The sequence below is a fragment of the Streptomyces sp. NBC_00273 genome, from assembly GCF_036178145.1.
GTDB lineage: Bacteria > Actinomycetota > Actinomycetes > Streptomycetales > Streptomycetaceae > Streptomyces.
On the sequence record NZ_CP108067.1, the window covers coordinates 9,237,433 to 9,295,103 of the forward strand.

44 protein-coding genes and 1 pseudogene (2 of these 45 only partly in view) are annotated in these 57,671 nt (G+C 72.3%); 23 read left to right on the forward strand and 22 right to left on the reverse strand.

Going from position 1 to position 57,671, the window contains the following annotated elements; translation table 11 throughout:
- The 8 genes from OG386_RS41420 to OG386_RS41455 all read right to left on the reverse strand — a co-directional run.
- A protein-coding gene (locus tag OG386_RS41420; protein ID WP_328792474.1) for an FAD binding domain-containing protein crosses the window boundary here: on the reverse strand, window positions 1-810 show its 5' portion. The gene continues 198 nt to the left of window position 1, outside the view; 810 of the gene's 1,008 nt are visible here — the first part of the coding sequence; it begins with the start codon at window positions 808-810; the stop codon falls past the left edge of the window.
- A complete protein-coding gene (locus OG386_RS41425) occupies window positions 807-1,358 on the reverse strand; it encodes a (2Fe-2S)-binding protein (protein ID WP_328793540.1) in 552 nt (183 codons plus the stop codon). The genes OG386_RS41420 and OG386_RS41425 overlap by 4 nt, the downstream gene beginning before the upstream one ends.
- A gap of 361 nt (window positions 1,359-1,719) precedes the next feature.
- On the reverse strand, window positions 1,720-2,133 hold the full coding sequence (locus OG386_RS41430) for a hypothetical protein (RefSeq protein ID WP_328792475.1): 414 nt from the start codon (window positions 2,131-2,133) through the stop codon (window positions 1,720-1,722).
- 283 nt (window positions 2,134-2,416) lie between these two features.
- The gene (locus OG386_RS41435; RefSeq protein WP_328792476.1) at window positions 2,417-2,917 is read right to left on the reverse strand and encodes a GNAT family N-acetyltransferase; all 501 of its coding nucleotides are present in this window, start codon (window positions 2,915-2,917) and stop codon (window positions 2,417-2,419) included.
- Window positions 2,918-3,033: 116 nt separating this feature from the next.
- Window positions 3,034-3,315, reverse strand: coding sequence for a hypothetical protein (locus OG386_RS41440; RefSeq protein WP_328792477.1), 282 nt, complete (start codon window positions 3,313-3,315; stop codon window positions 3,034-3,036).
- Window positions 3,316-3,451: 136 nt separating this feature from the next.
- Entirely contained in the window at window positions 3,452-4,069 is a 618-nt protein-coding gene (locus OG386_RS41445) for an HAD family hydrolase (RefSeq protein WP_328792478.1), read from the reverse strand.
- A gap of 25 nt (window positions 4,070-4,094) precedes the next feature.
- Window positions 4,095-4,511 (reverse strand): cytidine deaminase family protein, encoded by a 417-nt coding sequence (locus OG386_RS41450; RefSeq protein WP_328792479.1) that lies wholly within the window; start codon window positions 4,509-4,511, stop codon window positions 4,095-4,097.
- Window positions 4,512-4,625: 114 nt separating this feature from the next.
- Window positions 4,626-7,388, reverse strand: coding sequence for a glycoside hydrolase family 2 protein (locus tag OG386_RS41455; RefSeq protein WP_328792480.1), 2,763 nt, complete (start codon window positions 7,386-7,388; stop codon window positions 4,626-4,628).
- A 315-nt stretch (window positions 7,389-7,703) separates the two neighbouring features.
- On the opposite strand from OG386_RS41455, the gene OG386_RS41460 reads away from it, so the two are divergent.
- The 7 genes from OG386_RS41460 to OG386_RS41490 all read left to right on the forward strand — a co-directional run bounded on the left by OG386_RS41460 (window position 7,704) and on the right by OG386_RS41490 (window position 16,705).
- Entirely contained in the window at window positions 7,704-9,119 is a 1,416-nt protein-coding gene (locus OG386_RS41460; protein ID WP_328792481.1) for a hypothetical protein, read from the forward strand.
- Between the two features lie 434 nt (window positions 9,120-9,553).
- On the forward strand, window positions 9,554-9,757 hold the full coding sequence (locus tag OG386_RS41465; protein WP_004986771.1) for a cold-shock protein: 204 nt from the start codon (window positions 9,554-9,556) through the stop codon (window positions 9,755-9,757).
- Between the two features lie 336 nt (window positions 9,758-10,093).
- Entirely contained in the window at window positions 10,094-11,611 is a 1,518-nt protein-coding gene (locus OG386_RS41470) for a DEAD/DEAH box helicase (protein ID WP_328792482.1), read from the forward strand.
- A gap of 28 nt (window positions 11,612-11,639) precedes the next feature.
- Entirely contained in the window at window positions 11,640-11,996 is a 357-nt protein-coding gene (locus OG386_RS41475) for an SCO5918 family protein (protein ID WP_328792483.1), read from the forward strand.
- A 431-nt stretch (window positions 11,997-12,427) separates the two neighbouring features.
- The gene (locus OG386_RS41480) at window positions 12,428-12,766 is read left to right on the forward strand and encodes a MerR family transcriptional regulator (RefSeq protein WP_327387743.1); all 339 of its coding nucleotides are present in this window, start codon (window positions 12,428-12,430) and stop codon (window positions 12,764-12,766) included.
- Window positions 12,767-13,181: 415 nt separating this feature from the next.
- On the forward strand, window positions 13,182-15,746 hold the full coding sequence (locus OG386_RS41485) for a molybdopterin-dependent oxidoreductase (RefSeq protein ID WP_328792484.1): 2,565 nt from the start codon (window positions 13,182-13,184) through the stop codon (window positions 15,744-15,746).
- Window positions 15,743-16,705, forward strand: coding sequence for an FAD binding domain-containing protein (locus OG386_RS41490; protein WP_328792485.1), 963 nt, complete (start codon window positions 15,743-15,745; stop codon window positions 16,703-16,705). Before OG386_RS41485 ends, OG386_RS41490 begins: the two co-directional genes overlap by 4 nt.
- On the opposite strand, the gene OG386_RS41495 is transcribed toward OG386_RS41490, so the two are convergent.
- Together OG386_RS41495 and OG386_RS41500 are read right to left on the reverse strand one after the other, a co-directional pair.
- The gene (locus OG386_RS41495; protein ID WP_328792486.1) at window positions 16,702-17,442 is read right to left on the reverse strand and encodes a hypothetical protein; all 741 of its coding nucleotides are present in this window, start codon (window positions 17,440-17,442) and stop codon (window positions 16,702-16,704) included. The two genes, OG386_RS41490 and OG386_RS41495, sit on opposite strands and share 4 nt — an antisense overlap.
- Before the next feature lie 143 nt (window positions 17,443-17,585).
- Complete coding sequence (locus tag OG386_RS41500) at window positions 17,586-18,701, reverse strand: ABC transporter substrate-binding protein (protein WP_328792487.1); 1,116 nt, start codon at window positions 18,699-18,701, stop codon at window positions 17,586-17,588.
- A gap of 503 nt (window positions 18,702-19,204) precedes the next feature.
- Between OG386_RS41500 and OG386_RS41505 the strand changes: the two genes are divergently transcribed.
- The 4 genes from OG386_RS41505 to OG386_RS41520 all read left to right on the forward strand — a co-directional run bounded on the left by OG386_RS41505 (window position 19,205) and on the right by OG386_RS41520 (window position 23,736).
- Window positions 19,205-19,546 carry a hypothetical protein gene (locus OG386_RS41505; protein ID WP_328792488.1) on the forward strand — a complete coding sequence of 114 codons (342 nt, stop codon included), beginning with the start codon at window positions 19,205-19,207 and terminating at the stop codon, window positions 19,544-19,546.
- 79 nt (window positions 19,547-19,625) lie between these two features.
- Complete coding sequence (locus OG386_RS41510) at window positions 19,626-20,624, forward strand: linear amide C-N hydrolase (RefSeq protein WP_328792489.1); 999 nt, start codon at window positions 19,626-19,628, stop codon at window positions 20,622-20,624.
- A 158-nt stretch (window positions 20,625-20,782) separates the two neighbouring features.
- On the forward strand, window positions 20,783-21,970 hold the full coding sequence (locus OG386_RS41515; RefSeq protein ID WP_328792490.1) for a glycoside hydrolase family 64 protein: 1,188 nt from the start codon (window positions 20,783-20,785) through the stop codon (window positions 21,968-21,970).
- 251 nt (window positions 21,971-22,221) lie between these two features.
- Window positions 22,222-23,736 carry a glutamate synthase subunit beta gene (locus OG386_RS41520; protein ID WP_328792491.1) on the forward strand — a complete coding sequence of 505 codons (1,515 nt, stop codon included), beginning with the start codon at window positions 22,222-22,224 and terminating at the stop codon, window positions 23,734-23,736.
- Between the two features lie 88 nt (window positions 23,737-23,824).
- Here OG386_RS41520 and OG386_RS41525 read toward each other — a convergent pair whose 3' ends face one another.
- The 5 genes from OG386_RS41525 to OG386_RS41545 all read right to left on the reverse strand — a co-directional run bounded on the left by OG386_RS41525 (window position 23,825) and on the right by OG386_RS41545 (window position 28,412).
- Window positions 23,825-24,034 (reverse strand): hypothetical protein, encoded by a 210-nt coding sequence (locus tag OG386_RS41525; protein WP_328792492.1) that lies wholly within the window; start codon window positions 24,032-24,034, stop codon window positions 23,825-23,827.
- Entirely contained in the window at window positions 24,031-24,354 is a 324-nt protein-coding gene (locus OG386_RS41530; protein WP_328792493.1) for a hypothetical protein, read from the reverse strand. Before OG386_RS41530 ends, OG386_RS41525 begins: the two co-directional genes overlap by 4 nt.
- Window positions 24,355-24,837: 483 nt before the next feature.
- The gene (locus OG386_RS41535) at window positions 24,838-26,487 is read right to left on the reverse strand and encodes a purine-cytosine permease family protein (protein ID WP_328792494.1); all 1,650 of its coding nucleotides are present in this window, start codon (window positions 26,485-26,487) and stop codon (window positions 24,838-24,840) included.
- A gap of 397 nt (window positions 26,488-26,884) precedes the next feature.
- On the reverse strand, window positions 26,885-27,682 hold the full coding sequence (locus OG386_RS41540; protein WP_328792495.1) for an SGNH/GDSL hydrolase family protein: 798 nt from the start codon (window positions 27,680-27,682) through the stop codon (window positions 26,885-26,887).
- A 1-nt stretch (window position 27,683) separates the two neighbouring features.
- Complete coding sequence (locus OG386_RS41545) at window positions 27,684-28,412, reverse strand: hypothetical protein (protein WP_328792496.1); 729 nt, start codon at window positions 28,410-28,412, stop codon at window positions 27,684-27,686.
- Window positions 28,413-28,480: 68 nt separating this feature from the next.
- Here OG386_RS41545 and OG386_RS41550 point away from each other — a divergent pair, with 68 nt between their 5' ends.
- Complete coding sequence (locus OG386_RS41550; protein ID WP_328792497.1) at window positions 28,481-29,026, forward strand: MarR family winged helix-turn-helix transcriptional regulator; 546 nt, start codon at window positions 28,481-28,483, stop codon at window positions 29,024-29,026.
- A gap of 124 nt (window positions 29,027-29,150) precedes the next feature.
- Here OG386_RS41550 and OG386_RS41555 read toward each other — a convergent pair whose 3' ends face one another.
- On the reverse strand, window positions 29,151-30,845 hold the full coding sequence (locus tag OG386_RS41555; protein ID WP_328792498.1) for an AMP-binding protein: 1,695 nt from the start codon (window positions 30,843-30,845) through the stop codon (window positions 29,151-29,153).
- Between the two features lie 242 nt (window positions 30,846-31,087).
- Here OG386_RS41555 and OG386_RS41560 point away from each other — a divergent pair, with 242 nt between their 5' ends.
- From OG386_RS41560 to OG386_RS41595, 8 genes are all read left to right on the forward strand, one after another.
- The gene (locus tag OG386_RS41560) at window positions 31,088-32,893 is read left to right on the forward strand and encodes a Stealth CR1 domain-containing protein (protein WP_328792499.1); all 1,806 of its coding nucleotides are present in this window, start codon (window positions 31,088-31,090) and stop codon (window positions 32,891-32,893) included.
- Window positions 32,894-33,070: 177 nt separating this feature from the next.
- Window positions 33,071-34,216, forward strand: a complete 1,146-nt coding sequence (locus OG386_RS41565) for a glutamate--cysteine ligase (RefSeq protein ID WP_328792500.1) — start codon at window positions 33,071-33,073, stop codon at window positions 34,214-34,216.
- Window positions 34,217-34,614: 398 nt separating this feature from the next.
- Window positions 34,615-35,961, forward strand: coding sequence for an MFS transporter (locus OG386_RS41570; protein WP_328792501.1), 1,347 nt, complete (start codon window positions 34,615-34,617; stop codon window positions 35,959-35,961).
- Between the two features lie 102 nt (window positions 35,962-36,063).
- On the forward strand, window positions 36,064-37,353 hold the full coding sequence (locus OG386_RS41575; RefSeq protein ID WP_328792502.1) for a condensation domain-containing protein: 1,290 nt from the start codon (window positions 36,064-36,066) through the stop codon (window positions 37,351-37,353).
- Between the two features lie 324 nt (window positions 37,354-37,677).
- A complete protein-coding gene (locus OG386_RS41580) occupies window positions 37,678-40,857 on the forward strand; it encodes a non-ribosomal peptide synthetase (protein WP_328792503.1) in 3,180 nt (1,059 codons plus the stop codon).
- On the forward strand, window positions 40,857-42,761 hold the full coding sequence (locus OG386_RS41585; RefSeq protein WP_328792504.1) for a non-ribosomal peptide synthetase: 1,905 nt from the start codon (window positions 40,857-40,859) through the stop codon (window positions 42,759-42,761). The genes OG386_RS41580 and OG386_RS41585 overlap by 1 nt, the downstream gene beginning before the upstream one ends.
- A gap of 1 nt (window position 42,762) precedes the next feature.
- Window positions 42,763-44,607, forward strand: coding sequence for a non-ribosomal peptide synthetase (locus OG386_RS41590; RefSeq protein ID WP_328792505.1), 1,845 nt, complete (start codon window positions 42,763-42,765; stop codon window positions 44,605-44,607).
- A complete protein-coding gene (locus OG386_RS41595) occupies window positions 44,597-47,626 on the forward strand; it encodes a condensation domain-containing protein (RefSeq protein ID WP_328792506.1) in 3,030 nt (1,009 codons plus the stop codon). Before OG386_RS41590 ends, OG386_RS41595 begins: the two co-directional genes overlap by 11 nt.
- 101 nt (window positions 47,627-47,727) lie before the next feature.
- On the opposite strand, the gene OG386_RS41600 is transcribed toward OG386_RS41595, so the two are convergent.
- The 3 genes from OG386_RS41600 to OG386_RS41610 all read right to left on the reverse strand — a co-directional run bounded on the left by OG386_RS41600 (window position 47,728) and on the right by OG386_RS41610 (window position 51,134).
- On the reverse strand, window positions 47,728-48,816 hold the full coding sequence (locus OG386_RS41600) for an alpha/beta hydrolase (protein WP_328792507.1): 1,089 nt from the start codon (window positions 48,814-48,816) through the stop codon (window positions 47,728-47,730).
- A gap of 755 nt (window positions 48,817-49,571) precedes the next feature.
- Window positions 49,572-49,826, reverse strand: a complete 255-nt coding sequence (locus OG386_RS41605) for a hypothetical protein (RefSeq protein ID WP_328792508.1) — start codon at window positions 49,824-49,826, stop codon at window positions 49,572-49,574.
- A 417-nt stretch (window positions 49,827-50,243) separates the two neighbouring features.
- Window positions 50,244-51,134, reverse strand: a complete 891-nt coding sequence (locus OG386_RS41610; RefSeq protein WP_328792509.1) for a hypothetical protein — start codon at window positions 51,132-51,134, stop codon at window positions 50,244-50,246.
- A gap of 833 nt (window positions 51,135-51,967) precedes the next feature.
- Here OG386_RS41610 and OG386_RS41615 point away from each other — a divergent pair.
- Together OG386_RS41615 and OG386_RS41620 are read left to right on the forward strand one after the other, a co-directional pair.
- Window positions 51,968-52,300, forward strand: coding sequence for a hypothetical protein (locus OG386_RS41615; protein ID WP_328792510.1), 333 nt, complete (start codon window positions 51,968-51,970; stop codon window positions 52,298-52,300).
- Between the two features lie 1,435 nt (window positions 52,301-53,735).
- Window positions 53,736-54,020 (forward strand): annotated as a pseudogene (locus tag OG386_RS41620) (DUF6461 domain-containing protein); the annotation flags it as partial.
- On the opposite strand, the gene OG386_RS41625 reads toward OG386_RS41620, so the two are convergent.
- Window positions 53,920-55,194 (reverse strand): PucR family transcriptional regulator, encoded by a 1,275-nt coding sequence (locus tag OG386_RS41625; protein WP_328792511.1) that lies wholly within the window; start codon window positions 55,192-55,194, stop codon window positions 53,920-53,922. The pseudogene OG386_RS41620 and the gene OG386_RS41625 sit on opposite strands and share 101 nt — an antisense overlap.
- A gap of 244 nt (window positions 55,195-55,438) precedes the next feature.
- Between OG386_RS41625 and OG386_RS41630 the strand changes: the two genes are divergently transcribed.
- Window positions 55,439-56,782, forward strand: coding sequence for a lipase family protein (locus OG386_RS41630; RefSeq protein WP_328792512.1), 1,344 nt, complete (start codon window positions 55,439-55,441; stop codon window positions 56,780-56,782).
- Between the two features lie 68 nt (window positions 56,783-56,850).
- Here the strand turns inward: OG386_RS41630 and OG386_RS41635 are convergent, their stop codons facing one another.
- Together OG386_RS41635 and OG386_RS41640 are read right to left on the reverse strand one after the other, a co-directional pair.
- Window positions 56,851-57,543, reverse strand: coding sequence for a formylglycine-generating enzyme family protein (locus tag OG386_RS41635; protein ID WP_328793541.1), 693 nt, complete (start codon window positions 57,541-57,543; stop codon window positions 56,851-56,853).
- A protein-coding gene (locus OG386_RS41640; protein WP_328792513.1) for a 4'-phosphopantetheinyl transferase family protein crosses the window boundary here: on the reverse strand, window positions 57,543-57,671 show its final stretch. It continues 501 nt past the right edge of the window; only the last 129 of its 630 coding nucleotides appear in the window; the start codon falls outside the window, past its right edge — the gene reads right to left on this strand; the stop codon is at window positions 57,543-57,545. The genes OG386_RS41635 and OG386_RS41640 overlap by 1 nt, the downstream gene beginning before the upstream one ends.

Sequence of the window (57,671 nt, forward strand, 5' to 3'; positions counted from 1 at the left end):
CCAGGGGCGGTGGGCGAGCCCGCCGAAGGCGAGCGCGACATGGCGGACGCGTCCCCCGGAGACGTCGAGCACGGCGGCGACGGAGACGAGCGCGAAGGCGTACGAGGCGCGGTCGCGGGCCTTGCGGTAGCGCATCGGGAGGCCGGCGCGGTCCGGCGGGAGCGTGACCGCCGTGACGATCTCGCCGGGCTCGATGACGGTGTCCCGTTCGGGGTGGTCGCCCGGCAGCCGGTGGAAAGCGGTCGCGGGCACGGTACGTGCGCCGTCGGGGCCCTGGAGCTCGATGGCCGCGTCGAGCGCGACGAGTGCCACCGCCATGTCGGACGGGTGGGTGGCGATGCACTGCGGGGAGTGGCCGAGGACGGCGTGGTCCCGGTGGACTCCGTCGCGGGCGCCGCAGCCGGTGCCGGGCTCCCGCTTGTTGCAGGGTTTGGCCACGTCCTGGAAGTAGGGACAGCGGGTGCGCTGGAGCAGGTTTCCGCCGGTGGTGGCGACATTGCGCAGCTGGGCCGAGGCGCCGGCCAGGAGCGCCTGGGACAGGACGGGGTAGCGGGTGCGGACGAGGGGGTGGAGCGCGAGGTCGCTGCCCCGTACCCCGGAGCCGATCCGCAGGCCGCCGTCCGCGGTCTCCTCGACGGTGCCGAGCGGCAGGCCGGCGAGGTCGACGAGGGTGTCGGGGGCTTCGACCCCGAGCTTCATGAGGTCCACGAGATTGGTGCCGCCGCCGAGGTAGCGGGAGCCGGGCCGCGCGCCGTGGGCGGCGATGGCCTCGGGGAGATTCGTGGCGCGCACGTACGCGAACGGCTTCACGCGACCACCCGTCCGTCACCGGGAGTCCGGGCCGGGGCCGGGGTCGTGGCCCGCGAGGCTGCGGCCACGTCCTGTACGGCGTCCACGATGCGGGGGTACGCGCCACAGCGGCACAGGTTGCCGCTCATCGCCTCGGCGATCCCGGAGCGGCTGAGGTCCGCGGTCCCGGGGTCGGCGGCCGCCTCGGCGAGCAGGCCGGCGGCGGAGCAGAGCTGGCCGGGCGTGCAATAGCCGCACTGGAAGGCGTCCCGTTCCACGAAGGCCTCCTGCAACGGGTGCAGGCCGCCGTTTCCGTCGCCGCCCAGCCCCTCCACGGTGGTGACCCGGGCGCCGTCGTGGGCGACGGCGAGCAGGAGGCAGCTGTTGGCCCGCCGGCCGCCGACCAGGACGGTGCAGGCGCCGCACTGGCCGTGGTCGCAGCCCTTCTTGGCGCCGGTCAGGCCGAGGTGCTCCCGCAGCAGGTCCAGGAGGGTGACCCGGTGGTCCACGTCGAGCTCGTACCGCTGGCCGTTCACGTGCAGCCCGACGCTGGAGCGGGTCTCCTGCATTGGATGCGCCACTGCTGCCCCTTTGTCCAGGAATATCGATAGACCTCCCTCGGATAACCGGCCGGGACGGATCTCACACCTCCCCTGTGGGGCAAGCGGGTGCATGGGGGTGGGGCGGTGGGCCCGGGCGGCGGGCCGATCCGGCAGGCCGCCGACAGGGCTGGGACCGCGACCGGCCGACCGGCCGCGCCCGTCGTGCCCGCGGCACGCCGTGCTGCGCACCGCGGCGCACCAGCACCGTCGACCTCGTGGGCTCGTGGGCTCGTGGGCCCGTGCGTGCCAGGAGTGACGCGGTGGCCCGAAGGGCGGCCGGGCTGAACGAGCTCCGCGTTCCGGAGCCGCGGTCGTGCTGCACCCCGTGTCACGGGGACCGAAGGTTGAACCAGGCGCGGCTTTCCGGCTGGTTCGGGCGGGCGATCGCCAGGACCGCCGGCACGAGCCAGGCGAATCCCAGGAGGGGGATCACCTGGAAGAACGCCCAGCTGAAGGGCAGGGCCGTCCACCCGTAGGCGACGGCGGACACGCGCAGGTTCCGATGGCGCGTGGGGAACTTGAGTGCGGTGGTGACACCCCAAGCGGAGACCGCGAGGACGAGTAAGCCGACGAACACGACCATCCCGGCACGGTCCTCGCCCGGCGTGGTGCAACACGCAGTGGAGGCGTCACCGTCGCCCCAGATGGACGTGGCGACGGCCACGCTGTTGGTCACCAGGGCGATTCCGAGGAGGGCCTGCATCCCGCCCAGGACCATCATCAGTACACGGAGGTTCCGCACGGCGTCCGGCATTCGAGCGCCGGGTGGAATCGGCTGGTGGGGGAGTCCTCCCGGCGCACCGGGGCGGCCGGCTCCCACCGGCCCCGCCGGTTCCGGGTCGCCGTTCGCGGGCGACCGCCGCCAAGGCCACCGGCCGCCCGATTCCCCGTCGTCCACGTTCATCCTGACGGTCCTTCCCCTGGAGAGGCCTGGCACCTGCGCGCCATGCTCCGGCGGCTCCTGCCGACTGTCCAGCCCGCAATCCGGCCACTGCCGCCGCACCGTCTCCCGGTCGTACCCCGCTCTACAAGGCGACCCGGTAACGGACCTCGGGGAGGGACACTCCGTCGTAGTCGTCGGCCTGGACCGCACCGTCAGCGACGTAGCCGGCTCGTTCGTAGAACCGACGCGCCCGGGTGTTGTCGGTGAGTACCCACAGCAGGACCGAACCGAAGCCGTGCGCCGCAGCGTTGGCGTGTACGGCCCGCAGGAGCGTGCGACCGATGCCGGTACCGATGAGCGAGGGCCGAACGTACAGGGCGTAGAGCTCACCCGCAGCCGTACGCGAGGGCCCGAGGCACGCCCAACCCACCACTGCGCCCCGGGCGTCCACCGCCACCAGGTCGATCGTGGTCTTGTCCGGCTTCGTGAAGTACTGGCGGCGCCGGTGCGCATCGGCTTCGACCGTCATGCGATCGAGGTAGGCCTGGGGCACGATCCCGGCATACGCGGCCTGCCAGCCGGTCACCCGAATCTCTGAGACGGCCGCGACATCGGCTTCGGTCATCACTCGTACGGTAGACATCACCGCACTGTACGAGACCGGTCACCGCCACCACCTGGGATTTTCGGCCGGCCGGGTCCCCGTGGAGTCCAGAGCACGTCGGCGAGCGCCTCGGCCACGCCGAAGTCCTGCTGAGGTCAGCGGTCGTCCCGGAGCCGGCGGTCCAGGAACTCGATCAACCGGGTTTCCGAACGGGCGATCCGTTCTCGTTGTGCGCAGGGGAGCGGGGCGAGGGCGTCGACGAGGACCTGCTTCCGGTGGACGTACACCATGTTCCCGGAGTAGATCCGGCACCCCGAGCACCAGGCGAATCCGATGTACCGCTCGAACAGGTCGGACTCGGGCGGGTAGAAGCGGTACTGGTACGAGCGGACGGGCGTCCCGCAGGCGGCGCAGACGCGGCGGTCCCCTTCGGGCACCGTTTCCCAGGTCCCGACCTTGCGCCAATGCTGCCACCGGGCCGGTGCTCTTCATGTCGTCATGCCGGACATCTTCGATCCTGCCGAGGCGCCCGTCCACCCGTTTACCCGGTCACGGTCACGGTCACGGTCACGGTCACGTTCGCAGCGCCGCGGTCGCGTTCCGCAGTTGGTCGACATGCCGGTAATGGATTCCGGTCAGCCCTGCCGCCCGTGCCGCCGCGACGTGGCCGGGCGTGTCGTCGATGAAGAGGCACCGACGCAGCTCCACTCCCACCGCCCCTGCCGCGGCCTCGAAGACCCGGTGATCGGGTTTGGCGACCCCCGCGCGGGCGGTGTTGACGACCGCGTCGAACGCGTCGGCCAGTCCCAGCGCGGAGAGGTCGGCCTCCAGCCGGGTGGTTGCGTTCGAGACCAGAACCACCGGCACCCGGCTGCGGATCGAGGTCAGGATCTCCAGGACGGCCCCATCGATGCTGCCGGTCAGGGCCGCCCAGCCGCTGACGAGATCCTGAGCACGGGCCGCCGAGCCGCAGACCTCGGCAAGATCCTCCGCGACGCGCCGGCGCCACTGCTCGTCACTGATCCGACCGGTGACGGCGGCGTCCAGGAGCTCGGGGCGGAACGCGGCTGACGCGAGAGTGCCCTCGGCCAGTCCGGACTTCCGGTCGAGCGCGGCCATCCCATCGGGATCCCACAGGCGCAGGACTCCGTCGAAGTCGCAGAGCACGGCGTCAAAGGGTGCATCACTCATGATCCAGATCCTGTCAGACCGGGGTTCATGCCGGGTCGAGTTGGTGGTCGGCCCAGACGTAGCCCTCCGGGAGCAGGTCGGTGATGGAGAGGGTCCGGGGGTGGTCACCCACGGCGACGACGACCTCGATGGCGGGGAAGTAGTCGAGGAGGACCTGGCGGCATCGGCCGCACGGGGGAAGGATCCCCCGGTCGCGGTCGCCCACGGCGACGATCGTGTCCAGTACGTACGCGCCCTGGGCGGCCGCGGTGCCGATGAGGACCAGCTCGGCGCAGGGACCGCCGGTGAAGTGGTACGCGTTCACCGCGGTGATGATCCGGCCGTCGCGGGCGCGGGCCGCGGCCGCCACGGTGTGGTTGTCGCCGTGGCATCGGGTGCGCGCGACGTGGGTTGCGGCCCGGATGAGTTCGTGGTCGACGGGGTGGGGATGCGCGGTGGTCATCGGCTCTGCCTTCGTTCGGTGTCCGCCGACGTTGCTCCGCGTGACGGATGGCGCGCAAGCGAATATCGCGGGTCGTGCCGGCCCCGGCTCCGGGGGTGCGCCGGGTGCCCGGCGTCAGGGCGAGCTCGCATCGATGTGGGTGGTGGGTGTGTTCCAGCCCGAGATCCGTACCCGCAGTGCCGAACCGGCCGGGTCGGCCGTCCGGTGGTCGGCCGTCAGGACGGCGCTCTCACCGGGCCAGAGGCTGATCTGGTTGTCGTTCCAGCGGACCGGCAGCACGGGTGCGTCCCGGCCGTCGACGAGATGGAGATCGGTCAGCAACGCGGGCGTGTTCCCGCTGCTGGTGTTGCGGATGGTGACCGTGGTGGTGGACATCGAGCCGGCGCGGCGCGTGGTGCGGGCGGTCGCGGTCACGGTGGCGGCCGCCAGGGAGTTCAGGCCGGTGAGGCCGCCGTAGGTGGTCGTGGGGGTGTGGTACCAGTCCGTGGCGTCGTGATCCAGGACGTCGGGGCGGGTGGAGAGCCAGTAGACGTTGCGGCTGACCTCGCGGCCGGCGTCGTCGGTGAGCGTGAGCCGGGCGAGGTACGTGGCGTCCGGTCCGTCCGCGGCGGCCCGAACGGCCGGAACCGTCAGCGCGGTGGTCCTCGCACCGTCGCCATCGACCCGCAGCCCGCGTACGGTGCGGTCGTAGAGGGAGTTCCCGTCGGTGCCGAACAGGGTGACCCGGGCGCTGAGACCGGAAACGGCGGCCGGCCGGCGGTTGATGACGGCCACGGTCCGATCGTCGTAGGAGTACTGCACGTGCAGGGGCTCATTGGCCTTCTTCGCGCCGTAGTAGGCGCCGCCCCGGTCGAGGTAGCGGTCGACGAGCTGCCAGTGCAGGGAGGTCCAGCCGCTGTTGAACATCCAGTAGACGAGCCCGGTCGACGGGTCGGTGGGGTCCGTGGCGTTGCGGGCGTAGGCCTCGAACTGGGCGCGGACGTTCTCGTACTGGCCGAGCTGGGCCTTGGCCACGTAGTCCCGCAGGCTGCGCGGCGCGCCGTAGCGGCGCGTGAGGGCCTCGTTGAACAGCCTCAGCGTGTTGAAGGTGGGGGAGGGGGAACGGTGGTACTGGGGGGCGGAGGGCGAGGTCCACAGGGTTTCGAGTTCGGCCGGCGAGAGCGTGCGGCGCAGGGTGTCGAGGGTGGGGATCGAGGGTCCGGCGCTCGTCTCGGAGTTGAAGCCCGTCGCACCGCCTTCGCGCTTGTCGTACCAGTACGAAGGCGGGACCCAGTCGTAGGGTCCGGTCATCCGCATGCCCGACGGGCCGCTCAGGGCCGTGGTGACGGCGGAGGCGGCGGGAACCACCGGGGCGGGCCAGTCGGCGGCGCGCAGGGCGTCGAGGTAGTCCCGCTCGGTCTGGGCGTCCGGTGCGAAGTCGCTGCCGATGAGGAAGGACAGGACGCTGGGATGGTCGCGCAGCCGGGCGGCCTCGGTGGCCATGGAGGCCCGGGCCGTGAGACGGTCGGCGGCGTTCCACTTCTCGCCCGAACCGGTGGGGTTGACCGGCCCCTCCCACTTGTTGCAGCACTCCCAGCCGGGCAGCAGCAGGAGTCCGTGCCGGTCGGCGAGGTCGAAGAACTCGTCCGGCTCGATGTGGCCTTCGAGACGGAGCGTGTTGAGGCCCGCGTCGAGCGCGGCCTTGATCCGGTCCTCCGCGGCGGTCGTGTCCCAGCGCAGCAGCTCGTCGGCCGACCAGCCGGCGCCCCGGATCAGGAGGGGGCGGCCGTTGATAGTGTACTGGCGGGCGCCGGCGGAGTTGAGGGGTGCCTTCACGTCGCGGATGCCGAAGGAGCGGCGGACGGAGTCCGAACGGCTGCCGGCCACCGTCGCCGTCAGGTGGAGTCCGTACAGGTTCTGGGGCCCCATACCGGCCGGCCACCACAGCGCCGGCCGCTGCAGGCGCAGTTCCCGGTGGCGGTCCGGGGCGAAGACGAGCGCACGGGCTTCCCCGGCGCGCAGGGTGACGTCCTCGCGCAGCACGATCCCGGTCCCGCCGATGGCGGCGGTGACGGTCGCGGTGGCGGTCTTCCGCGAGTCGTTGCGGACCCGCGCCTTCACGGTCAGCCGGGCCCGGCCCGACTCCGAGGACGGCACGTCCAGGCCGGTCACCACGTGGGCGTCGTGCAACGAGACCGGTCCCCGGCGGTGTACCAGGACATCGCGGACGATGCCCATGTTGGCGTCGGGCGGCGGCTGTAGCCAGTCCAGCCAGCCCAGCGTGAGGTGTTTGCGCGGGTCGTTGGGCTGGATCCGGAAGGCGACCGTATTGGTGCCGGCCCGCACCAGATCGGTGATGTCGAGTTCGTGGCGCGTGTACACACCGGCCACCTCGGCCGCCGAGGCGACCCGACGGCCGTTGACGTACACGTCCGCCGCGGAGATCACCCCGCTGAAGTCCAGAGAGGTGCGTTCCGAGGTGTCGGGAAGGGTGAAGTCGCTGCGGTACCACCACGGACCGGCGAAGTCGCGGCGCGGGATGCGCTGCTGGTCGGTGGAGTAGAACGGATCCGGGTGCGTGCCGTCGGCGACGAGCGCGGCGAGCACCGTGGAGCGGGGGCCGGCCCGGTGCCAGCCGGCCGTCGCGTAGCCGGGCGTGGACACCGCGGCCGCCGTGTCGGGCACCTCGGCCGCCGACCGGATCGCGTACCCGGTCAGCGCGGCGGTCCCGCCCGGGACCACCGTCGTCGCGACGGGAGCGGAACCCGCAGCAGCCGGGAGGCGGGGGGCTGCGGCCGAGGGTACGGCGGCCGGGGCGAGCAGCAGACCCAGCAGGGCCACGGCGACGGCGGCCGACCGGAGTCGCCGGGTGTGCGCGGGGCGGGGGAGTTGGGACACGGTGGTCTCCGGGGAAGCTGGTCGGACGTCCGCGTGACGGGGAGATCAGGTAACGGACCGTAACCCACCCGACCCCCGGGACGGACCGTCACGGCCGTGCGGCGAGCCGCGCGCCCCCGGGCACGCCCGAGTCCCGGCCACGCCCGTGGCCGACCGTGCCCGGCAGCACCCCGACGGGAACCGGACGGGCCGGCGGACCGCGCGGGTGTCCGATGGGACCCGGTCGCCAGGCGGAGGACAACTCCGTGCACCGGGCGGGAGGTTGGAACGACCTGCCCCTGCCGCGTGTCGGTGCGCAGGGTTACTGTGACCCACATGATCACTGAGGCGGGGGACGCGGCGATGTCCGAGAACAGCAGTCCGGCCGTGCGGATCATGATCGGGGGCGGCCCCGCCGTCCTCGCCCGCCCGGCGGGTGCCCTCCTGGTCGACGATCGCGGCGGGCCGTTCCACCGAGGCGTCCTCGCCGATCTCGGCCACACCCCCGATCAGCTGAGGCATCTGACCGCGCTCGGCTTCGACCCTTATAGGTACGCGGCTCCTGCGGAGCGGGTGCCCACGCTGGCCGTCCGGTTGTGGCTGGACCAGTTGGCGGTTTCCGGCCCGGTGATCGACGGCGCCGCCGAGCTGACCGTGGACCAGGAGCGCCGCCTGGTCGCGGCCATCCACCCCACCGGGGCCGCCGATCGACTGGTCGTCGACGTGGACGGCATACCCACGCTCGCCCCCGGGCTGCCCGTGCAGCTCGCGCCCGGCACCAGCCCGGCGCTCCACTCCTTCGACCGGGCCGCCGGCGTACTGCTGGCCGAGCTGGTCAGGAGGGGACCGGAGGCCGGCGAGGCGGCGGCCGCGCTCGTCGACGTACTCAACCGCGGGGGCGGACCGACGGGCGTGTTGGCGCTGCTGGACCGACTCGATCCGGCGCTGCTCGCCCCGGTCGACGCGCTGGTCGAGGCGCCGATCGAGGCGATCCGCGCGTTCGCCGCCTTCCGGCGGGCCACCGAGCACGGCGCCGGACCCCTCTGCTTCGGGGACGAGCTCGTGCACGGACGGCTCGCTGCAACGGTTGCCGACAGCTGGATCGTGGCCGGCGGCGGAGACCACGCGCTGGCCACCGCCGAGGCGCTCCTCACGGGGAACCCGGCTGCCCGGGTGACCGTGGTCGCCGCGTCCGTCGGGGCGGCCGCGGTCAACACGGCGCGGTACGTCGAACTGCGGCGCCGCCACGTCGCGACCGACGGCGGTGACGGGCGGCTGGAGTTCCGTACCGGGGCCGGGCCCGGACCGATGACCGTCACCGGTACGGGCAGGTACGTCGAGGGCGGGGTGGAAGCCGAAGGGTACGCGGCCTCGATCGGGCGGGCCCGTACGCTGCCCTTCGCCGTGGGCAAGCTGGCGCGGTGGGCGTGGGAGCGCCGCGGACAGGTCACCGGCAGCCTGCTCTTCGACTCCGACCGCCAGTACCTCGGCTACCGGCTGCACTTCGCCGCCGAGGGCCTGGCTCACCGGGTGGACGTCACCGGCGCCGCATCCTGGTTCCTGCCCGCCGAGGTGTTCCCGGCGGAACTGGCCCGCCAGGTGGAGTTGATGGGGGAGCGTGCCGTGCCGCCGGAGTCGGGCAGCGCTCCCACCGACCTGGGGCCGGTCGCGGAACAGGCGGCCCGGCTGGCAACCGCCCGGCAGCGGGGGGCGGTGCGGGAGACCCGGACGATGCCGGAGTGCTGGGCGTAGCCCACCCGCCCGGTCGCGCCCACCCGCCCGGTCGCGCCCGGCCGCGTTCGTGTCGGCGACCACCAGCACGCGCCGGCCCGAGGCGGCCACGTCCCGGGCCGGCGCCGTCCGTCGCCGCGAGGATCGCGCTGTACGTCGACCGGCGGTCGAACAATATCTGTGTTCGCGCGATGAGAATGAGAAGAACCGCGCCATGAGTCTTTTTCCCGGGGCGGGTGACGTGAAATGTTTCACCGTACACGGTGTGTCGATGCGTGCTACTGTCGATCTCAGTTGCAGTTGTGGTTCCCAAACTTCAAGTGCCTCCGGTGGGTGTCTCTACGCCCCTGGGAGTGCTTTTATTTCTCCGATCATTGTCGGACGGGGTAATCATCGCGGCGACACGGAATCCTCACAGTGTGGATCCCGATGTACTGCCCCAAAGGAGATATAATATGGCTACTGGAACCGTGAAGTGGTTCAACGCGGAAAAGGGCTTCGGCTTCATCGAGCAGGACGGTGGCGGCGCTGACGTGTTCGCCCACTACTCGAACATCGCCGCCCAGGGCTTCCGCGAGCTGCTCGAGGGCCAGAAGGTCAGCTTCGACATCGCGCAGGGCCAGAAGGGCCCGACGGCCGAGAACATCGTTCCTGCCTGACGCTGACGCGCACTTCGTAGCTGGGGCCCGCATCCTTCGGGGTGCGGGCCCCAGCTGCACGCATTTTCCGCCCCGCCTCGCCATCCCGCCCCGTACGGGCCGGCCGCGGGGACGGCATCGAGGAATCCGCAGTCCTCCGTACGCGGATCACGCCCCGGTCGATACGCCGGTTGCGCGCCCTGACGCCGTCACCTCTTTTTCCGTACCTGTACCCGCCAGGATCTCCGGCCGGGCAGGTTCGTTTCGCATTTCCATTCGGCCCGTTTCTTGCAATTCTCCGCGCACTGCACGCCTGCGGGAATTCCTTGATATGCGCCGTATCGAGGAAGGTTCCGCATGAACCGCACGCGCACCAACGACCGATTCGCCCGTACGCGCAACAGCGCAGCCGGATCCGGCAGGAGCGGCGGCCGCTTCGGCGGCTCCGCCCCCAGTCGTTCCGGGGGCCCGAGCCGTTCGGGCGGTCCGAGCCGTTCGGGCGGGTACGGTCGCCGGCCCGCCGCGGTGCAGGGTGAGTTCGCCCTGCCGAAGACGATCACCCCGGCTCTGCCCGCCGTCGAGGCCTTCGCCGATCTCGCCATGCCCGCGGAACTGCTCGCCGCGCTCACCGCGGAGGGCTTGACGGTACCGTTCCCGATCCAGGGCGCGACCCTCCCGAACTCCCTGGCGGGCCGCGACGTGCTCGGCCGCGGGCGGACCGGCTCCGGCAAGACCCTGGCCTTCGGGCTGGCCCTGCTGGCCCGTACGGCCGGTCAGCGGGCCGAGCCCCGCCAGCCGCTCGCACTGGTCCTCGTACCGACCCGTGAACTGGCCCAGCAGGTCACCGACGCGCTCACCCCGTACGCCCGCTCGGTCAAGCTCCGGCTGGCCACGGTGGTCGGCGGGATGCCCATCGGGCGTCAGGCGAGCGCGCTGCGCGGCGGCGCCGAGGTCGTCGTCGCCACGCCCGGCAGGCTGAAGGACCTCATCGACCGTGGGGACTGCCGACTGAACCAGGTCGCGATCACCGTCCTGGACGAAGCCGACCAGATGGCCGACATGGGCTTCATGCCGCAGGTCACCGCCCTGCTCGACCAGGTGCGCCCCGAGGGCCAGCGGATGCTCTTCTCCGCCACCCTCGACCGCAACGTCGACCTGTTGGTGCGCCGCTACCTGACCGACCCGGTCGTCCACTCCGTCGACCCGTCCGCGGGCGCGGTGACGACGATGGAGCACCACGTGCTGCACGTGCACGGCGGTGACAAGCACGCCGCCACCACCGAGATCGCGGCGCGCGACGGTCGCGTCATCATGTTCCTGGACACCAAGCACGCCGTGGACCAGCTCACCAGCCACCTGCTGAACAGCGGCGTGCGGGCCGCCGCCCTGCACGGGGGGAAGTCGCAGCCGCAGCGCACGCGCACCCTGGCGCAGTTCAAGACCGGGCACGTCAGCGTGCTCGTCGCCACGAACGTCGCCGCCCGCGGCATCCACGTCGACAACCTCGACCTGGTCGTCAACGTGGATCCGCCCACCGACCACAAGGATTACCTGCACCGCGGCGGGCGCACCGCCCGTGCCGGGGAGTCCGGCAGCGTCGTCACCCTGGTCACCCCGAACCAGCGCCGCGACATGGCGCGGCTCATGGCCGCCGCCGGGATCACCCCGCAGACCACCCAGGTCCGCTCCGGCGAAGAGGCCCTCAGCCGGATCACCGGCGCCCAGGCCCCCTCCGGCATCCCGGTCGTCATCACCGCCCCGGCAGCGGAGCGGCGTGAGCGCAGCGGCTCCGCCCCGCGCAACCGGCGCCGCCCCGCCGGGGCTGCCGTCCGGCGCAGGCCGGCACGGCCGTCCGCCACCGACGCCGTAGCGTGAACCCTTCTCCTTCCCCTTGTGAGGCATCATGCGCGTCGTCATCGCCCGATTCCCCTTCGACCTGACCAAGAGCGGGGTGCTGGAGTCGATGAAGGGCGTCAAGCCCGAGCCCGTCGACGGTGAGTCCGTGATCATCGGACGCCGGCACTACCCGGTCAAGCAGGTGGGCCAGGTCGTCACCCGCCAGGACCGTCGGGACTTCACGGCCGCGGAGGTCGTACGGGCCATGACCCTGCTCGGTTTCACGTGCCGCGGCCTGCCGCAGGTCCCCGCCACGTACGCGGGTGCGGCTACGCCCGCCGGTGCGGCCACGTCCGGCCTCACCGCGTTCCAGCGGGCCTCGGCGATGCTCGGCGAGCCCGCGAAGGTGTCGGTCTCCGCCTGACCGCACGCCCACAGCAGCACCAGCACGGCACGTGAGGGCCCGACCGGTACATCCGGTCGGGCCCTCACGCGTTGCCCGGGAGAAGATCCCTCATCGTCAGACACGAGAAAATCTATCTCCGTCATGGTAGACATCCGGCTCTGGCATGCCTAGGGTTTCTCGCATAGCGACGACCGAAGAAACGGAGGAGGCAGACACCATCAGGATCGCCCGGGCAGGAACGCACGGCCCGGGTACCGCACGACCCCGAACGGCAGGTGGTCCCCGGTCAGGCATCCACGATCCCCGCACTCCCGCCCGTCTCCCGGGCGCGACCGCGGAAACAGAAGGTCGGCGCAGCGCTGAGGCCGACAGATGGTGTTGAATTCCCTTCAGGGCCTTGGTGCCGTACGGCACCAAGGCCCTTCGACGCGTTCTAAGAAGAGGTGCAGATGACAGCGGATGACTCGCTCGGCGGCCGGCTGGACGACGATGACTACCCGGCGTACACGATGGGCCGGGCCGCCGAACTCCTCGGCACGACCCCCGGTTTCCTGCGTGCCATCGGCGAGGCCCGTCTCATCACACCGTTGCGCTCCCAGGGCGGGCACCGCCGGTACTCCCGCTACCAGCTGCGGATCGCGGCCCGCGCCCGGGAGCTCGTCGACCAGGGCACCCCGGTCGAAGCCGCCTGCCGCATCGTCATCCTGGAGGACCAGCTCGAAGAGGCCCAGCGCATCAACGCCGAGTTCCGCCGCGCCGCGAACGCCACGCGCGACGACTCCCGCTGAGCGCCGACGCTCCTCGCCGCGGCGCTCGGGTTTCCCTAGGATTCCGATCGTGTGGAGGGAGACGGCCTTGCAGGCCTTTCCCGGCGTCGGCTTCCGAGAGCCGTCTCATGCCCCCGAACTCGCCGAGGCCGAGCGACGGCTCGGCGTGAGGTTCCTCCGGAGCTGAAGCAACTCCTCCGACCACCTCGGGCGCTCGCTCCGCGAAGGCGGCGACGACTGGTACCAGCTGTAGCCCGTGGCTCAACGCATGCGCTCCGCGGTACCGCGTAGCTGCTGCATCTGGTCCATGGTCGGGCGGCGGACGTCCCGGTCGGGCCGGCGCCGACCTGCGCCGGAGCCACGAGCGGGATATCAAGGAGCGTGAAGGCGGGCGCCAGGTCCGGCAGGCGACATCCCGCGGTGAGGAGAGCGTCTCGTGGAGTTCGAGGTCAATGGCACCCGGCACGCGGTGGACGTGGACGACGACCCGACCGCCGTGGACGTCGTGCGGGACCGGCTGGGTCTGACCGGCACCAAACTGGTCTGTGCGGGCGGGGTGTGCGGCGCCTGCACGATCCAGGTCGACGGTGAACCCCGGGTCTCCTGCCTGACGCCGGCGGTCCTGTTGGCCGGCCGACGGGTGACGACCGTGGAGGGTCTGTCCGGTCACCCGGTCGGGCGTGCCTTCGCCGCCGAGGACGCCCTCCAGTGCGGCTACTGCACCCCGGGGTTCGTCGTCGCGGCGGCGGCCTTCCTCGAGCGGTGGCGAGCCGCCCACGGCCGCACCCGGCCCGGGCGGGAGCCCATCGCGGAAGCGCTCGCAGGCCATTTGTGCCGGTGCGGTGCGTACGAGGGAATCCTCAGCGCGGTGGCCGCCGCCTGTGCCGGCGACTACGACACGGCCCCGGCCGCAGGGGGAGCGCCGGCGGTCCCGCGCACCGAGGCTCCGCAGAAGACCGACGGATCGGCCCGCTACACCACGGACCTGCGCCGCGAAGGACTGTTGGAAGGGGTGATCATCCGCTCGCCGCACGCGCACGCGTTCGTACGGTCCCTCGAAGCCGGCGACCTGCCCCTGGTACCGCTGCTGCCCCCGGACGGCGTAGTGCGGTACGTCGGGCAGCCGGTGGCCGCGGTCGCGGCGCCGGACCGGGCCTCCGCACGGGCGGCGGCCGCGCGGGTCACGGTGGACTACGAGGTGCTCCCGGCGGCCCTGGACGCACGACGGGCCCGAAGCGGCGAGGGCCCCTTGGTCTACGCGGACAAGGCGGCACGCAAACGGGCACCCGGTTCCGGAGAGACCCCCCAGCTGGTACCCGCCCGCTGGCGCGGCAACCTGCGGGGCCCGTCCGCCATGAGCAAACGCCCCGCCACGGCCGTGCGCCGCATCACCGAGGCCCGCAGCCGCACCCCCGAGCGGGTGGTGGAAGGCGTCTACACCACCGCCGCGCAGACGCACACCCCCCTCGAGCCGCACGCCTGCCTGGCCCAGTGGGTCGACGGCACCCTCCACCTGGAGGTGTCCACCCAGTCCGTGAAACGCACCGCCGAGCTCGCCGCCGAACGCTTCGGCGTGCCCGTCGACCGCGTCGTGGCACGAGCCGTCCACGTGGGCGGCGGCTTCGGCTGCAAGATGGGGCTGACCTCCGACGTCGTCGCCGCGGTCGAACTGGCCCGGCTGCACGACGCCCCGGTCCGGGTCGTGCTGGACAGGGACGAGGAACTCACCGACGGCGGATACCGGCCCGGCACCCGGATCCGGCTGGCCATGGTCGCGGACGCGGCCGGCGATCTGAGCGCGCTGGCCATGGACGCGGACAACGACGGCGGCGTCTCGATCGGCGGCACCGTGGCGGCACTGGCCCGCTTCATGTACGGCAAGGCCCCCCGTCGGCTCCGCGACTTCGACACCGTCACCCACCGTCCTCCGGGCGCCCCGTTCCGCGGCCCGGGCGGACCCACCATGTGCTGGGCCCTGGAGCAGGCCGTCGACGAGATGGCCCAGCGGCTCGGCGAGGACCCGATCGCCCTGCGCCGCCGCTGGGACGGCAACCCCAAGCGGCACGCCCTGTACGAGCGGGCGGCCGCGCTCCCGGTCTGGTCGGGCCCCCGCGGCGGCACCGGCCGGTACCGCCGCGGCGTCGGCGTCGCGGCGGCCAACTGGATGTACTTCCTCGATCCCGTCACCGAAGTCGAGCTCACCGTCGAGGACGGGATCGTCGTCGCCCGCTGCGCCGTGCAGGACATGGGCACGGGCTCGCGCACCGTGCTGCGCCGGGCCGTCGCCGCGGGACTCGGCCTGCCGGAGGACAGGGTGCGCGCCGAGATCGGCCACAGCGACGCCGTCCACGGCCCCACCTCCGGCGGCAGCCGCACCACGCCCTCCCTCGTGCCCGCCGCCGCGGACGCCGCCGCCCGACTGCGCGACGCGCTCGGCGGCGGTGACGTCGCCGCCCGGCTGGCCATGGCGCACGGCGTACGGGTGACCGGCCGCCGCCCCCGCGACCGCCGGGGCTTCGTGACCCCCTTCACCATGGGCGGCATCGCGATCGGCCGCGGCTTCACCGGATCGGTGCAGGTCGCCGAGGTCGAGGTGGACACCCGGCTCGGTCGCGTCCGCCCGCTCAGCGTGTGGAGCGGCATCGCCGCGGGCCGGATCCACGAGGACCGCCTCGCCCGTAGCCAGTGCCAGGGCGCCGTCGTGCAGGGCATCGGCTACGCCCTGTACGAGGAACGGCGCACCGACCCGGCCACTGGAAGGGTGCTGACCGAGAACCTCGAGGACTACCGCATCCCCGGCATCGGGGACACCCCCGAGATCACCGTCCACTTCCACCAGGAGGGCTTCGAGCACGTGCCCGGTGGTGGAGTCGGCCTCGGCGAGATCGCGACCCTGCCCACCGCCGCCTGCCTGGCCAACGCCGTCCACGACGCCACCGGCTGGCGCCCGTACGACATGCCCATCCGCCCCGACCGGCTCCTGGAAGGACTGGGTACGTGAGCACCGAGACCGCCCTCACCGACCTTTCGGCCGCCGTCCTGGCCCGCGGCGGGGAACTGCGCGCCGGTGGCACCGACACCACCGCCCGGCAGCGCAGCGGCATCTCCCCGGGGCCGTTCACCGACCTCGGCGGGGCCGGCCACCTGCGCGGCTGCACGCCGCTGCCCGGCGGCGGGCTGCAGATCGGCGCCCTGACGACCCTCGCCGAGCTGGCCGCCGATCCGGGCGTACGCGCCGGCTGGCCGGCCCTGGCCCTGTCGGCCGGGACCGCGGCCACGCCGCAGATCCGTGCCGCCGGCACCGTGGGCGGCAACCTGCTTCAGCGCAACCGCTGTTGGTACTACCGCAATCCCCACTTCAGCTGCCTCCAGAAGGGCGGCCCCGGCTGCCCCGCGCGCCAGGGCGACCACCACTTCGGCGTGGTCAGCGGCGAGGGCCCGTGCGTCGCCCCGCACCCGTCCACCCTTGCGATGGCCCTGCTCACCTATGACGCCGAGGTCCACGTCCACGGCGAATCCCCGCGCGGCGTGGCCGACTTGTACGGAGAGGGGGAACGGCTCTCCCACGCCGACCACCTGCTGCCGCCGGACCGCATCTTGACCTCGGTCCACCTGCCCGCGCCCTGGCCCGGTGAACGCGCGGCCTGCCACCGGGCCATCAGCCGGGCCCATGCCGAATGGCCCCTGGTCGAGGCCACCGCCCGACTGGTGCTCGACGGATCCACCATCACGCACGCCGCCGTCGCGGCGGGCGGCGTGGCCCGGGTGCCGCTGCGGCTCACGGAGGTGGAGGCCGCCCTGATCGGCCGCGAGGCCACGCCCGACGTCCTTGCCGCAGCCGCAGCGACGGTCCTCGCCCGCTGCCGGCCGCTGCCGCAGACCGGTTACAAGGCCGAGCTGTTCGGCAACACCGTCCTGGAAGCCCTGGAACAGGCCCTGGGACCGACCACCGCCGGCTAGGTGATCTCCAGCCGGACTCGGCCCTGTGCCTGCTGGAGGAGGGAGATCTGCTGGGCGATCATGGCGGGCGGGAAGGCGCGTACGTCACGGCCGCCGACCGACAGCTTGGTGAACGTGGCGATGACGCTCCCGGTGCGGACCACCGTGTACTGGGTGACGTGCGGGCCCATCTCGCTCGGGGCCGTGATCTCGAACTGCACCGCCTCGTCACCGAGCTGTGGGGCCGGGTCGACCGTGACCGTGCCCTCGTAGGTCGTGCTCGGGCCCGGGCTCTCGAAGTACCGGCAGGCGCTCAGACCCTCGCGGACCTCGGCGAACACCGCCACTGCACCGGAGTTCCCGTACGAGGCGAGGGTGGAGTCGCCACCGTTGACGTCGTCCTTCCAGTTGAACGTCTGCACGGCCACGACCGGGGACGGGCGGGAGGGCCGCCGGGCATGGGCGGCTTCCAGCATCCGTGCGCACGCGGGGTCGGAGACCTCGGACTTCCGGTCCTTGCCCCCGGGCTCGCGGACGGCCACGGGGTGCCCGTAGGAGTCCGGTCCCTCCTCGGTCGGTAGCGCGGCCGCCACCAGCTGTTCGGCGGTCAGCGGGCGGCTCACGGAAGCCGCGGCGGAAGGCGACGCGGCCGAGGGGGATGCGGCGGGTGCGGAGGGCGTGGGCGCGGATGCGGGCTTCGAGGGATTCGCGCTGCAGCCGGCGACGGCCAGCGTGGTGAGGGCCACGAGCGCCGGCAAGCCGGAAGTCCGTCGTGCGACGCGTCTCGGCATGGTCGGCCCCCTGGAACGATGCGGATGATCAAGCCGAGGCTATCCGGCCCCGCCGCGCGTCACCAGGAGGTGTCCACGCCCCGGGCACCCCGCGCAGGTTCCGTGACCCCTCAGCCGGCGTGGAGGACGCGGAAGCGATCGGGTTCCGCCGGGTCTCGATCAACGACCTGGGTGGGAGCCCCAGTCCATTGCCAGACGCTGATGCCCGGCGTGCGGGAGAACCGGATCCGCCCACGGGTGCCTTCGACCGCCACGCGCGGCCAGGGTCCGCCGACGCGTGCCTCGTCCTCGTCGCCCCGGGCACGCAGCACGTCGGCGAGGACGACGACCGTGTCGTACCCCTCGAAGGCGACGAAGGAGGGTGCCCGACCCAGCTGCTCGCGGAGGGCCGCCCCGACCCGTGCACCGAGCGGGCCGAGACGTTCCGGCAGGTAGCGCAAGAACGGGACCGCGGCGCCGTCGCCGCCCAGCAGCGTCGCCCATGCGGGGAACTCCGGTTGCCCGGCCGGAGCACCGATCATGATCTCGGCGAGGCGGCGGTCCCGGCGGACGGCCTGGACGAGGGGCACGGCCGGCTCCGGGTGGCCGACGAGGAGGAGAAGGGCCGTCGCGCCGGACTCGACGAGTTCGTCGCACACCGCGGCGGGGTCGAGGGCGCGCACGTCGAGTTCGACGACGGTGCCGCCGCGCGGAGCGAGATACTCCCGCAGAATGCGGGTCCCGGACGCCCAGTAGACGCTCGGCTGGGTCGCTACGGCGATTCGACGGTGGCCCGCGCCGAGGAGGAAGTCCGCGTAGACCTGCCAGCCGTGGGACTGTGCCGGGGCGAGGCGCGCGACCCATGGCGTCGGCTGTTCGGTGAGCGCGTCGAGAACCGCTGACGAGCAGAGGAACGGCAGCCCGAGGGCGTCGGCCCGGGCGGCAGCGGCGCGAGCGACGACGCTGTGGTACTCACCCGCCACGGCAGCCACGCTCAGGCGAGCCAACTCGTCCACGGCCGCCGAGGCCCTCTGCGGATCGGCCGCGGTGTCCCGCACCACCAGTTCGAGTGGCCGTCCGCCGATCCCGCCGGCGTCATTGACCTCGCGAACGGCCAGTTCGAGTCCGGCGAGCAGGTGTCGGCCCGCCTCGACCCAGCCGGGCCGAGTCAGTGGAACGAGGGCGCCGATCCGGACGGACGATCCGTCAGTACGCTCCGTACCGGGCGGCGATGGTGGCGCATTCATGGTGCGGTGGCTCCCGAGCGGCGGTCCGGAGGCGGTGTGCCCGGACATCGGAACGAACATCATCAGTGGCGCCGAGAGTAGTCGAGCCGGAACGGGCGCGGGGATGCGGTGCGGACGGGAGGTCCTGGCCGGGCGGGCCATCCGGGCGGGGCGCAGGGCGCGTACGGCATGGCACCCGGGGCCGCGGCGTCCCGCGGGCACATGCTGGGGGCTCCCCGCCCTGGAGGAGAGCCGGTGAGTGATTCCAGACCGCGAGTGACCACGAGGCCGGCATCCGGCGGGGCGGCCGATGGCGTTCCCGCACCCGGGGTCATCGGCATCGGACTTGCCGCGGTGCTGACGTTCGCGCTCGCCCAGGGCTCGTGGCAGTGGTTCGCCACGTTCATCGGGGTGACCCTGCTCGCGGTGATGCTCGCCTTCCAGCGACGGGCGGAGTGGAACCCGGACATCCGCTCACCGTACGTGCGCGGCCTCATCGCGTACTCGCTGTCGTCGGCCTGTGCGTGGCGATCGCACTGGCTCCCCTCCTGCAGCGCCGGGCGTGGCTGTTCCCGATGCCGGGCACGCGCAGCGACTGCGTGCTGGTGGGCAGGTACGCCGCCCTCCAGGTGGAGGCCGCGCTCGGGAACCTGGCCGCCAGTGACGGCCCGGCCGTGGCGTTCGCGCAGGACGACCAGGCCCGCAAGGCCGTTGCCGAGTGCCTGGCGGCCACGACGACCCTGTGGCTGCCGGTGTACGGCGTGGGGGCGGCGGTGCTGGTGGGAGCGTGCGCGTGGTTCCGCGACCGGGCCGCCTCCCGGGCCCGCACCCGTTCGGGCCCCGTCGCTCAGGGGCCCGTCGGTTAGGCGGCGGAGGGGACGTGCCTCGACCGCAAGCTGATGCGTACGGCTCACGTAGAGGTAGAGAGGGACGAGGGAGTCACCCATGTGCACGAGGATCTTGTGGAACACCAACGGCCACGCCGTTCTCGCAGGCCGGACGATGGACTGGCCGGAATCGACCGAGCCGGTCCTGACCGTGTTCCCCCGGGGGCTGGAGCGCAACGGCGGTGCCCTCGGGGGCACCACCGTCGTCGGCGACAACCCCTTGCTGTGGACGAGCGGCTTCGGCAGCCTCGTGACGACCGTCTACGGGGCCGGTACGGCCGACGGCATCAACGAAGCCGGCCTCGCAGCGCACATGCTGTACCTGGACAGCACCGACCTGGGCCCCCGCGATCCCAGCAGGCCCGGCCTACAGATCGCCCTGTGGATCCAGTACCTGTTGGACTGCGCCCGCACCGTGCAGGAAGCCCTCGACCTGCTGGACACCTGCCAGCTGGTGCCGGTCGAGGTACGCGGCTTCAAGGCCTCGGTGCACGTGGCCCTGGAGGACGCGTCCGGGGACTCCGCGATCATCGAGTACATCGCGGGCGGGCGGCAGGTGCACCACGACCGCAGCTACACGATCATGACGAACGAACCCTCCTACGAAGAACAACTCCGTCTGCTGCGGGAAAAGGTGCGCGCCGTGCAGGGGCTCGGCCACGACCGGCCCAGCAGCGAGGTTCCCCTCCCCGGCAACGTGAACGCGGTCGACCGCTTCCAGCGCGCCGCCTACTTCGGTTCGCTGCTGCCCGAGCCGGCGGACGACCGGCAGGCGGTGGCCGCGATCCTGGCCGTCACCCGCAACGCCTCGGTGCCCTTCGGCGCGCCGTACCGCGAGGGGAGGTTCAAGACCTACAACACCGAGTACCGCACCGTCTGCGACCTCACCAGCAGGCGGTACTTCTTCGAGCTGGCGACCAGCCCGAACCTCCTGTGGGCCGAGATCGACCGCTTCGACCTGTCACCAGGGGCTCCCGTCATGACGCTGCGCCCCGACGGGATCGACCTCGTCGGGGACGTCTCGGACAGGTTCACGCGAGCGCCCGCGCCGTTCTGAAGGGCGCGATGTCGATCGGGCCTTCTCCTCTGCATAGGACAAGTTCATTGACAGGAGTTGAACGCACACCGACGCTGAGAGCGCTCTCATTCGTCAACTCATAGGCATGGGAGCGCCGCACCTCCCCCACTGTCAGGTGCCCCACGAGGAGGCAGATCGTGTTCCGCTTATCGAAGGTGCTGGCTTCCGGGCTCTCGGCGTTGGCGGTCGCCGCCGGCCTGATCGCCCTCGGTCCGCTGACATCGGCAGATGCCGTACCGGCGACCATCCCGCTCACGATCAAGAACGACTCGGGACGCGGCGAGCCGGTGTACGTCTACAACCTGGGCACGCAGCTGACGACTGGTCGGCAGGGCTGGGCCGACGCCAACGGTGCGTTCCACCCCTGGCCCGCGGGCGGCAATCCCCCCACCCCGGCGCCCGACGCGTCGATCACGGGTCCGGCCAACGGGCAGACCAAGACGATCCGGATGCCCAAGTTCTCCGGACGCGTCTACTTCTCCATCGGCCAGAAGATCGTCTTCAAGCTCAGTACCGGCGGCCTCGTGCAGCCCGCCGTGCAGAACCCCTCCGACCCCAACCGCAACGTCCTGTTCAACTGGTCCGAGTACACGCTGGGCGATGCCGGCCTGTGGATCAACAGCACCCAGGTCGACATGTTCTCGGCCCCGTACGCGGTGGGCGTGAAGGCGGCGGGCGGCACGGTCACGAGCACGGGCCGGCTGCGCCCGGGCGGCTACGACGCCGTCTTCGGCCAGCTGCGTTCGGCCGGCTGGGGCGGATTGATCCAGAACCGCCCCGACGGCACACCGCTGCGCGCGCTCTCGCCCGGTCACGGCATCGAGGCGGGCGCGATCCCCGCCGGCGTCATGAATGACTACATCAACCGGGTGTGGAACAAGTACGGCTCCTCCACGCTCACCGTGACGCCCTTCGTGAACCAACCGAACACCAAGTACTACGGCCGGGTCTCGGGCAACGTCATGAACTTCACCAACGGCTCGGGAGCGGTGGTCACCAGCTTCCAGAAGCCGGATTCCGACAGCGTCTTCGGTTGCTACAAGCTCCTGGACGCACCCAACGACCTGATCCGCGGCCCGATCTCCCGCACCCTGTGCGCGGGCTTCAACCGGTCGACGCTCCTGACCAACCCGGGCCAACCCGATCCGAACGGCGCCGACTTCTACCGTGACGCCGTCACCAACCACTACTCCCGCATCATCCACGGACAGATGGCCGACGGTAAGGCGTACGGCTTCGCCTTCGACGACGTGGGCGCCCACGAGTCGCTGGTGCACGACGGCAACCCCCAAGAGGCCTTCATGACGCTGGAACCGTTCAACTAGGTCCGTCCGGAGGCGGTGACCGGCGACGTGCGGAGAGGTGAGCGGCTGTAGCGGACGGTGCCCGTGCCCGAGCCGCAACGGATCACCATGCCGTCGTCACCTTCCGCATCCGTCCGGTCACCCCTCCCGTTCGCCCGGGTCGCCGCCTCGCAGGCGGCGTAACCTGGCTGAACCGCCACAGAACGCGCGTACGAGCGGCACGGTGCGCGGGCCGTGTGGCTCGTCGCGCCCACGATCCAGGGAGGCGGCGCGTGACCGATCCGTTCGGCTTCCTCAGGATCCCCCGCGAGGCCGTTCCGCCCCGCCCCGTCGAGCAGAGGCTCGGCGACTGGCGCGAGGTCTACGCGGGCCAGGCGCTGCTGCCGCTCGTCTCCCGGCAGGCCGACCGCTGCATGGACTGCGGCATACCGTTCTGCCACACCGGCTGCCCCCTGGGAAACCTCATACCCGAGTGGAACGCGTACGCCGCCCACGGCGACTGGCGCGCGGCGTACGAGCGGCTCCACGCGACCAACAACTTCCCGGAGGTCACGGGCAGGCTCTGCCCGGCCCCCTGCGAGGACGCCTGTGTCCTCACGATCAACGCGGACCCGGTGACCATCAAGAACGTCGAGCAGGCGATCGCGGACGTCGGCCTGCGGCGCGGCTACATGGCGCCCCGACCGCCGGAGAAGCGCAGCAGCAAGACGGTGGCCGTCATAGGCTCCGGTCCGGCCGGACTGGCAGCGGCCCAGCAGCTGACCCGGGCCGGGCACCGCGTCACGGTCCACGAGCGGGCCGACCGGATCGGCGGACTGCTGCGCTACGGCATCCCCGAGTTCAAGATGGAGAAGGCCCACCTGGACCGGCGCATCGAGCAGATGCGGGCCGAGGGCACGGTGTTCGTCACGGGTGCGGACGTCGGCGGCGCGACCGGTGCCGGCGCGGACGAGCTGCGGAGCGGCTGCGACGCCGTCGTCGTCGCGATCGGGGCCGGCGAGCGCCGGGAGCTGCCGGTCCCGGGCCGTGCGCTGCACGGCATCCACCAGGCCATGGACTATCTGACCTGCGCCAACCGGGTGCGGGAGGGCGACTACGCCGTGTCGCCCGTCACCGCCGAAGGCAGGCACGTGGTCATCGTGGGCGGCGGTGACACCGGCTCCGACTGCCTCGGGACCGCCTTGCGGCAGGGCGCGATCTCCGTGCTCCAACTCGACATCAATCCCGAGCCCGGCCCGGGCCGGACCGACGACGAGCCCTGGCCGGTGTACCCGAGGACGTACCGGATCTCCCACGCCCACGAGGAGGCCCGCGGGCGCGAGGGCCGCGACCCCAGACTGTTCGCCCGCGCCACCCTGCGCTTCGAGGGGGACGCGGCGGGCCGGGTACGGGCGCTGCACCTGACCGCCGTCGAGCCGGTGGCCCGCAGCCCCCTGGTCGGGACCGAGGACGTCATACCGGCGGGGCTGGTCCTGTTGGCCCTCGGCTTCTCGGGCCCCGAGCGGGCCGGCGGCCTGCGCGAGCAGCTGGGGCTGGAGCTCGACGAGCGCGGCAACTTCGCGCGGGACGCCGGCTTCGCGGCGGGCGGCGGGCGGCGGGTACCGGGAGTCTTCGTCGCGGGCGACGCCGGCCGGGGGCAGTCGCTGGTGGTGTGGGCCATCGCCGAGGGCCGGGCGGCGGCCGCCGCCGTGGACCGCTACCTGACCGGCTCCACCTGCCTCCCGGCTCCGGTCGCCGCACACGATCGCCCGATGACGGCCTTGGGACGCATGCGCTACGGGCTCTGAGGCGGGCAGCACATTGTGACCGGACGGTCGACCTCCGGTCCGGGGCGTGACCGCGAGGGACACGGACACGCCCCGGACCGGGGCCCGTTCACTGACGGTCGGCTGCCTGCGGCTCCGCTGCCCGAGGCTCCGTCCTGTCGATCCATGACCACGCACCGGCGCCGGCGGCCACCACGACCGCGGTCAGGAGGAGTTCGGCCCAGTAGGGCGGGCCGGCCAGCACGCGTACGAGGACCAGGGCGAGCACGGACAGGGCCGAGGCGGCGGCCTTGGCGACCCACCTGAGCGCGGTGCTCATACGAGCCCGCTCAGGCAGCCGGTGACTCCGCCCGCCACCACACTGGTGGCGATCTTCTTCGCGGCGTCCTTGTTGACGCGTCCCACGATCAGGGCCGCGGCTCCGCCGATGCCGGCCTTGAGCAGACAGTCCTTGGCCCGCTGGTTCATCGGGCGGACGGACAGCAGCCGCTCACAGGCCGCGGCGTCCTTCTTCTTGCCCAGATAGCAGTTCTTGATGTTGTTCTCCTGGATCACATCGACCGCGTGGGCGGCGGGTGCCGATGCCAGGAAGGCAGCCGCGGCCATGACCAGGGCGAGACTTCTGTGCTTGGTGCGCAAGGTGTTTCCCGTGCTGATTGGTGCCGTCCGTCCCGTGCACAGGCATTCCGGAGTCCCGGGATGCGGACGCGTCTGGACGGAAGGAGTCGGATGGTGCTCGGTCCACGGGCTGCCGGCGTGGCTCGGGACGTCACGATCTTCAGCCGGGCCCGGGGGCGAACGGCACCCGCCGACCGGCTGGTTCGACCCCGCCACCGAGCGGGTCGCGCACCGGCCGCCCGGCCGGACTCCCGACCCGGCGGGCCGCGTTCGGGTTCCTCCCGGGTGCCGGCCGTCGCGTGGCAGGGGAGGGCCTGCGGTGCCGCTAGGGTGACAGCTGCTTTCCCCGGCTTCTGACCTGGGGAAAGGCTGGGGCTGGCCGGCAGGGAACGACAGGTGGGAGACCGGTGCGGTGATCCGAGTGATGGTGGTCGACGACGAGGCCCTCGTCCGGTCCGGGCTCACGATGATCGACCGCCGGCCGAACGGGTTCGTCCGGCCGGTCTACGCGGTGGCCGGCAGGACGTGGTCGCCGACCTCGTCGGTGCTCAGGCACAGCGAGCAGACGACCGCCTCGTGGGTGGCGCAGGCGGTGAGGTCGGGGCGCTCGTAGGACTGGTGGCAGACGTGGCAGTCGAGGACGGTCGCGCTCGGGTTCCCGTCGGCGTCCAGCAGGGGCTCGCTGATGCCGTCGTCGGTGCGGCGCAGGTAGTAGCGGCCCTTGGTGACCACGGCCATCAGCGGGGTGACGACGAAGGCGATGACGGCTGCGGCCACGGGCGAGTACGGCTGGAGGGCGTCGCCGAGGAGGTGGAAGTACATGGCGATCGACAGGCCGGAGGCGGCGGCGAAGGCCACGACGCCGACCGGATTGACCGCGTGGAGCATCCCCCGGCGGAACTCCGGCTGGAGCGGGGACAGCTTCAGCACGTACTTGTTGATGCCGATGTCGGTGGCCACGGTGACCACCCAGGCGATCGCGCAGTTCGAGTAGAAGCCCAGGACGCTGCCCAGGAAGCTGAACATGTCGGCTTCCATCAGGGCGAGCGCGAAGGCCAGGTTGACCAGGACGAAGACCATGCGGCCGGGGTAGTGCTTGGTGACGCGGGTGAAGGAGTTCGTCCAGGCCAGCGAGCCGGAGTACGCGTTCGTCACGTTGATCTTGATCTGGCTGATGACCACCAGGACCACGGCCAGCGGGATGACCAACCAGGCCGGCATCATCGCGTCGAAGGCGCTGCGGAACTGCTGGATGGGCTCCGGCGCGGCCGCCGGTCCGACCTCGGCGATGATGTAGACGGCGAGGAAGACCCCGATGGCCTGCTTGAGCGCACCGAGCACGACCCACCCGGGGCCGGCCATGATCACGGCGGTCCACCAGGTGCGCTTGTTCGCCCCGGTCTTGGGCGGCATGAAGCGCAGGTAATCGATCTGCTCGCCGATCTGCGCGATCAGGGACAGGCACACCCCCGCTCCGAGCATGACGGAGGCGGTGTTGACGGCGCCGTCGCCGTCCGTGCCGGGGTAGGCCAGGAAGCGGTCCACCGTGCCGGGGTCCTCGGCGACCAGATAGACCAGCGGACCGACCATGAGCAGCAGCCAGATCGGGGTGGTCCACACCTGGAGCTTGCTGAGCGCCTTCATGCCGTGGACGACGAGCGGGATCACCATGAGGGTGGAGACGGCGTAGCCCAGCCACAGCGGCAGTCCGAGGCCGAGTTCGAGGCCCTGGGCCATGATCGAGCCTTCGAGGGCGAAGAAGATGAACGTGAAGCTGGCGAAGATGACGCTGGTGAGGACCGAGCCGTAGTAGCCGAAGCCGGAGCCGCGGGTGATCAGGTCGAGGTCGATGTTGTAGCGCGCGCCGTAGTAGGCCAGCGGTAAGCCGGTCAGGAAGATGACGACCGCGGCGACGGCGATGGCCACGAGCGCGTTGCTGGTGCCGTGGGCCAGGCCGATGCCGGCGCCGATGGAGAAGTCGGCCATGTAGGCGATGCCGCCGAGGGCGGTGGTGGCCACGACCATGGGGGTCCAGCGGCGGTAACTACGGGGCGCGAAACGGAGGGTGTAGTCCTCCAGGGTCTCCTTGACCGCCTGGTCGTCAGGGGGCCTCGTCGTGCGTGCCGTGGTCCGTTGCGACTGGGTGGTGCTCATGCCACGCCTCCCGATGGGGCTGGGTGCAGGTGCGCCGCCGCCGGCAGGACGGGAGCGATGGGCCGTCATGAGTGTTCTGCGGCGACGCCGTTCATGCCGCTGGTCCCACGTCGGTCACGCTAGGAAGCCGTTGTTACCCCGGGCGCGCGATGCGGTGAACACCATGTTGCTGCAGGCAGCACCGCTGCGCGCGCACGCCACACGTGCGCGGCCCCCCTGCACGGCCGGGGCGCCGCGCTCACCGGCGGTACGGGCACGAGTGAGAGGTCCGCACCGGCTCGGCACGGGACGACGTACCCGCGGGAGCGAAGGGCGACCGCGACCGCACGGGCCCGGGCGGCCGCCCCCGCTCTCCGGCACGACGGCCCGCGGCCCCATTCGCCGCGGCTCGGGGCGGTCAGGGGCGAAGGGCCTCCAGCAGGGCGGCAGCGACGGCGCGTTGGCCGGAGGGGGTGAGGTGGAGGCCGTCGGCCTCATGGTGGCCGCGCGCCGCGCGGCGCGTGTCGACCACCGGTTCCTCCCGCGCCAACAGGAAGTCGGCCACGGCGTCGAGGTCCGCATCGGACCAGCTCAGTCCGGCCCGCCGGAAGTGCTCGTACCGTTCCACGAGGACGGGGTCCGTGCGCGTCGGGGTGAGCCAGATCCAGCGGGCCTCCGTCCGGGCCACCGCCAGGTCGTGCAGGGCGATCAGGTTGCGGCAGGTCTCGGCGGGGCCGACGAGCGGAACGCGGTCGATGCGCTGGACGTCGTTCGCGCCGAGCATGCACAACACCCAGTCGGGCCGCTGGAATCCCAGCACCGGCAGTTGCTGCGCCAGGGCCTGGGCGGTCGTGCTCCCCGATACGGCCAGATTGGTGCACCGTACGCCCTCGGGGAGCAGGTGCCGCAGGATCTCGAACCAGGAGAGCCGGTCGGCGGTGGTGCTCTCGCCCAGGGCCACGACGTGCTCACCCGGCCGGAACGGCAGTGCGGCGATCCGAGCGGCCGCGCCCGGCTCGGCCGACAGCGCGGCCGCCGCTTCCCGGTTGCGCTCGTCGAACTGCTCCAGCCGCCCCCGGTAGTCCTCCACGTCGGTTCCGAACAGGGCGGCCAGTACCGGCTCGTCGAGCGGACCCAGGTGGCGCAGGAGCTTCTCCGGCTGGTGGAACCGCAGCAGGCGCTGAGCCTGGGCGGTGTTCCGGTCGGTGGTGGTCATGTCAGCCTTCCTCGGGGACGCGGACGCGGATGCGGGCACGGTTGCGCGGCAGCAGGAAGCCCGCCGCGATGAGCCAGGCCAGCCCGGTGAAGCGGGCGACCGGCAGGAGCAGGGCGGCGTCCTCGCTCAGGAGGACGAGGGTGGCCAGCTCGGCGACGGCGGCCACGGCGAGACCCGCGACGGCCAGTGCCCGCGGTAGGAGCCCGGCCAGCAGCCCCGGTACGGCGATCCCGGCGACGAGCAGGCCCAGCAGGACCACGTGGCCGGGGCCGCCGAGGCCGAACGCCAGGTACTGCAGGGCTCGTACGAGCTCCGTCCGCTGTGCCACCTCGGCGTGGGACAGGACCCAGGTGACCAGGCCGGAGCAGGCGAGGAACGCCGCGGCGAGCACCCCGCCCGCGAGGGCGATGGTGGCACCGGGCGCCCGGACCCCGAGCCGGCCCAGGCGGGCCGCGACGGTTGCGGCGTAGATGGCCAGGGGGACGGAGGCGGCGAACTGCAGGGCCCCCGAAACGCGGACCGCGTCCCCGTGGTCGAGGAAGTACGCGGCGATCGCGTCCGAGTCGCCGAACGGCGACGGGAACGGATCGCCTCCGGCCAGCAGGGTGCTGAGGACGAGGCCACCGAGGAACAGGGCGGTGAAGACCACGGCGAGGACGCCGGGTGGCGGCCCGGACTGCGGGGCGGTGGTGCGGGTGTTGCGCGGGACACGGCTCTCGATCGCTTCCACGACACAATCCGTTCTCGAAGAGAATGATTCATTGAGATGAATCATTGCGTGTCGCGTACGATAGCCGCGTGAACACCGCCCGGCAACCAGATCCCTCCACGGCCCCGGCCTCGGCTCCGGCCCGGGCGCAGCCCCCGGCTCCGCGCGGAGCGGCCTTCCTCCTCGCCCAGATCGGTGCCCATGCCGCGGGGCGGTTCGCGGAACGCGTCGCCACCCTGGGGCTCACCCCCGCCGACGTCGGCCTGCTGCGGATGGTCGCCGGGCAGCCCGGCCGCAGTCAGCGCGCGCTCGCCGAGGACCTGGGGGTCGTACCCAGTCGAGTGGTCGCCCTGATCGACGTCCTGGAGGACAAGCGGCTCGTCGAGCGGCGGCGCAGCGCCGAGGACCGCCGCAACTACGAACTGCACCTCACTTCCGAGGGGCGGCGGACCCTCGGCGCGGTGTCCCGGGCGGCGGCCACCCACGAGGACGACCTGCTGGCCGCCCTCGACCCCGACGGGCGGGCGCGGCTTCTGGAACTCCTCGAACGCGTCGCGGCGCAGCAGGAACTGACGCCGGGTGTGCACCCCGGCTACCGCACGCTCGGGAAGCCGGCGGCGAAGCGGAAGGACTGACTACCGACGGGCGGTTGCTTCCGGGGGCGGGCAGCGGCCATGCGGGCCGGCTCGGTCGCGCACCCGTGACGCGAACTGGCGGAGCCGCCGTCCCGGAGCCCCCGGACCACCGCCCCCGGCAGGGTCAGGCGCTGCCGGCCGCGGCCTCCTCCGCGAGCAGGCGGGTCGCCATCGCGCGCATCTCGATCTTGCGGATCTTCCCGGTCACGGTCATCGGGAACTCCTCCACGACGTGGACGTAGCGGGGAATCTTGAAGTGGGCGAGCCGCCCCGCGCAGTACGCGCGCACGGCCTGCACGGTCAGCGGCGCGGCCCCCTCGCGCATCCGCACCCACGCCATCAGCTCCTCCCCGTACTTCGGGTCGGGCACCCCGATGACCTGGACGTCCATGACGTCGGGGTGGGCGTGGAGGAACTCCTCGATCTCGCGCGGGTAGAGGTTCTCGCCTCCCCGGATCACCATGTCCTTGATCCGGCCGGTGATGCTCAGATAGCCGTCACCGTCCATGACCGCCAGGTCGCCGGTGTGCATCCAACCCTCCGGATCGACGGCCTCGGCGGTCTTCTCGGGCTCGCCCCAGTAGCCGAGCATCACCGAGTAGCCCCGGGTGCACAGTTCTCCCGGGGTGCCGCGGGGGACGGTCAGTCCGGACTGCGGATCGACCACCTTGACCTCCAGGTGCGGGCCGACCCGGCCCACCGTGGAGACCCGGCGCTCGACCGAGTCGTCCACACGCGTCTGGGTGGACACGGGAGAGGTCTCCGTCATGCCGTAGCAGATGGAGACCTCGGTCATCCCCATCCGCTCGATGACCTCGTTCATGACCTCCACCGGGCAGGGCGAACCCGCCATGATCCCGGTGCGCAGGCTCGACAGGTCGTACCCGTCGAACCCGGGCGCGGCCAGCTCGGCGATGAACATCGTGGGCACCCCGTACAGGGAGGTGCAGGCCTCCGACTCCACTGCCGCCAGCGTCGCCGCCGGGTCGAAGGCGGGCGCGGGGATCACCATCGCCGCACCGTGGCTGGTACAGGCGAGGTTGCCCATCACCATCCCGAAGCAATGGTAGAAGGGGACCGGGATGCACACCCGGTCGCGTTCGTCGTAGCCGCACAGCTCGCCCACGAAGAAGCCGTTGTTGAGGATGTTGTGGTGCGAGAGGGTGGCGCCCTTGGGGAAGCCGGTGGTGCCCGAGGTGTACTGGATGTTGATCGGGTCGTCCGGGCCCAGTGCGGCCCGCGCCCGCGCCAGTGCGGCCGGATCGGCTCCGCGCCCGCGTTCCAGCAGTGCCTCCCACCGCGGCCCGTCGAACAGGACGGTGAACTCCAGTCCCGGGCAGCGGGGCCGGACCTCCTCGATCATCGCCGCGTAGTCGGAGGTCTTGAAGCGCTCCGCCGCGACCAGCAGCCGGATGCCGGACTGCCCCAGCACGTACTCCAACTCGTGGGAGCGGTACGCGGGGTTCACGGTGACCAGGATCGCCCCGATCTTCGCGGTGGCGTACTGCACCAGCGTCCACTCGGCGCGGTTGGGCGCCCAGATGCCGACCCGGTCGCCCCGGACGATCCCGAGGTCCAGCAGCCCCAGGGCGAGGGCGTCCACCTCGGCAGCCAGTTCCGCGTACGTCCACCGGCGGCCGGCGGCCACGTCCACGAGGGCGTCCCGGTCGGGGAAGCGCCGTACGGTCCGATCGAGGTTGTCCCCGATCGTCTCGCGGAGCAGCGGGACCTCGGAACCTCCGGACGCACGACTCGACGCTACGGACACACGTACCTCCAGCACTCGCTGCGGCGATGACGGCCAACGCGCACCGCCCATGATCCCCTCCGGGCGGGCCGCGGCACCAGAGGTGCGGGGGGAGCGGCGCGGTGGGCCGTCGGCGCACCTGAGAATCGGCTGTGAGTCGGGGCGGCGGCACTCACGACTCTTGCGTGAAAAGCGAACAACAGCAAAAGTGAGCGTGAACGAGGTACCCGTCGTTGCCGCTGAGCGCGCCGCTCCTGCCCGGGACGCTCGGCCGACCGGCTGCAGCGCACCGGCACCCCACAGCGAGGTCGTACATGCAGGGTGTTCACCGCCTTCTCCTGCCCGCAGGGCTGCGCAAACTCGCCCGGACCCTGCGTCGCCCCGGGGGCGTTCCGCCGCAGTCCGGTCCCGCCGGACGGGAGCGCATCGGCGGCAGGAGGACCCCTCCGTCCAGCGGGCTCACCTCCCGCGAGGAGGAGCTGCTGGCGACCGTGCCCGGCCTGATCCAGCACTGTGGTCGACTCGTTACCGTACGCGATGACCTGCTCCCCGCCGATGCCCGTACCGCCAGTCTCCGGTCCGTCGCCGAGGCCCTGGAGGACGCAGCCGTCTCCTACGGGCTGGTTCCCGACGGGGAGCTCGTCCACCGGGTGGCCATCGCGCCGGGCGACCGGGCCGCGGCGCTGAAAGCCTGCGCCGCCGCCTTTACGGGGCTCCCCGTCTACGCACGCCTGCTCACCGCTGACGGTGAAGCCGGGGACGTGCTCGCCGAGGACCTCCCGGCGGCGGTCGAGTCCGCCGAGACTGCCGGGGGGAGGGGCGGGAAGGGAGCGGCGCACACCGCTCGCGTGCGGGCCGTACGCATCCACCGGCCGGTCATCACCTCCGGCCGGACCCTGACGTACGGCCGCGAGAGCGGCTGTGACCTGGAGTTCTGGGAGGCCCCCGACTCCGGCGAGGGCGCGCTCGCCGTGCTGCGCGAGACCCCGTACGGCTGGTGGGTGCCTTCCCTCGCCGCCTCCACCACCCGCCGCATCGACGGCCGGGAGTACCCCGTCGTCGACTGCTTCTCGAGCCGCTTCCCCGATGACATCGACTTCCCGATCGACGCGGTGATCACCTGGGTGGACGCGGCCGACCCCGCCTGGCGCCGCCGTCGGGACCGGGCCGCCGAGGCGGAGGCCGGTTCAGGTCACCCCTCCGGGACCGACGAGACCGCCGGGATCGACCTCGCCGAGAACCGCTACCGCGACCGCGGCGAGCTCCGCTACTGCCTGCGCTCCATCGCCGCCTACGCACCTTGGGTCCGGCGCGTCTTCCTCGTCACCGACGACCAGGCTCCGGCCTGGCTCGCGGCCGACCATCCGCACATCACGGTCATCGACCATCGCGAGCTGTCCACGGAACCGACGGCCCCCGAGGTGTTCAACTCCCACGCCATCGAGAGCCGACTGCACCACGTCCCCGGCCTGGCCGAGCACTTCCTCTACTTCAACGACGACATCTTCCTCGGCCGGCCCCAGCGCCCGCAGAACTACTTCCTGCCCTCCGGACTGCCCAAGGTCTTCCACGACTGGCGGGCGGTGGACCCGGGCAGCCGGGCCGGGGACGACGTGTTCACCTCGTCCCAGAAGGTCACCCGGCAAGCCGTCGAGGAGGCCGTCGGTCGCACGTACCCCCACATCCTGGCGCACACCCCGTACTCCCTCACCCGGTCCGCCTTCACCCGCGTCGAGGAACTGCTGCCCGGTCGGCTCGCCGCCACCGCCCGCTCCGTCTTCCGCAGCGCCGAGGACCTCGCCCCCGTCACCCTCGCCGCCCACGTGGCGCTCGCCGAGGGACACGCCGTCGAGGGCGACCTCACGCACACGTACGTCAGCACCGCGCGCCGCGCCGAGATCGAGCGCCTGCCGGACCTGGCCGCCGAGCGCGGCCACGACGCCTTCTGCCTCGCGGACGACGAGGACCCGGACGGACGTGACGAGGGCGGAGCCGGAGGCGGACTGACGGCGGCGCAGCAGCACAACGTCGTCGCGGCCTTTCTGGAGGCCTACCTCCCGGTGCCCTCTCCGTTCGAGCAGCAGTCCGACCCGTCCGGGACCGAGCCCTCCCGGGGGTGAACGGAGGGTCGGATCCAGGCGCCGCGCAGGGCGGCCGCGCCTCGCCGACCGAGCCCCCGCCACCCGTTGTTCTGTATACCTCGGTTCGGAGGAACTCCTTCCGCATATCTGCGGCGGGTCCGGGCAGACGCTGACCACCGATCGGTGACACGGGACGACGGAGCGATGGGCGATTGCATGCGAAGCGTGGGCGTGGAGGAAGAGCTGCTGCTGGCGGACGCGGACAGCGGGGAGCCGCTGGCCGTGTCGGGAGCCGTGCTCGCCGCAGCAGACCGCGCCGCAAGCGCCAGTGCGGCGGACGGCGAGGAGTCCGGCCACACCTTCGAGGCGGAGCTCCAAGAGGAGCAGGTCGAGTTCGGCACGAGACCGGTGACGGAGATGGGCGAACTGCAGGAGGAGATCCTCCGGTGGCGCGCCGAGGCGGCCCGGCACGCCGCGGCGGCCGGTGCGGTCGTGGCGGCGATCGGCACCTCGCCGTTGGCCGTCCGTCCCTCGATGTCGCCCGGACACCGCTACGAGTGGGTGTCGCGGCAGTTCGGCATGACCGCCCAGGAGCAGCTGACCTGCGGCTGCCACGTCCACGTATCGGTGGAGTCGGACGAGGAGGGCGTGGCCGTACTGGACCGCATCAGGCTCTGGCTGCCCGTACTGACCGCGATGAGCGCGAACTCCCCGTTCTGGCAGGGCGAGGACACCGGGTACGGCAGCTACCGAAGCCGGGTCTGGAACCGGCTGCCCGCGGCCGGGCCGGTGGACGTCTTCGGCTCGGCGGACCACTACCACGCGGAGGTTCGGGCCATGGTCGAGTCGGGCGTGCTGCGCGACAAGGGGATGATCTGGTTCGACGCGCGGCTGTCCGCCTCCTACCCGACGGTGGAGGTCAGGGTGGCGGACGTGTGCCTCGACGCGTCGACCCCCGTCCTGCTGGCCGCCCTCGTACGCGCCCTGGTGGAGACCGCGGCCCGGGAGTGGCGGGCCGGTGAACCCCCGGCCAGGGTCAGCACCGGCCTGCTCCGACTCGCGTCGTGGCAGGCGGGCCGCTCGGGGTTGGACGGTCCGCTGTTGCACCCCGAAACGCTGCGGGAGGCCGCGCCCGAGGCCGCCGTCGACGCGCTGTACCGGCACGTCGGCGACGCCCTGGCCGACTCCGGTGACGAGGAGTTCGTGCGGGCCGCGATCGCCGGCCTCCTGGAGCACGGGAACGGCGCGCGAGTCCAGCGGAGCCTGTTGCGGTCGGAGGGGGACCTGGCCTCGGTCGTCCGGCACTGTGCGCGCCGGACCACGGCCGGCGTCGACCGGGCGGCCCGGGGCCTGCCGCGCTGACGGGGAGCGGGCGGCGGGGCGGTCCGGGCGACCTCCCGTGCTCGTCCGACGATCAACTGGCCGGACTGCAGGACCGCTTGGGACGCCAGTTCGTCCGGTGGCGTTCATAACCGACGGAACGGGTGCCTCCGCGGGGGTGTGATCACGGGTGAGCCTTTTCGGTCAGGATGGAACCCGTTACTCAGGGTAAGAGGCGCCGCTCGGCTCCTCACCGCGCCCCCCTGTCCCCCCTTGTCTCACCTGTCCCACGTGTCGCATGCAATCGGCGGCAATTAACGCGGCTGCACCCAGGACGGTGCGAAAGATTTCCTGATCTGTGTCCAGGTGGCCGCAAAACAAGTCCGAAAGTGACAGGTTTGCTTTGACTCTTGAGCGATGGATCCGTGAATGTCGTTCACATGTCCGACACATCTCGAGCCGCCACCGGTGGCCCTATGCGCTTGCGCGACTTCCGACTGTTACTCGCGGGAGCTGCCACCGGACAGTTCGGTGCACAGGTGACACTGGTGGCGCTGCCCCTCGTGGCCGTCCTCGAACTCGACGCTCCCGCCTTCCAGGTGGGCCTGCTGACCGCCGCGGAGACCGCCGCCTTCCTGCTCGTCGGGCTGCCCGCCGGGGCACTCACCGACCGCATGCGCAAGCGGCCCCTGATGATCCGTGCGGACCTGGTGCGCGCCGTCGCCATGGCCAGCATCCCCGCTGCCGCGCTCGCGGACGTCCTGACCATGGCCCAGCTCTACGCCGTCGCGCTCGTGACCGGCGTGGCGACCGTGTTCTTCGACGTCGCCCATCAGAGCTACCTGCCGCAGATCCTGCCCCGTGACCAACTCGTGGCCGGCAACGGCGCCCTGGAGACCGTCCGTTCCACCGCCCAGGTGACCGGCCCCGGTATCGGCGGCGGACTGGTCCAGCTCGTCGGAGCGCAGTTCGCGGTCGTCGTCGACGCCATCGGCTACGTGCTCTCCGCCCTCTTCCTCCTGCGCATCGAGCGAGCCGAGGAGGCGCCCGAGCCCGCTGCTGCCGGGGGCTCCCTGCGCAAGGAGATCGGAGAGGGCCTCCGCTTCGTCTTCGGCCATCCGCTGCTCCGCGTCATCGCCCTCACGACCGGCCTCGCCAACTTCTCCACGGCGGTCCTCATGGCGACACAGACCGTGCACCTGGTCCGCGTCGTCGGCCTGGAAGCCGGCGGGCTCGGGCTGGTGCTGTCCGCGTCGGCCGTAGGAGGGCTCCTCGGCGCCCTGTGCGCCGGACGCATCGCCGCCCGGCTGGGACAAGGCCGGGTCATCCTCCTGTCCCTCCTCGTGACCGGCCCGTTCGCACTGCTGTGGCCGCTGTCCGGGCACGGCGTCGCCGGGGCGGTCCTCTTCGCCGCCGGATCGGCGGTCGTCTCCTTCGGCGCCGTCGTCTACAACGTCGCCCAGGTCAGCTTCCGCCAGGGGATGTGCCCACCACGGCTGCTCGGCCGGATGAACGCCACCCTGCGCTTCCTCATGTGGGGCACCTTGCCGCTGGGCGCCCTCCTCGGCGGAGCCCTCGCCCAGTCCTACGGGTCGCGTACGGCCCTCGCCTGGTGCGCCGTCGGCATCCTCGCCGTACCACTGCCGCTGCTGCTCTCCCCGCTGCGCCGGATGCGGGACCTGCCGGGTCCGCCGGACGACGGTGGCGCCGATGCCACCCACGGGACACCGCGGGACGCGACCTCCGCCGGAGGCGACGAACGGTCGGCCCCCGCACCCACCGCCTGACCACCGCCCGACCACCGTTCGGCAGCCGGGGACGACCCCTGCGCGCACCGCGCCCGCCGCCACACCGTTCCGCGCGACCGCGGCCACGACGAAGAGGACCACGTGCTCAGCATCACGAGTCAGTACCTGGCCCGCTACCGGCGCCTCACCGGCGACCGGTCCGACACCCTGCTGCCGGTCACCGGAGCACAGCGCCGCTTCCTGCTGGTGCGTTCGCTGGACCCGTCGGGACGCCCCGACGTGGTGCCGATGTTCTTCGCGTTCCCGTCCGGAACCATCGACCCCGAACGCCTGCGGGCAGCGGCATCCGGGCTCGCCGCACGGCACGCCGCCCTGCGTTCACGGCCCGACGTCATCCGCGGCACCCCCGTCCTGTGCGTCGCCGATCCGGACGTCAGCGTGACCCGGTCGGCCCTCGTACCGGGGGAGTCGCCCGCCGACGGGCTCCGTCGCGCGCTGGCCTCCTGGGACGCGCAGGGTCCTCCCTTGCGGCTCTTCCTCGTACACGACGAGCAGCGCGAGGAGGACATCCTCGCCATTGCCCTCGACCACGCCGTCTGCGACGGCCGTTCGCTGGCACGGATCGTCGACGAACTCGGCGCCGCGTACGGCGAGGAGGCCACCGGATCCCACGTGGAACCGGAGGAGACGGAAGCCGAACTCGGCGCCTACCGGGACGCGGTCCTGCGTCAACTCGCCGCCGAAGAAAGGGCGGAGACGCCCGAGGCGACCGCGTACTGGGCGGACCGGCTGCGCGCGCTGCGCGCCCACGCCCCGGCCCCCCGTCCGGCACGCGTGCCCGAGGGCGCATGGCCCAGCGGTGCCGCGCAGGCCCGGCTGCCCGCGCACGACGGTGGCGTGTCCTTCCCCGGACTGCTCGACGCCTGCCGCGCCGCGGCACGCGAGCTGTACGGCCCCGGCCTCGCGGTCCCGCTCGGCTACCCGTGGGGCGGCCGTCCCACGGGAGCGGAGCCGGTCGTCGGCTGCTTCCTCAACACCCTCGTCTTCCCGGCCTACACCGGCCAGGGACCAGGCCCGGAGGTGACGGCCGACGCGTGGTGGGACGACCTCGACCGGGCCGACGTACCGTTCGACGCGGTCGTGACCGCGGCGCGGGCCGCCGGGTCGGCCTGGACCGGAGGCCTCGACGGACTGCTCACCGTGGACGACGACAGCCGTCGCCCGCCCCTGACGCTCGCCGGTGTCGAGGGACGGGAGGTCCACGTCGACGGCAGACCGGTACGCGGTCCCTTCGCCGTCTCCGTCACCCAGGGAGCGGAGATCCGCGTGCAGATGGCGTGGGACCGGGCCGTGTTCGACGACGAGGCCGCGCACCGGGCGTTCGACGCGCTCACCCACGCGCTGCGCCGCTCGGAGCACACCGCACAGTGACCCCGCCGCCCGGACGCCACCGAAGGCTCCGGGAACGACGCGCACGCGTGCCCACCCGCCACCCGAAGCGACCGCAGCGCCGCCCAGGCGCACACCGACCCGCGGCCACCGCGCACCGGGTGCCCGCGCGCAACCGCAGCGCCCGGCACCCGGTACCGCAGCGCACCCCACGCCGCCGCGCACCCCGAACTCCCCCCACGGCATCCCCCCCACGGCCCCCCCACGTGGAACGCGGCACCGCGCGACCCGCGACGCCGCCCGCACGACGACCGGACACGACCGTGACCGGCACGGAGACCGACCCGACAACCTCAGGGATCGCCCATGCTTCCCCTCTCCTCCTCGCAGGAGATCGTCTGGCTGCACGAGCAGATGCAGCCCGGCAGTCGCGCCTACAACTTCACCGCTTCACTGGACCTGTGGGGCACCCTCGACACCGAGGCGCTGCGCCGGGGACTCGACGCCACCTTGGCACGCCACCCCGGTCTGCGGCTCGAACTCGTCGCCTCCACCGGATCCGTACCGGCGCAGCGGGTCGCGTCGCAGTGTGCGCCGCGACTGCGCACGGTCGACCTCAGCACCGAGGAGGACCCCGAGGCGGCCTTCGCCCGTCTCCTGCGCACCGAGGCCGAGACACCGCTCGACACCTTCGAGGCACCGCTCATCCGCTGGACGCTCGTGCGACTGGCCGAGCGCCACCACCGGCTGGTCCACGTCGAGCACCACCTGATCCACGACGGGCACTCCTTCGCGATCCTGCTCGACGACGTCTTCCGCGTCTACCGCGCCCACGTCCTCGGCGAGACCCTGGAGCTCCCGCCCGCCTCCTCGTACGCCGACCACGTCCAGGAGCGGGCCGAAGCCGCGTACGCCCCCGAATCGCTCGACTTCTGGCGGGCCGAACTCCGCGACCAGCAGCACGACCTGCCGCTGCCCGGTCTGACCCGCCCCGGTGCCCGCCGCAAGCACCACGGCGGACAGCTGCGCCAGACGATCGGCGCCGATCTCGCCGAACGCCTGCGCGCGCACGCCCGTACCCGCGGACTCACCCCCTTCTCCACGCTCCTCGGGCTGTTCGCCGAACTCCTGCGCCGGCACAGCGGCCGCTCCCGCATGGTCATCGGCACCGCCGTCGGCAACCGCCCCCTCGGCTACGAGGACGCCGTGGGCATGTTCGTCAACACCATCCCGCTGCCCCTCGCCCTGGACGGCGCGGCCCCCGCCCAGGACGCCATGGACGAGGTCACCGACACCCTCATCCGGGCCCTGCCGCACCAGGACGTACCGGTCCAGGAGCTGACCCGGGCGCTCGGCATGCACACTTCCGGCGCCGACAACCCGCTCTTCTCCGTCATGTTCAGCGCCCACGACGCACCGCTGCCCGAGATCGACGTGCCCGGTCTCGACATCACCCTCTTCGAGGGCTTCAACACCGGAACCACCCGCTTCGACCTCGACGTGGTCCTGCTCCCGGACGACCGGCGCGGCGTCACCCCGCGCCACGGCTCGCCCGGCATGACGCTGGTCTGGGACTACGACACGGACCTGTTCGGCGAGGACGTCGCCCGGCTGGTCTCCGGCCGCTTCCTGGGCCTGCTGCGCGCCTACCTCGACGGCCCCGAGACCGCGCTGGCCGACCTGGAACCGACCGCGGTGGAGCCGGCAGCCGAACCCGTGCCCGTCCCCGCCGACCGCGATCCGCTGGATCCCGTGGCCGCGCACCACCCGTCGCAGCCGGCCCTGCTGTGCGGCGCCCGCCGCCTCACCTACGGCGAACTCGACGACCGCGTCGGCTCGCTCGCCGAGCGACTGCGCGCCGCCGGTGTGACGCCCGGCCGGCCGGTCGCCGTGGTCCTGCCCAGGGGGACCGACTCGCTCGTCGCCCTGCTCGCCTGCCTGCGGACCGGCGCCGTCTACTGCCCGCTGTCCCCGTCCGATCCGCCGGCCCGCCTCGGGCTGCTGCTGGAACGGCTCGCCCCCGCGCTCGTCCTCATCGGCGACGGCACCCCGGCCCTCCCGGAAGCACTGCCGACCGCCCGGATCGACGCCCCGGTACTGCCCGCCGCGCACGGAACCGCCGAACTCCCCGGCACCGCGTACGTCATCCACACCTCCGGCTCCACCGGCACGCCCAAGCCCGTCGCAGTCGGCCCCGAGGCGCTGGTGCACCACATGACGGCGGCCGCCGACCGGTTCGGCCTCACCACCTCGGACCGGGTCCTGATGTTCGCCCAGCCGTCCTTCGACGTGGCGCTCGAGGAGGTGCTGCCGACCCTGCACGCCGGTGCGTGCCTGGTCCTACCCGAGCACGAGGTGCCCACGGGCGCAGAGCTCGCCGAACTGCTGGCGTCCGCCCGGGTCACCGTCGCCAACCTGCCCACCAGCTACTTCCTCGCCACCCGCGAGGACCTGCGTCCCGCACTGCGGGACGAGACCTGGACGCCCAGGCTCCTGGTCCTCGGCGGCGAACGCCTTCCCGTGGAGGCACTGCGCGGCGTCCTCGCCGACACCGACGCCACCGTGCTCAACGCGTACGGCGTCACGGAGGCGGCCATCAGCTCGACCGTCCACGAGATCTCCCGCGACGCCCTCGCCGAAGGATCCGAGATCCCCCTGGGCACCGAGCTCCCGGGCGAGCGGGTCCACGTCCTGGACGCCCACCACCGACCGCTGCCGTCCGGCGCGGTCGGTGAACTCGCCGTCGCCGGACCCGGTCTCGCCCAGGGCTACGCGGGCAACGCGGAGGTGACGGCCGCCCGGTTCGTCCACGTCGACGCACTCGACGGACAGCGCGTCTACCTCACCGGAGACCTCGGCTACCGCGGTCTGGACGGCCTGCTGTACTTCCTCGGGCGGCGCGACCACCAGATCAAGCTGCGCGGTCACCGCATCGAGCTGGAGGAGATCGAAGCGGCCGCGTCCGCCGTGCTGGGCGGCCGGTCCTGCGCGGTCGTACTGGACCGGGAGGGCCCCGGCGCGCCCCGGCTCGTCGGCTTCCTCGAAGACGGAGCCGACGGCGCGGCCTTCGACGAGAAGGCGCTGCACGCCGAGCTGAGCCGCCGCCTGCCCGGCCCCCTCGTGCCCGCCCGGTGGGCACGGCTGGACAGCATGCCGACCCTCGCCGGCGGCAAGCCCGACCGCACGGCACTGTCCCGCCGGGCGGCGGCGCTCGACCCCGACGACGCCGCAACGCCCGAGCCCGCAACCGGCTCCGAGCCCCGGACCGGCTCCGAGCCCGGGCCCGCCGGCACCACCGACGTGTCCGACGATCCGCTGACGGCCCTGCTCACCGAAGGCTGGCGCACGGTCCTCGGCCACGGCCGATTCGACGCCCGCTCCCACTTCTTCCACAGCGGGGGCCACTCCTTGCTCGCGGCCGAGCTGGCCGCCTGGCTGGAGCCCCGGCTGGGCACGCGCCCGCCGCTGAAGGTGCTCTTCCGCAACCCCGTGCTCGCCGACCAGGCCGATGCCCTCGCCACCACCGCCCTTTCCACGGAGTCGTGATGACCCAGTCCCCGACCGCAGTCGTCCATCCCGCCACGCCCACCGACACCGGACCCGCGCTGAGCGTCGCCCACGGCCCCTCCGCCGAACCGACCGGTGTGCTCGCCCGCTTCGAGGACTGGGCCCGGCGCACCCCGCAGGCCCCGGCGGTGATCGACCGCACACAGATCTGGACGTACCGGGACCTCGACGCGGCGGCCGAGCTGGTCGCCACCGATCTGGCCGACCGCGTCCGCCCCGGTGACCTGGTCGGCGTCTGCCTCGACCGGTCCACCGCCCTGGTGGTGACCGCCGTCGCGCTCGCCCGGCTCGGCGCCGTCTACCTGCCGCTCGGCCCCCGCCCCGGCGAGCGCCGCACCCAGGCCGTCACCGAGGACCTCGACGTCGCCTGCCTCATCGGCGACCCCGGTGTCCTGCCCGAGGAACACCGCAGCGGGGAGCACGTCCCGCTGCCGCTGCCCACCAGTGGTGTCAACGCCCCCGCCACCGCGGTGGCGGCCTTCGCCGACTCGGTCCGAGGCACCCGGCGCGCGCCCGAAGGCGCCCTGTACGCCGTCCTCACCTCCGGTTCCACCGGCCGCCCCAAGGCGGTCGCCGTGGCCGGGTCCTCGCTGTCCGTCGCCCTCGACTGGTACCGGGCCGAGACCGGCCTCGCACCGGGAGACCGCCAGTCCCTGCTCATCGGTGTCGCGTTCGACCCGCACCTGCTCGAACTGTGGGCCGCCCTGACCTCAGGTGCCGCCCTCGTCCCGGCCCCCGACGACACCCGCTGGGACTCGCACGTGCTCACCGACTGGTGGCGTGACACCGGCCTCACCCACGCCGTGGCGGCCACTCCCACCGTCGAGCCGCTCCTGGACCGGCCCTGGCCGCAGGACCTGAAGCTACGTCACCTCGTCGTCGGCGGCGACCGCATGCGCCGCCGCCCCGCCGCCGACGTCACCGCGACCGTCCACAACGCCTACGGCCCCGCCGAAGCCACCGTCGTCACCACCACCCACACCATGCGCGGCACCGACCCGGAGGCCGGCGACCCGACCCCGCCCCCCATCGGCACCGCACTGCCGGGCGTCACCCTCGTCGTCACCGACGACGGGGGCCGCCCCGTCGCCCGCGGGCAGGAGGGTGAACTGCGCGTCGGCGGCCACTGCCTGGCGCTCGGCTACCTCGACCCCGAACTCACCGCCCGCCGGTTCACACCGCCCCCGCAAGAACCGGCGCTGGCCGCGATCGACCGCCTCTACCGGACCGGCGACCGGGTACGGATGAACGCCGACGGCAGCCTGGACTTCCTCGGCCGTCTCGACGACCAGGTGAAGATCAGCGGCGTGCGGATCGAACCGGTCGAGGTGGAAGCCGCCTTCGAGCAGGACCCCCGGGTGCGCACCGCCGTCGTCACCGTGCTGCGCGACAGCTCCGGCCACGGCCGCCTCGTCGCCCACGTACGACCCGCCGACGGCGCCGAACCCGCGGCGGGGGACCTCCTCGACGCGGTCCGGTCCTGGCTTCCCGAGCAGGCCGTCCCCACCGCCGTACGGATCGTCGACGGCTTCCCCCTCGACGCCAACGGGAAGGTGGACCGGCCGGCCCTGGCAGCCCGGGCCCGGGCCGCGGGTGCGCCCGGGACCGCCACCACGGACGCCGCCGCCCACGACACCGCCTCCGCTTCCGAGCGGCTCGTGCTGACGACAGTGCGCGACCTCCTCGGCCGGCCCGGCATCGGCCTCGGCGACCACTTCAGCGACGCCGGCGGCACCTCCGTCGTCGCCGCGCGGCTGCTGGCGACCGTCGAACGCGAGACCGGAGTGCGCCTGCGCGCCCCCGAGCTGCTGCGCAGCACCGACCTGCGCGCCTTCGCCGCCCTCCTCGACCAGCGCCGGACCCCGCGCCCGGAAGGAGCCTGACATGACACCCACACCCACCACCCTGCTGCCCGCCGGCCCGGCGACCGCCCTGCCGGCACTCGTCGCACGGCACGCCGAACTCACCCCCGACGCCCTCGCCGTCGTGGACGGCGACACCACCCTCACGTACGGCCGTCTCCTGCGGGCCGGCCGGGCCCTCGCGGCACACCTGCGCACGCACGACGTGGCCCGCGGCGACCGGGTGGCGCTCCTGACGGCGCGGTCGTCCCGCACGGTCGTGGCGCAGCTCGGGCTGTGGCTGGCGGGAGCCGTGTGCGTGCCGCTCGATCCCGCCCAGCCCCGCCCGCGCACCGAGGCGATGATCGCCGACGCGGAAGTGACGCTCACCGTCGGCGACGCGAAGCTGTTGGACGCGGCCGCACTCCCCGGCCCCGCCCTCGCCCTGCCCGAGGAGCCGCTCACGACCGGTCGACCGGTCGACGAGTCCGACCCGGACAGCCCGGCATTCATCATGTTCACCTCCGGTTCCACCGGCCGTCCCAAGGGCGTCCTCGTGCCGCACCGGGCCATCGCCGAGCTGGTCAGCGCGCCCGACTACGTCACCCTCAGCGGCCGCGACCGCGTCCTGTTCCACTCGCCCATGACCTTCGACGCCTCCACGTTCGAAGTCTGGGGCGCCCTCGCCAACGGTGCCGCGGTCGTCGTCTGCACCGAGCAGCGGCCCTCCCTGGAGGACCTCGCCCGGCACGTCGAACGGCACGGCGTGACCGTGGCCTTCTTCACCACGGCCCTCTTCCACCAGCTCGCCGCACGCCGCTCCCGCGTCTTCGCCCAGCTCCGCTCGGTCGTCGTGGGCGGCGAGGCGATGGCCGCCGCACCGGCCCGTGAGGTGCTCGCCGCCTTCCCCTGGTTGGAGCTCGTCAACGGCTACGGGCCGACCGAGACGACCACCTTCGCCACCGCGCACCGGGTCACCGGGCAGGACTGCGAGGGGCCGATACCGATCGGCAGGCCCGTCTCCGGGGCCACGGCGCACGTCCTGGACGCCGAAGGCCACCCGGTCGCGGACGGCGACCGGGGCGAACTGTGGATCGGCGGCAGCAGGCTCGCCCACGGGTACACGGGCCTGCCCGCACTCACCGCCGAACGGTTCGTCGAGCATCCCGCCGCCGCTGGCGGGCTGCTCTACCGCACGGGCGACATCGTCTCCCTCCGGCCCGACGGCATCCTCCAGTTCCACGGCCGCAACGACGACCAGGTCAAGGTCCGCGGCTTCCGCATCGAACCGGCCGAGGTCGAACACGCCCTCCGCGAGCAGCCGGACGTGGACGACGCCGCCGTCACCGTCGACGCCGCCGGCAGCCCCGAGGCCCGCCTCGTCGCGTTCGTCGTCCCCGCGGCCGGTCCCGTACCGCACGGCGCGGCGCTGCGCGAGCGGCTCACCGCGGTCCTGCCCGCCCACCTGGTTCCCGACACGGTCACCGTGCTGGAACGGCTGCCCCTCACCCCGGCCGGCAAGGTCGACCGGCGCGCACTCGCCGCACGCGCGGACACCGCACGCGCGCACGCCGCCCAGAGCCCGCCCGCCGACGAACCGGCGGCGCAGATGACACCGCTGGAACAGGCCGTCGCCGAGGTGTGGAGCCAGGCCCTGGGCGTCGAGGTCACCTGCGCCGCCGACGAGTTCCTCCTCCTCGGCGGCCATTCCCTCCTCGCCCTCGCCGTCACCGACGACCTGCGCGAGGAACTCGGCGTGGAACTCTCCCTCGCCGAGTTCTTCGCCGCCCCGACCGTCGCCGCCCAGGCCGCGTTGGTCGAACGAGCCCTCCTGGCCGCCCATGCGGACCTCCACCCCGAGACCCCGGAGCACAGCGATGTCCACTGACACCGACTCCGCGGCCGGCAACAGCCGCCAGCAACTCCAACAGGAGCTGCTGCGCCGGGCCCGGGCCGGAACCGCCCGCCGCGCGACGGCCCAGGCCGGTCCCACCGCCGGTGCGGGCGCGGATCAGGGCGGCCGCGCGCCCCGGGACACCGTCCCCTCCGGTACCACCGCCACCACCCGGCAGGCCGGAAGGGTTCCCCTCTCCCGCGCCCAGCGCCGCATGTGGCTGATGGAGCGGCTCGGCGGCGCGGGCGACTCGTACCACGTACCGTTCGCCACCCGGGTGCGCGGTCCGTTCGACGCGGCCGCGTTCGCCACCGCCCTCACCCAGCTGGTGGCCCGGCACGCCATTCTCCGCACCCGCTACGCGGAGCACGACGGCGAGCCGTACCAGGAGGTGCTGCCGACGCCACGGACGGTCCCCGTGCACGTCGTCGACACCGGCGCGACGGACGCCCCGGAGCTGCTGCGGCGCGAGTCGGCCCGGCCGTTCGACCTCGCGGCCGGCGACGCCGTACGGGCCCTCGTCCTGCGCCACGGCCCGCAGGACCACACGGTGCTGCTGACCTTCCACCACATCGCCGTGGACGCCGCCTCACTGGAGACCGTGGCCACCGAACTCGCCGTCCTCTACGCGGCGGCCACCGACGGAACGGGTCGGCACGCGCTCGCCGCACCGCCGCAGTACGCCGACCACGCGCGCCGTGAGCACGACGACCTGCCCGGCTTCGAGGCGGAGCTGAACCGCTGGAGCGACCTGCTCGCCGACGCCGCCCCGCCGCGGCTGCCCCAGCCGGCGGCCGCCGCTGCCTCCACGGCGGCCCGTCCCGGTGCCGCGCACACCGTGCCGCTGGCGCCAGGGGTGCCCGACGCCCTACGGACGCTGGGTGCACAGCGCCGGGCCACGCTCTTCGCGGTGTCGCTCACCGCAGCCTTCGCCGCACTGCACCGCCTCACCGGCGGCGACGACCTCGTCATCGGCGTGGCCGGCACCCACCGCAGCGGAACCGCCATGCGCGGCCTCGTCGGCCTGTGCGTCAACACCCTGCCCGTACGGGTGGACGTCTCCGGCGACCCGTCCTTCGCCCAACTGCTGCGCCGGGTGAGCGACGCGCTCCTCGAAGCCCAGCGCCACCGGCACATCCCCTTCGACCTGGTCCTCGAACGCCTCGGCGCCGGGGCCCGCGGCGCCGACGGCACCGCACTGGTCCGCGTCACCTCGGACGTCCTCGGCGAGCCGACGGTCCTGCGGCTTCCGGGCACGACGGCGGAGTACGTCGACATCCCCTCCGACGGCGCGAAGTTCACCTTGTCCTACGGCCTGGTGCCGGGCGACGCCGCACCGCCCCTGGCGCTCGTCCAGTACGACGCGAACACGCTGGACGACACCGTGGCGGAGGCGGCCGCACGGGACTACGCGGCCCTGCTCCACGCGGTCGCGGCCGACCCGGAACGCGCCCTGAGCGAGCTGCCCCTCCCCGGTCCGAACGACGGCTCCGGCCCCCGGGACGGAGCCCATCGGGAGGCCGATGGGGAAGCCGATCGGGAAGCCGATCGGGAAGGTGACCGCCACCCGGCCGCGCAGGCGCTGCGCGCCCACCCGGGCGTGGCCGACGCCATGGTGGTCCAGCCCGAGCAGGGACCGTCCGTGGCCTATGCCGTCCTGCACGACAGCTTCGGCCCGTCCGGTCACGAACTGCTGGGCCTGCTCCGCCGGTCGCTCGCGCCCGAGGCCGTGCCCGCCACGGTCACGCTGCTCGACGCGCTGCCGCGCTCGGCCTCCGGGACGCTCGACCACGCCCGGCTGCCCGGGCCGTCCCTGCCGAGCAGCCCGTCCGGCCCCCGGGCCCGGGCGGTCGAGGAGGGTTTCACGGCCGTGCTCGGCGTCGCCCCGTCGCCGGACGACGACTTCTTCGCCCTCGGCGGCCACTCCCTGAAGGCCGTGCAGCTCGCCGAACGACTGCGTACGGACCTCGGACTGCCGCTCACGGGCCTCGACGTGCTCCAGGCCCGTACGCCCCGGGCGCTGACCGCGCTCCTCGACGAACGGGCGGCACGGCAGAGCGCCGCGAAGGCCGCGAGCAGGCCGGCCCCCCGCTCCCGGGACATCCGTCCGGGCACGGTGCTCGTCACCGGCGCGACGGGTGGCGTGGGCGCGTTCGTCGTACGTGAACTCGCCGCGCAGGGCCGCCCCGTGCTGGCCCTGGCCCGGCCCGAGTCCGCCCATCTGATCGCCACCGAGGGCGTCGACGTCATCGAGGGCGACCTCTCCGACCTGGCCGGGCTGCGGGACGCCGTCGCACAGGCGGACGCGGTGGTCCACGCCGCCTGCACCTTCACCCGGCACGACGTGGACCTGGCGGCGATGGAGACGATGGTCGACGCCTGGCGGCGCGGACCGTTCGTCTTCGTCAGCAGCGTCGACGCCTACGGGCACCCCGGGACGGACCGGGTCGCCGAGGAGTCGCCGTCCCACGAGCCCGTCAGCCCGTACGGGAGGGCCAAGCTCGACTGCGAGGCCGTGCTGCTGCGCGCCGCGGGGACCGAGGGGCGCGGGGGCGCGAGCGCCGTACGGTCACCGATCGTCTGGGGCGCGCACGACCGGCTGCGCGAACAGCTGCGCTGGGGTGCCATCGGCACGCTCTACCAGTCCGCCCGCCAGGGCCGGCCGATCGAACTGCCGCGCCCCGGCACCGGCGGACACGACTGGTACGGAGCCGCCTGGGTGCACGCGGCCGCTTTGGCCCGTGCGGTGGCCGAGTGCCTGGACCGGCCCGTGCACGGAGTCGCCAACGCGTGCAGCGGCCACGTGTCCTGGCACGACCTGGCACAGGACCTCACGGAACTGCTCGGCTCCCGCGCGGACCTCCGCGCAACCGGGACGGTTCCCCGGGACCTCGACCACCGCTGGCACTACGACAGCGCCCGCCTGGCCCGTCCTTTGCGCGCACGCCCGGGAGAGGACCGGCGGACCGTACTGGCAGAGATGATCGATGCCATGCCGCCTGACCACGGCTGACACGCTGCTGCGCCCGGAGCCCCCGGGAGGCTCCGGGCGCAGCAGCGCGCCCTTCGACGGCGCGAACGGGGCCAGACCGCTCACGCTTGCGCACCTGCCGCTTACTGCGGCTTCGGGCCCTTCATCAGCTTGCTGAGCTGTTCCAGGGGGCCCTCCGTCATGCCTCGGACGTAGTCCCAGCCGTTGTGGTCGCCGCCCTGTATCTCGTGGATCGAGACCTTGATCGGCCCCTTGCCGAACTGCTGCTGGAACTTCTCCATCCGGTCGCGGCCGCCTTCCTTGGTGCCGTACTGGAAGAGGATGTTCACCTCGGGGCCCTTGTCGTTGATCAGCTTCGGGGCGAGCTTCTCGGGGTTGTTCGCGTCCATTTCCGCCTGGTGGCCCTTCCAGAGCGGGGAGTCCGGGACGATCTCGCCGCCGTTGGCGATGACGGCCCGGAAGCGGTCCGGCTTCTGCAGCAGCTGCTTGAGGCCGACGAAGGCGCCGGAGGAGTTGCCCATGAAGGCCCAGCCGTCGCGGGACTTGTACGTACGGAAGTTGGCCCGGGCGAGGTCGGGTACGTCCTCACCGATCCAGGTGCCCATCTTGGCCTGGCCGGGTATGTCGGAGCCGTCGTAGTAGTACTTGGCGTCCGGGTTGAGGATCGGCATGACCAGGATGAACGGGAGGCTCTTGCCGGCTGCGGCGCCCTCGGCGACGGCCTTCTGGAGGCCCAGCTTCGGCATGGTCGCCCAGTAGTTGTCGGCGTTCCCGTTGCCTCCGGGCAGCGCGATCATGACGGGGAAGGCGCTCTTCGCGTACTCCGGGCGGTCGTACTCCTTGGGAGTCCACACCCAGACGCTTCCGTCGAAGCCGGACTTGGCGCCCTTCACGCGGGCCTTGGATATGCGGGTGCCGTCGTCCAGCTTGACCGTCTGCTTGAAGTCGGTGAACGGGCCGGTGGGGAGGGAGACGTCCGGGTCCGCGCTCGGCGCGGAGGCCTGCTTCCCGCCGCCGGTCTCCTTCTTCTCCTCCGCACCGGCAGAGGGTTTCCCGTAGCTGACGGACTCCCCGTTCCCGTCGAACCAGTCCGTCTTCCAGTAGATCAACCCGGCGCCGGTGCCGGCGAGCAGGGCCACCGCCACCGCGGACGCGATCCACACCTTCCTGCGGGATCGCCTGGGCTGCTGTGGCTGCGGGTACTCGTGCACGAACTTCGCTCCGAACAGGGCGGCTGCCCTCGGGCGGGCAGAACGGGTGGGCTCTTCTCCTCTTTGGATGTGTTTTCCGACCCGAAGGGTTGCAAAAATGTGCAATAAATGTCGTTTACATTTCAAATGAGCGCGTCACTCCGGCTGTCCCACCAGCCCCGCTCGTCCCCGATTTCGGTGAAGCGGCGGCAACCGGCCCATCCGTCACCACGCTGGCGGAATCACGCCGCACGGGCATGACCGCAGCGTCACTGTCAGGCTCAGCGCGGGCGGCCCGTGGACGACGAAGTTCAGGAGCGGGCGGACCAGGAGGGCGACGGCCATGGGCTCCGGAGCCGGCCCCGACCCGGGTCGGAAGCCACGGGGTCGCGAAGCCGAGGGTGACGGAGGTGTCCCGCTCCTCCACGTGCACGCGCCGTCGGCCCTGGATGTCTCGACCGCAGCCGCCGAAACATCCAGGACGCGGTGGGCGCGCGTGCACGGGCGGTTCGCGCAGGTCAGCCCCAGGCCCTGTCGTCAAAGTCCCGTCGGGCCCGCGACGCCCGGCACCGCACCTGGCCGCGTTGTCGGGGCACCCGAGTACGTCCAGTACACGGGCGCCCTCTGCCTTGCCATGCACGGCACCGGACGCCGCGGGCTCGGCCGACGCCACTTTGACGACAGGACCTAGCGGGCCAGGGGCCCGCGGCGGGTTCGGCCGGCAGACCCGAACTCGGCGACGACGTACGGTCGGCACACGGGGGCCCGCTGCAGGTTCACCGTTGGTACTGCAGGGCGTCGGCGCCCGCAGCGATGACCTCGGCGAGCCGGTTGGCGACGGCCGCGTTGCACCCACCGAGCCGCACGAAACCGTGGCTGGCCACCGGGCCGTCGTTGCACAGGGAGGGAAGGGTCATGCCGGCGAGCGCGAGCGCCGCCTGGAGGTTGGTGACTGCTTCTTCGCCGTCCTGGTAGGCGGCGTCCTGAAGCCGCTTGTACTGCATCCGCTCGGCGTGGGTCAGTTCGTACACCGTGGTTCTTGCCCTTCGTGGGAGGAGTGGGAAATGCGGGAGGTGAGGCGCCGGATCACGGCTCGGCCATTGCCTTGGGCACGCCGCTGGCACGGGCGCCGCGTCGCTCGGGGTGCGAGCTTCGGCTCGGGCAGCAGCCCGGTGAACGGGGCCCGGACCTGGGCATGGACCGTCGGGTTGAGTCTTCGCACGGCCCGTGACTATCGCTTTCGATCTTCGTTTCAAAGGTGCAGGCGAGCACCCTTGTGACGCATGGGAAGGACGGGGTTGTCCAGGAAGTTGGCGGCTGTCACTGCCTCCGCTTTTCGCGGTCGCCCCGCACGGGCCTTTCGGCCCTCTTGCGTCGTGGTCCGGCAGCGCCGTCACCGCCGGCCCGCTCGTGCGGGAGCCAGACGGCCGGTGCCTCGGGTACGACCGTCATGCGCCGTACCCGAACCTGCCGCCGTTGGACGGAGTGCGGCTCGCCCTTCCGTCTGCCACGGAGTACCCGGGACGGACACCGTCCGGGCCGCTGCGGGCCGTGGCCGTCTGCCCGGTCCCAAGGACGGATGCCGACGGGTTCCGGTGTCGGGGAGCAGCTTGGCGGGGCGGCCTGGTGAGCGTGATCTGACGGACCAGCTGCTGGAAGCAGGCCAGCGCCGCCACGGCCGGGAGGGCGGACGACATCTCCGCCGCGAGCGTTCTGGGTGCTTGGGCCACGCACAGGAGCGTCGCCAAGGTGGAGAACAACAGAACGATCGACCAGGAATGAACCGCACGGCGCTGGTGCAGCGCGGACCTGAGGATGGACAGCGAGGCGACCGTCCAGGGCCCGTAGATCAACAGGGGCCACCAGCTCACCACTTCGCGGGCCGTGTGGAGTCCGGCGCTGTGGCGCAGGGCGTCGCAGATGGCCATCCCGCTGAGGATGCTCACCAGAGTGGCGATGACGGCGACCAGCAGGGCGGTGAACAGGCTGCCCGTTTGCACCAGGGTCGCCACCGGCGTCCTCGACGAATTCCGACGGTGCCCGCTGGAAGCGCGTTTGGCGGGTCGCTCGATGGGGGTCTGCTTCAAGCCCGCGACGAGGCCGATGGTGCTGGCCGTGTCACCCGTGAGGTCGTAGCCGACGTGGGTGAAGGACTCCGGCTGTCCCGGTCCGGGGCTCTCCTGGAGCAGGCTCGCGAGCTCTTCCACCGGATCCCACGACAGCTCCGTCTCGCCGGACCTGCCCAGCGGCTCCCCGTGCTCCGGCCGAAGCCAGGACATGGTGGTGGCCGGCTGCGGGGGGAAGCCGTGGACGTCCGGGTACCCGTACGACTCATGCACGGGAGCTGCCGCCCGAGCGCTCGTCGACGGCCGTGGACGGTGCGGTGCTCCCCGACCTCCGGTCGAAGTCGACTTGGATCATGCTCATCGTATGGAGGAAGTCCTCGAGGACCGAGGACGAGTAACACAGATCGATTTCTAGGCCCTCGTCTTCCAGCGTTGCGTGCCGGCTCTCGCTACAGCCCGCCGATCCTGGAGTGAAGGTCCACTTTCCGATCCGGGTAGTCCCGGTGTGAAAACCACCTCCCCCCTCGCCTTCTTCTAGAGGCCTACGGAAGAAGAAGGGGGGCTTTGCTGTTGTCATATTCCATAAACGCTGTCGATGTTGGTCAGGGTATGCGCCATCCGGGTGATCGTGGTGGATGGATAAGTTTCGACCCTACCTCCAGTCGATTCCGGTAACACGGCGATAGCTCGGCGACCACGTCCTGTCGCACTGCAAATCCGCAGCTCAGGGAGGCGATGAGTGCCGGGCCCGCGCGGGCCCGCGACGACTCTGCCGCGCGCTACGCGCCCGACCGGCGGCGTCGCCCGTGCAGGACCGGATGCGTCTGCACGCACCGCCGACTCGCCATATTTTCATCCCTCCATGTCGCCGCTCCGGCGTCGTTCCGCCGTGCGCCGTACACGCGCACGCCGGTCGCCGGCTTCGCCGCCACTCGCTGACTGATCATCACTAAAACGGCTGAAATGCCAAGGGTCGGCAGATTGCTGCGCATTGCTGCAATCGGTGGTCGGGGCGCAACCCTGCATATGCCTCTGCGTTATGCCGGACGATCGACGGGGCTCAGATCGTGGGCTCCCTCGAGCTTCCGCCTTCGAAAGGATCAGCTGTGGGACATCTTCTCCTGTGGATCGTGCTGCTCTCCGCCGCACTGGGTACGGGCTGCACCGCGTTCGCGTCATCAGGGACCGGCCGACTGTGGCGCGTGGACGCCCTTGAGCTGAGGCGTCAGCAGCGGTTCGAGCACGTCTTGTCCTGCCACGTCAATGACCTCCGACTGTCTCGCGGGCAAGCCGCGGCGCAGGTGGAGGCATCTGCCGGCGTCTCGGCCGGCCCCGGTGTGGAGCCGCTCCGGGTCGTCCACGAACCGTACTGGCCCTTGTGCTCCCCGGTGGGCCGGATGATGCCGGCGCCCGGCGACGAGGGTCCGCGCCCGCGATAGGCATTCGATGCTACTGCCACACGATGATGTGCCGATGATCTCGAACGGAATGCCGTGCAATTCCTCGCGTCGGCGAGGTGTGCATGCGGCGGAAAGAGCAACCGTCAATGCCGAATCCTTAAAAACCCCGGCAATCTGCACATCGCCAGTAGTGCAAAAACCCCGGCAATTCGTACATTGCCGGATCTCGACGCCCTAGTACCCGCCTGTACCGTCCGCACCGTCGGCGGTCCGTGTAATTACCGTTCGACGCACCTCCGTACTAAGCGCTGACGCAAAGGGCGGGAAATACCCAAAATAGAAAAATTATCATCCACCTATTCTTGTTCCGTGCGACCGAGGAGTAACTGAATTTCGTGAAGGGGCATGAGCATGGCTCCTGTGGTGACTTATCGGATAGAGGGTCTTGGTCGGCTGCACGACGTCGTGTCCGGAAGGGGGCGGCCCGTGCCGTGAGAACGGTCCGGGCCGCGCTGATGCGCGTGACGCGCCGCCTCGCCGACGCGGGCACGGCCGACGCGGTCACTCCGCCCAGAGAGAAGAGGGGATCGATACCCGTACTCCAGGACGAATACAGGGCGGGCTTCCCCCTGCCCTTGCCTCGTCGAACGAGCGCCCCGAGCGACCCCCACGAATGTTCGTGGTGCTTCTCCCTCGGAAACCCTGACCCTCCCGTCCGGCCCGACCCCGACCGCGACCCCGGGCACTGAACGGATGCCGTGCTCCGGCCGGGAGTTCTACGGCGTGACGGCCGGCAGCCCGATGGCGATGCCGCGCCGCCCGGAAGCGCCGACTCTGACGCGGCCGAGGGTGCGGTGAACGGCGGCCGACGACCTTCGAAGGGTATGAGACCGTCGACTTCACCTGCCCGCGTTGCCGCAGCAGGGGTCAAGGAACTGCGGTTCGTGGGCCACGGCGGCGGCCGGACCGTGTGGGTGCGGGGCCACCGCCACCTCTGATTCAGCACGAACGTCGTGGCACGCGGCAGGTCTTGAACATGGTGAAGACCTCCGGTGCGGTGGGAGCTGTCGAGGAACGCACCGCGCCGAGGTCTTCGTGTCCCACCGTAGTGCCCGGCTGACCGTCTTCGCTAGGCCGTCCACGGTGCCGCACGCGGAGTGCTCTCGTCCCGAGAGGGGGCGTCATGGAGTCACTCGGGACCCTGTTCACGGCCGCAGCCTGGGGTGTTCCGCTGGTCAGCCTGTTGGGTGGGGCGATCCTCGTCGTAGCCGTCACGCGTTGGCGCCGTCGCGCAATCAGCGTTCTGGAGAGGGACGAGGAGGAACAAGGCGGACCTGCCCTCCGGTCATCCGGTCGGTAGGGGGGCGTGAGCGGCAGGAGATCGACCAGACCCGCCTCGGCGCGGGCCGAGGGCCGGTAGTCGACCCCGTCCGGGAGGACGACGGCCGGCCGCGACCGCGAGGGCAGGGCGCCCGCCGGAGCGTTCACCGTGCAGGGCGAGCGAGGGGACCGGACTCTCCTCCTGGAGTTCGGAGGCGGCCTGGACATGCGGGCTGACCTCATGGAGGCGATCTCAGCCGAAACGCGTGCCGTCTCGCACTCCAGACCCTGCGCCGCCCGACCCGAGCCGCACGGACGTGTTCGAGGGTCACGGCCCGTCAGCCCGCGTCGGGTCCGCCCGACCGGGCAGCGTCGTGGGCCGCCAGTGCGGCGCGCAGCGTCAGTGCATCGGCTCCGCGCGCAGCGTCCAGTCCGGTGAACTCGGTCGCCTTGCGCAGACGGTAGTCGACCGTGTTCGGATGGATCTGGAGTCGGGCGGCGGCCCGGCGCCGGTCAAGACTGCACGCGAGGAACACGCGTAACGTGGACAGCAGTTCCGGGCGCGCATCGAGCGGGTCGAGCAGCGCCGCGAGCCCGTCCCGGGCCGGTCCGGGGCGGCTCAGCTGGAATTCGAGCAGCACGTCGTCGAGCAGGTACAGGCCGGGCCCCCGGCCGGACGCCTCCGCCACGCCGCGTACCTCGCCGGCCAGCCGGGCGGCCTCGGCGACGCCTTCCGGCGCTGCGGCTGCGGCCGCGGCCAAGAGCTCGGCGCCGCACACCCGACCGAGTTGTTGGACCAGTCGGGAGAGCCGGTCCCGGTCCGCGCGGCCGAAGTCGGCGGCCGGTGTCTCGTACGGGACCAGTACCAGCCCGCCGTCGCCGGACAGCACGGACAGCGGGACCCCCCTCGTCTGGCGCTGCAGTTCATTGCGCAGCCGCCGGAGTTTGCGACGCGCGGCGACCGAATGGTTCATGCCGGGCACCAGCTCGTCCGGGTGCGGTCCCACGCTGATGCTCAGCACCAGGTAGCTGGGCGGCAGATGGATGCCCGCGCGATCGGCCGCGGCCTGCGGGCTGCCGCCCTCCAGCAGCCGGGACAGCAACGACTGCAGGGCGACCTGCTCGTCACTGAGCGCCGTCTGTCGCTCCTGCACGTACCCGGCTGCGACCTCGCAGCTCACCAGCCGGAGGAACGCGAGCAGTTGGCGCTGGACCAACAGCACGTCGCCCAGGTCACCCGGTTCGGCCGCCGAGAAGACCTGGGAGGCGCACTCCTCCGCACCCAGGTGGTAGGCGCCGACCACGGCCTCCAGCGGCACGCCCTCGTCGGCACGCCGGGCCGAGGACTCGCGGATCGCCGCCGCTTCGGCGTGCCCGGGCAGTTCGCCCGTGCGCAGGACCACGGCGAAGCTGCGGATGCCGCGGGTCACCTGCTTGGCGATGTCACCGCCGAGGTGTTCCGCTGACAGCGTGCCGTACACGGGCAGCCGCTCGACGAGCCGGACCATCACCGCACGTTCCAGCGCCACAGCGGCGTCCTGAAGCCGCTTGTGGACCGGCACGCCGCCGAACTGCGGTACCGAGTCCCGCCCCACTGCGTTGGATCCGGTCACAATTCACCTCGCACATTTCTGTTCCCCACCCCGGAGACGTGGCCGCCTACCGGCCCGATGATGTTTCCGGGACATGTCCTACTGGTTGGTAACACGGTTGACCGGTGGATGGCCAGATGCGGCAGACCCCGACCGCATCGTTCCCCGCAATCCCCTGCCGGGGGCCGCCAGCCCCGGCCTGACGCGCCGATGCACCCGACCTCGTAGCGGCGCGTCAGCCCCCCACCCAGAAATCGAGGGACACATGTCCAAGGCAGCCGTTCGCCTGATCGCCGTCGCCGTCGTCACCGCGGCGGCCCTGACCGCCGCGCCGGCGGCCACCGCCGCCCAGTCCACACCGGCAGCAGCGACGGCCACGACGAGCGACCCGTTCTACACCTATGGCGACAGCACGCCCCTGTCCGCCTTCGCGCCGGGCACCGTGCTGAAGACCCGGACGCTGCAGTACCACCTCCTCGGCATCTCCACGCCCCTGAAGGCGGTCCAACTGCTCTACCGCACGACCGACGCCCAGGGCCGCCCGGCCGCCAACGTGACCACGGTGGTGCGCAGCCCGACGGGTGACCGCAGCAAGGCGGTGTCTTACCAGTCGTTCTACGATTCCCTCGACCCGGAGGACGGGCCGTCCCGTGCGATCGCGGGCAACGTCACCCTGGGCGGCCTCATCCCGAACGTCGAGGCCGTCTTCCTGGCGCCCCTGCTGACCCAGGGCTACGACGTCGTCATCCCGGACACCGAGGGGCAGCAGGCGCACTTCGCTGCGGGACCGGAGTACGGGACGAACACGCTGGACTCGATCCGCGCCGCCACCAAGTCGGCGCAGACCGGACTGAATTCCGGCACCGCATTCGGCCTCATGGGCTACTCCGGCGGTTCCATCGCGACCAACTGGGCCGCTGCGCTCGCGCCGAGCTACGCGCCGGACGTGCAGCGCAAGCTGGTCGGCTACGCCGAGGGCGGCCTGCTCGTCGACCCGGCGCACAACCTGAGGTACGTGGACGGCTCGCTGGCCTGGTCGGGCGTCATTCCGATGGCGGTCATCGGCGTCTCCCGGTCCTACGGCATCGACCTCACGTCCTATCTCAACGGCTACGGCCTGGAGGTGTACAAGGAGCTGGAGCACGGCTCCATCATCGACGCCATCGGTCGCTACCCCGGGCTGACCTGGAAGAAGATGGCGAAGTCGCAGTACGCCGACCCCAACTCGATCCCCACGTTCGTGGAGGCGATGAACAAGGTCAACCTCGGCTCCGCCGCCACCCCCGCCATCCCCGGATTCATCGCCCAGGGCGACGCGGGCTTCCTGGAAGGGACCTTCGGCAACCACCGGGGGATCGGAACGGGCGACGGCGTCATGGTCAGCGGAGACGTGCGGGCGCTCGCCCGGCAGTACTGCGCCACCGGTAGCTCCGCCGTCAAGTACAGGCAGTACGAGCTGCTCAGCCACACGGGTGCGGCCGTGGCCTGGGCCCCTGCCGCGCTGGACTGGCTGGGTGACCGCTTCGCCGGCAGGCCGGCCCCGTCCGACTGCGGCCGCATCCCCACGGGCAACTCACTGGCACCGGAGGAGCCGACGTCGCGGTCCTGACGTCCGTGCGAGGGCCTGCCTGCCGCGCCTCATCCGCGCGGCAGGCCTGCGCCCGGGGTGGTGGCCGGTCAGGGCCGTAGGGAGCGGGCGAGCCGCAGTCCCACGTCCTCGATCCGTAGCGTCGGGTGGCTGCGCCGTCGTACGGAGGCGCGGCAGCTCCAGTGCTCGTCGAACCAGCCGCCGCCGCGCAGTACCCGGTAGGAGCCGTACACCTCGGGGTCGTAGACGTCCCAGCACCACTCCCAGACGTTGCCGAGCATGTCGTACAGGCCCCACGGGTTGGGGCGGCGGCCGCCGACCTCGTGGATCCGTTCCCCGGAGTTCCCGCGGTGCCAGGCGATGTCGTCGAGGGGCCCGTAGCGGGGGCCGGTGGTGCCGGCCCGGCAGGCGTGTTCCCACTCGGCCTCGGTCGGCAGCCGGTAGCCGTCCGCGTCCCGGTCCCACGTGATGTGACCCTCTTCGCCGTCCCCGCCGTCCGCCGTGTCGGCGGTTCCGGCGGTGTGGGGGAGCTGGTAGGCGGGGGTCAGTCCTTCCTGTCGGGACAGGGCGTTGCAGTACCGGACGGCGTCCCACCACGACACGCTGTGTGCCGGGAGGCGCCCGCCGTCCTGCCCGTCATCGGGCCGTGTTCCGGTCACCTGCGCGTAGTCGGCCCGGGTGAGGGGGCACGCCGCGAGGAGGTACGGGGCGACCTCGACCGTCCAACTGCGTTCGGTGCGGCGGTCCGAGAGGACGACGTGTCCGCCCGGCACGGTGATCATCATGCCCGGTTCTCCTGCTCCTGGTGTTGGTGTCGGCCCTGATCGTGGTGGTCGGCCACGGCGAGGGCGGCGGCGTAGCCGTCGGGGGCGGGCAGGTCGGTGAGGACCCAGCCCGTCACCGGTGCCGG

Bases quoted from the DNA above. Each gene is read 5' to 3' on its own strand.
- OG386_RS41425 (WP_328793540.1), bottom strand. From the start codon at position 1,358: ATGCAGGAGACCCGCTCCAGCGTCGGGCTGCACGTGAACGGCCAGCGG.
- OG386_RS41435 (WP_328792476.1), bottom strand. From the start codon at position 2,917: ATGTCTACCGTACGAGTGATGACCGAAGCCGATGTCGCGGCCGTCTCA.
- OG386_RS41445 (WP_328792478.1), bottom strand. From the start codon at position 4,069: ATGAGTGATGCACCCTTTGACGCCGTGCTCTGCGACTTCGACGGAGTC.
- OG386_RS41450 (WP_328792479.1), bottom strand. From the start codon at position 4,511: ATGACCACCGCGCATCCCCACCCCGTCGACCACGAACTCATCCGGGCC.
- OG386_RS41460 (WP_328792481.1), top strand. From the start codon at position 7,704: ATGATCACTGAGGCGGGGGACGCGGCGATGTCCGAGAACAGCAGTCCG.
- OG386_RS41465 (WP_004986771.1), top strand. From the start codon at position 9,554: ATGGCTACTGGAACCGTGAAGTGGTTCAACGCGGAAAAGGGCTTCGGC.
- OG386_RS41470 (WP_328792482.1), top strand. From the start codon at position 10,094: ATGAACCGCACGCGCACCAACGACCGATTCGCCCGTACGCGCAACAGC.
- OG386_RS41475 (WP_328792483.1), top strand. From the start codon at position 11,640: ATGCGCGTCGTCATCGCCCGATTCCCCTTCGACCTGACCAAGAGCGGG.
- OG386_RS41480 (WP_327387743.1), top strand. From the start codon at position 12,428: ATGACAGCGGATGACTCGCTCGGCGGCCGGCTGGACGACGATGACTAC.
- OG386_RS41500 (WP_328792487.1), bottom strand. From the start codon at position 18,701: ATGAATGCGCCACCATCGCCGCCCGGTACGGAGCGTACTGACGGATCG.
- OG386_RS41510 (WP_328792489.1), top strand. From the start codon at position 19,626: ATGTGCACGAGGATCTTGTGGAACACCAACGGCCACGCCGTTCTCGCA.
- OG386_RS41525 (WP_328792492.1), bottom strand. From the start codon at position 24,034: ATGAGCACCGCGCTCAGGTGGGTCGCCAAGGCCGCCGCCTCGGCCCTG.
- OG386_RS41535 (WP_328792494.1), bottom strand. From the start codon at position 26,487: ATGAGCACCACCCAGTCGCAACGGACCACGGCACGCACGACGAGGCCC.
- OG386_RS41540 (WP_328792495.1), bottom strand. From the start codon at position 27,682: ATGACCACCACCGACCGGAACACCGCCCAGGCTCAGCGCCTGCTGCGG.
- OG386_RS41555 (WP_328792498.1), bottom strand. From the start codon at position 30,845: ATGGGCGGTGCGCGTTGGCCGTCATCGCCGCAGCGAGTGCTGGAGGTA.
- OG386_RS41560 (WP_328792499.1), top strand. From the start codon at position 31,088: ATGCAGGGTGTTCACCGCCTTCTCCTGCCCGCAGGGCTGCGCAAACTC.
- OG386_RS41565 (WP_328792500.1), top strand. From the start codon at position 33,071: ATGCGAAGCGTGGGCGTGGAGGAAGAGCTGCTGCTGGCGGACGCGGAC.
- OG386_RS41570 (WP_328792501.1), top strand. From the start codon at position 34,615: ATGTCCGACACATCTCGAGCCGCCACCGGTGGCCCTATGCGCTTGCGC.
- OG386_RS41580 (WP_328792503.1), top strand. From the start codon at position 37,678: ATGCTTCCCCTCTCCTCCTCGCAGGAGATCGTCTGGCTGCACGAGCAG.
- OG386_RS41585 (WP_328792504.1), top strand. From the start codon at position 40,857: ATGACCCAGTCCCCGACCGCAGTCGTCCATCCCGCCACGCCCACCGAC.
- OG386_RS41590 (WP_328792505.1), top strand. From the start codon at position 42,763: ATGACACCCACACCCACCACCCTGCTGCCCGCCGGCCCGGCGACCGCC.
- OG386_RS41595 (WP_328792506.1), top strand. From the start codon at position 44,597: ATGTCCACTGACACCGACTCCGCGGCCGGCAACAGCCGCCAGCAACTC.
- OG386_RS41630 (WP_328792512.1), top strand. From the start codon at position 55,439: ATGTCCAAGGCAGCCGTTCGCCTGATCGCCGTCGCCGTCGTCACCGCG.
- OG386_RS41635 (WP_328793541.1), bottom strand. From the start codon at position 57,543: ATGATCACCGTGCCGGGCGGACACGTCGTCCTCTCGGACCGCCGCACC.